Source organism: Marivirga sericea, assembly GCF_900177665.1.
GTDB lineage: Bacteria > Bacteroidota > Bacteroidia > Cytophagales > Cyclobacteriaceae > Marivirga > Marivirga sericea.
Genome location: NZ_FXAW01000007.1, coordinates 115344 through 173014 on the forward strand (window position 1 = coordinate 115344; position 57671 = coordinate 173014).

Genomic DNA, 57671 nt, shown 5'->3' on the forward strand with positions numbered 1-57671 from the left:
ACTTGAGCTGCTTCTTTAGCAAAATAACTTAGAATTACATCTGCACCAGCTCTTTTGATACTCAATAAACTTTCCATCATAGCAGCTTCTCCATCTAACCAGCCTTTTTCAGCAGCTGCTTTTACGAGACTATATTCACCACTTACATTATAGGCTGCTATTGGTAATTCATTATTCTCTTTCAGCAGATGAATCACATCTAAATACGCCAGCGCAGGTTTCACCATCAAAAAATCAGCTCCTTCCTGTGCATCCAATTCGGCTTCAATCAAAGCCTCATATTTATTGGCAGGATTCATTTGATAGGTCTTTTTATCACCAGATTTCGGAGCAGAATCCAAAGCATCACGAAATGGGCCATAAAAAGCCGAAGCATATTTTGCACAATAGCTCATGATAGAAGTATTTTCAAAGCCATTTTCATCCAAAACCTCTCTTATGAACTCTACTCTTCCATCCATCATATCAGAAGGACCAATGATATCAATACCTGTTTCTGCCTGAACTAATGCCATGTCCGCCAAAACATCCAATGTTTCATCATTTAGAATATTGCCGTTCTCATCCACTATTCCGTCATGTCCATCCGTACTATAAGGGTCCATTGCCACATCTGTCATAATGCACGCTTCAGGAAATTTAGATTTGATTTCCTTTAAGGCTTTGATGTAAAAGAAATTTTCATCCGCACTTTTGCTTGCCATTTTATCTTTATGTTTCTCCTCGACAACTGGAAATACATCAAAAGCTTTCACACCCAATTGCAAACACTCCTCTATCTCTTTGAGCATCAAATCAACTGTGAATCGATAAATCCCAGGCATACTGTCGACAGCTACTTTCTTGTTTTTTCCCTCAAGAAGGAACAATGGAAAAATGAAGTCTTTTGTAGTTAGAGTAGTTTCTTCGACCATTTCGCGAATAGCGGCTGACTTACGATTTCTTCTCGGACGTATTAACATAATTACGATTTTTTGATGAGTCAAAGTTAAGCTTTTATGAAATGAAAAATGGAATAAGGATTAAGAAAATCATGCAATCATCAATGACTTCTTCTTTTCAGTTCATAAAAAAATAAAATCTCAGAGATGGGATATGTTTCTATTTATCATATTTACCTTATACTTTTGTGTACGTTTTAATTTTCAAGAATATGCGCCAAATAGTTTTCATTTTTATTGTATCAGTATTCAGTGCTTGTCAGCAATTACCCAAAGAAAAGAAGCTGGATGCTGCAGAAAAATTGTCACTACAATTGGGAAACGCCACCTTGTGGTTTCAGCAGTCTGCTGAAATGGAAGCTGCTTATTTGCAAGCCTATGATAAAGGCAAAATGCTCCTAAAAATAAAAATGGATACACTTTCCTCATCAGGATTAAAACCAGCAGTGGTATTGGATTTGGATGAAACGGTTTTAGATAATAGTCCTTATGAGGCTCGTTTATTTTTACAAGGAGAAAGTTATGGTTCCAAAAGCTGGGAGAAATGGAGTAAAGAAGGAAAAGCAGTGGCTTTACCAGGCGCTACTGACTTTTTACATTTTGCAGATAGCCTAGGAGTGAAAATATTCTACATCTCTAACAGAAAAATTGGAGTTTTTGAATCTACTCTGAAAAATTTAAAAACACTAAAGCTGCCCCAAGCGGAGAAGGATCATCTGTATTTACGCACCACTAAAAGTGATAAAACGGAAAGAAGAGCAATGATTGAGGCGCATCATGAAATACTTTTATTCGTGGGAGATAACTTGACAGATTACGACCAGAAATTTGCTGAAAGAGACTCCACATTGGGTAGGCAACTAGTCAAAAAATATCAGAAAGAATTATTACATAACTTTATTATGCTTCCGAATCCTATGTATGGAGAATGGGAGTCTGCTCTCTACGAGAATGACTTTTCTAAAAGTACAGAAGAAAAATTAGAGCTAAGAGAGAACGCATTGAATCCTAGAAAATCAAAATAATTCGCATCCTTTTTTCTAAAAGTATTATAATTGCTTTACATCCAGAAAATTAGCAATCTTAAAGAATAAATTTTACTTAGTTGAGTAATTTTCATATTTTGTCTAAATTTTAGTACAAACATGAAGATTCAAAGTGCTGTATTACTATTTCTTGGTGTTACTCTACTACTTCACAGCCAACTTAGTGCCCAATCTCTTAGCTGGTCTGAGGCTCAAAAGCAAAGAACAGCTACTTTGGATTTACACTGGTATATATCTAAACCTTTTATTTACAAAAGCAGAACAGGTAAACCGGAAGGTTTGGAAGTTGAAATTTTAGAATCTTTTCAAGCATATGTTAAAGATAATTACCAAGTAGACTTAACATTAAACTGGGTTGAGTCAAAGAGCTTTCATTATATATTTAATGAAATTGCACGCACTACAAAACCTAATTCCATGGGTGTTTCTGCCTTTTCTATCACTGATGAGAGGAGAAAAAAAGTGAATTTTACGAATCCATATTTAACAGATGTAGCAGTCTTGGTCTCAAGTAAAGGGACACCCATAGTCAGAACACTGGGAGAAATCAATAAAATGATGCAGGATATGACAGCTGTGACCATAAGAGGAACAACTTATGAACAATTTCTATTAAACTTAAGAAAACAGCTAAATACTGATTTTGATATCCTATACATAGGATCAGATAAAAATATACTTGATGAGATCAGCAAAACAGATGACCGATTTGGATTCATTGATCTACCCATTTACTTGATGCTGATTAAGACAGGAGGTACTCTAACACGTCAAAATTTCTTTACAATAAAAGGTAATGGGTACGGGTTTATAACCCCTTCCAAAAGTGACTGGACGACTATTTTCAACGAATTTCTCTCAGAGCCAAAGACAACTATGAAATTGGCAACAATCACTTCAAAATACATGGGGCCTGAGCTCTACAATTTTATAGACGGGCTGTATAGTGAGAATAATCTGGGTGCATCAATTCTAACCAAGGAAAAAGAAATCCAACTACAGCAGTTGAGAAAGACCAATTTGCTTTTGGAAAAGGAAAAAAATAGTAGAAGCACATTTATAATAATTACACTTGTTTCAATAATCTTATTGGGAATCATAATTGCCTTATTTTACCGCGAGCAAAAAATCTCTAAATTATTAAGTAAGAAAAACAAACAAATCGAGCAACAACAAAAGAGCATTCAAAGTAAAAATGAGAAATTACATAATCGGAATTTACAGCTTACGGGTCTCAATGAAGAAAAAAATAATCTGGTCAAAATTTTAGCTCATGATTTAAGGTCACCCATCAATCAAATTACGGGTTTATTAGACATATTAAAACTAAGTCATAGCCACTTTAGTAAAGATGAAGAAAAAATAATTCATCAAGTACAGGATTCTGCACAAAGATTAAATCAAATGATTTCGAAAATCTTAGATTTTGATGCTTTGGAAGGCAATCGAATGAAAGTAATAACAGAGGAAATTGAAGTAAAAGAACTATTGCAAACTGTAGAAAAAGAGTTGCAGGTGATAGCTAGTAAGAAAAATACTACTGTTCACTATAAAACAGATAGAAATTTACGATTTAAGTCGGATCATCTGTTTCTCACTCAAATCTTAGAGAACATCATTGTAAATGCTATTAAATTTTCGGATCCTGGCAGCAAAATTAGTGTTAACGCTAAAATTGAAAAAGATAAAATTATCTTTTCGATCAAAGATGATGGTCCAGGCCTTACCGAAGAAGACAAAGCACTAATTTTTAAGAAATTCCAAAAGTTAAGTGCAAAACCAACAGGAGGAGAAAATTCAACCGGATTGGGATTATCAATTGTTAAAAAATATATTGATTTATTGGATGGAGAAGTTTGGGTTGAATCAGAAAAAGGACAAGGAAGTACTTTTTTTGTAGCACTTCCAATAGAGTAAATCTCCTCTTAAGATTGACTCTTCAATTGTTTTTTCAATGCCTCATTTTCCTTTTGTGAATCTGCCAGCATTTGCTCATAGTCTTTTTGTGTTCGTTGCATTTCTTCTTGAGTAGCAGATAACTCTTCCATATTCTGACGCATTTCCTCCTCTTGAGCTCTCATTTCTTCCGTTTGCTGCTGAGACTGCTCATAAAGTTCCGTGGTTTTCTGATTAACTTTAGCCGTATTTAGCGCAACAGCAATGCTTTCTCCTGCTTTCTCTATAAATTCTTGCTCGTACCCTTTTAGGATCCTAAAGCTTGCTAATTCAATCACTCCCTCAATCGTTTCGTCTCTTTTTACTGGTGTAATCACAATTGATCTTGGATTAGCGTCTCCCAAACCAGATTTAATGTTGATATAATCTTCAGGGACCTCCGTTAAGTAAATGCTATCTTTTTCCTGATATGACTGTCCTATTAGACCTTCTCCAGGTTGAATTCTCTTTTTGATTTTCTTACGTCTATCGTAAGCATAACAACCTTCTAACTCAAGAAAAATGTCATCACCCTCTTCTTTGACAATAAAAAAACCTCCTTGATTGAGCTTCATATATTTTACTAGAAACTCAATCACCTCATAAGTTAAATCTTGCAAGTTGCTCCCATTATCTCTAATGATATTAGAGAGTTCTGCTAATCCTTTATTGGTAAAACGTTCTTGCTCTTCCCGAGTAGCACTTTTCTTTAAGCTCTCTTTCATTTCAATCAGAGCACCACTTAACGGGTCGTCTTCGTTCAAATCAAATTCTTTTTCATAATTATTGTTAGCAATCTCTTTTGCGAAAAGAATATTAGTTCTGGTAACTTCCGCTTGTACTTCACTTTCAATCAATTTCTGAAAAAGAAATTTTGAACGAGAACGGCTATTAATAGAATACACTCCGGCAATAATAACAGCGACAACAACCAGTCCCACATGGAATAAAAAGGTCTGGAAATCCATATAGTCCAACTGAGTGAAATAAATTGATTGATAAGATTCATTATTGTTCACAAATCCCAAGTACTGAATATAAGCAAATGCACCATGGTGAATTGCAATAAAAAGAGTAGCCGGCAAAAATACTTTGTAATTCTGATAGGCCATCAAAACAATGATGGCAACAAATGCAGTAAAATGCATTTCAAATAAACCATGCATCTGGTAAATAAATTGCGCCATAAAAATACCTAGCAATAAGCTGCCGATATAATGATGAACGTAAGTTCCTTTTAGTAAAAATTTTACTCCAAAGTATAGGATTAAAGATAACGATCCAACCCCCAAGCCCACTAACCATGTGTCATAAAAGAATGCTAAAAACAAACCGAAAAGGAAATATCCGGCAATGGTTATTTCCAATACCCTATCTGCTCTTTTATATATTTCATCATAATAGGGTTTAAACCTTTTCTTATCAATTGCTGTCATAAACTTAAAAAGTTAAAAAATTTATCAAATCTAGTATTCGTATTACCATTCGCGGGGAGCTCGCACCCATAAGCAACAGTTGCGAGTTCAGGAAACACAGGTGCTTGCCGATCTTCTACCATGGCCGAGAGTGCTAGACTTGCAAATTTAGTGTTTTGAGTAGTGCAAAAACGTGCTTTATTATAGTTCCCGCTAAAATAAATTTGTTGGTTCTTTATCAAAACTGCTTGAGGTGTACTGTATACTCCTAATTTTTTAGCGATGAGTCCTTCGTGATCTAGATAAATATCAATTCCCATATCGTACTTTTCTACGAAATCTTTGACTTCACTGTCCTCCTCACCAACTGTTTCCAAAACTGCCAAAAATTTCACTCTTGACTCATATTGAATAACAAGATTCTGAAATTCTTTGATATTAAATCGTGAACACGGACAATCAAAATTGTAGAAATGAATAAAAAGCTGATCAGCGGACGTCAATCCTAACATCGAGATCACATCATCGGGAATCGAATCTCCTGTTTGAACAGTAATATGATTAGAAGGGACAGGCGTAGGTTTGGAAAATTTCCATTCCTGTTCCCAAAAAAGAAACCCTATCACTGAAAGGATAGATATGGTTAATAAAACCGCCAAAAGTATTCTCATATAATATTTCCCTATTCGTGTTGAAGCTACTACTTTTTATTCAAATTTGTTTGTATAAATACGAATTAATATAGGGATCTGGATTACAGACAAGTAAGAAAACTTGAGCAATCTCATCCGACATAAAAAAGTCAACATTAAATAAATGAAATCTAATGCTGACAGTTCTTTCTTTTTATGGGAGATCTAGGCTAGTATTTATCAGGTCTGTTTTGCTGCCTATCCTTCACTTTCTCTTTGGCTTTCCTCACATGTCTTTTCGCTACTTCATAGCAATCTTGGCCTGCCGAAACAAAATCAGACCCTTCACCTGAAACAAAGATATCGTTCCCAGGTAGAAATATTTTCGCATCTACTGTTTTTTCTCCGTCCTCATCATTGGTATTTGATTTGAGATATAAATCGATTCCTACTATTTGATCATTATATTTTGACAATTTATTGAACATTTCACGCATGTGATCATTCAATTCTTGGCTTATATTAAAATCTACAGGTTCTAATGTAATATTCATTATGATAAGTTGTTTTGGTATAAATCTGATGTTTCTATGGTTTCGGCAATTTGCCTTAAGTCAGCGAGCATATTAAAAACCTGCTGATGTCCTACCTCTGCTTCTTGATTGTAGCGTGCATTTCTAAAAGCAACCAAAGGTTCCAAATTAATTTCTCCAGGAAGCTTTTGATTTTCCGACAGTTCTCGTGCAGCCTGCCCAATTTCTTGCAGATATTCATAAACCGTTTCTTTAACCGGCTCATTTTTTCTAAAATCCTCATAATCCATGCCATCAGTCTGCGCATTGACTTGAGCTATGTTATCTACTATTCTGTTTAAATGTTGAATTGTTTCTTGTAATTGCATCATACTATATTAAGCGATTACAAGAGGGTTTTGTTGCAGATCAGTATGTCTTATCTTGACTGTAGCTAGTTATTTTTGGAGCTTAAATATTGACTATCAACTAGAAACAACTTCTTTTCTTTTTAAATTTTCACAATTTTCAATCGTACAATCCCCGTAAAAAACTAAAGAATGATGTTTAATTTCAGAGCCTACAGATTTCCCTACACGCTTTTTGATTTCTTCAATGCTAGGGTCTAGGAACTCTTTAATCTTTAAGCAGTTATTGCAAACCAAATGATCATGATGTTCATAGGTGAGTGCAGGCTCATATAATGCATTTTTATCTTTAAAATTATGTTTAACAACCAAACCGCATTCCACTAATAAATCGATGGAGTTGTAAACAGTAGCGCGAGAAATGGTGTATTCCTTGTTGCGCATTCTTAAAAAAAGAGTTTCTACATCTATGTGCTCATCCTGTGGCAAATAATATAACTCCTCCAAAACAGAATAACGCTCAGCCGTTTTCCTCAAATTTTGGTCATTCAAATATTCATCCAATATATTTTTTGCTCGCTGCAAAATTTCCTTCATCACCGGTTTAGACATCGACATCCTATAGTTCTTTTATTAATAAGGTCTAAGTTAGGTTTTGAATACGAAGTTTAAAATATCATGGCCGAATTTTATTGAAGTTTAAAGCCATTCTAAACAATTTTTTTTTCAATTAAGCCTGCCGTTACTTACTAAAGTCTTTAATTTTTACTAGATTAACGAATGATTAATCTCAAGCCGAAGCCTGACTTATGTCATGTTTTTGGAGCTCGGCAGCTATTACTTTTGGAAAAGAAAAAATTAGCGATTAATGAGTACGTCAACAGCAAAAAGCCAACACCTAGAATGTCACCACTGTGGTGAGCAGTGCGATCAGGAGCTCATAAAGAGTAATGATCAAAATTTCTGCTGCGAAGGTTGTAGGATGGTATACGAAATATTGCTGGAAAATGACCTCGATAATTTCTACTGTGTTGCCGAGTCCCCAGGTGTGAGCTCAAAAAAGAAAAAATCGGAAAATTTTGAATTCCTTAAAGATGAGGCTTTTGCTAACAGTCTTTTAGATTTCCAAAATGAAGAAATCAGTAAGGTAAGATTCTATATTCCCGCTATCCATTGCAGCGCTTGTATTTGGCTTTTGGAAAAGCTGTATAAACTGCACGCTGGTATTATTAGTAGTCGTGTAGATTTCAATAAGAAAACGGTCATCATCTCATTCAATCATCTGGAAATTTCCTTATTGGAGTTAGTTAAGATGTTGGATTCAATAGCCTACACTCCTGATATTCAATTAGATAATAAAACATCCAACTCTTCTCCTTATAGAAGAATATGGTTGCAAATCGGTATTGCAGGCTTTGTATTTGGAAACAGTATGCTTTTCAGTTTGCCTGAATATTTCGGTCTCAATATATTTAATGACGATATCATATCAAAAATATTCCCGTTTCTTAATGCTCTATTAGCCCTTCCTATAGTCTTTTTTTCAGCCCAAGATTACTTCAAGTCTGCTTGGGGTGCGATAAAGCAAAGCCAAATCAATATGGATGTACCTATTAGCTTGGGCATCATCACATTATTTACCTATAGCTACTATATTATTTTTTATCAGTCTGGCCTTGGGTACATTGATTCACTTTCAGGCCTTGTATTTTTTCTTCTTTTAGGGAAATATTACCAGCAAAAAACTTTTGATCATTTAAGATTTGACCGTGATATTCAATCTTTCTTTCCATTATCAGTAACCAAGATAAATGGTCAGCATGAGGAGCAAGTACTCCTCAATAGCATCATCCCTTCTGATATCTTAAAAATCAGAAATGAAGAGATCATTCCAGCCGACAGCCTTTTAATTTCAGATGAAGCGTCAATTGATTACAGTTTTGTAACGGGGGAATCCTTACCAGAAATTAAACAAAAGGAAGAACTGTTATATGCTGGTGGCAGATTGAAAGGTGCTTCCATTTTAGTTCAAGTCAAGAAAAGCCCTTCTCAAAGTTACTTAGCTCAACTTTGGGATGATGAATCTATCCAAAAAGGCGCAAAAGCCCAAGTCCAAAGTACTGCAGATAAAATCAGTAAATATTTCACTTCTGTTGTGGTAGCCATTGCATTCATTTCGCTGGCCAGCTGGATCTATTTAGGGGATTTTGAAAGTGGTATCAGAGCATTCACCACTGTACTCATTGTGGCTTGTCCATGTGCATTGGCACTCGCAACTCCTGTCACTTTAGGTTATGCCATGCGCGTATTGAGCAAAGCGGGATTTTTCGTGAAAAGTACTCAATCAGTAGAAGACTTATCAAAAATTGACGCTATAGTTTTTGATAAAACAGGCACACTTACTTATTCAGATAAAGCAGAGGTGGTTTTTGATGGAAACATGCCAGAACATAAAGTTCTAGCTGCAGTAAAAACACTTTTTAATCAGTCCAAACATCCGTTGAGTCAGATTATATGCAACTGGCTTCCATACTATCCTTCGCAACAAATTGAAGATTATAAAGAAATCAGCGGGCAAGGTATTAGTGCTAAAGTAAATGGACAAATCATCAAATTAGGTAAGAAACAATTTGTGGATAATCAAGCGACTGATTTTGATAGGAAAGCCAACAGCTCTCAAGTATTTATCAATGTAGATGGCTTAACCTACGGCTGTTTTAATGTGAAACATGTCTTCAGAGAAAACATTGGTAACTTATTTAACAGCTTAAAGACTGATTATAAATTAAATCTTCTTTCAGGAGACCAAGCAGCTGAGAAAGAATATTTAAGCCAATGGTTAGCTGAAGAAAGTATGCATTTTGAACAACTTCCTGGAGACAAAAAGGAGTTCATTACCAAATGGCAAAATGCCCAACAGAAAGTCTTAATGGCAGGAGATGGCTTGAATGATTCAGCTGCTTTAAGAAAAAGTGATTTTGGCTTAGCTATTACAGAATCAACCCGTCAATTCAGTCCTGCATGTGACGGCATTCTTTTGGGTGAAAACTTAAAGCAATTACCTCATATCATGAAATTTTCAAAAGCTTCTTTCAAGTTAGTGATTGCGGGCTTTATACTCTCTTTTTTTTATAATGTGGTGGGCTTGAGTTTTGCCATTCAAGCACTTTTATCACCTGTAATTGCTGCTATACTAATGCCTATTAGTTCATTTTCAGTGGTGCTTTTAGCTACGCTAGGAACACGATACTTAGCAGGTAAATATCTAACTACAACGGAAAAGAGCAATAATTTATGAACATACTAGTAATTCTAATTATCGTGAGTTTGATAGTGGCAAGCGGCTTTTTGGTGGCTTTTATTTGGGCTGTTCGTTCTGGACAATTCGATGATGCATCAACGCCATCTTACCGCATGCTCTGGGATGACGACATCACTAAGAAAGAAAATAAATCGAGTAATCAATCAACAAATCATAAACAAAAATCACATGGAAATTGAAAAGTTTCATTATGACAACAAAGTCGTCAAATACTTTGCGATAGCAACAGTAGTTTGGGGCGCCATCGGGATGCTGGTAGGTCTTTTGGCCGCTACACAGCTATTTGCACCGGAGGCTAATTTAGGTTCGGAGTATACCACCTTCGGTAGAATAAGGCCTTTACACACGAATGCCGTAATATTTGCATTTGTTGGTAATGCCATCTTTGCCGGAGTATATTATTCCATGCAGAGACTATTGAAAACTAGAATGTTCAGCGATGCCCTCTCATGGATAAATATGTGGGGTTGGCAGATTATCATACTTTCTGCTGTTATTACCCTACCGATGGGATTCACTTCTTCTAAAGAATATGCCGAACTAGAATGGCCAATTGATATTGCTATTGCACTCATCTGGGTGGTATTTGGTATTAATATGATTGGTACTATTATCAAAAGAAGAGAAAAACACATGTATGTAGCTATCTGGTTCTACATTGCTTCTTTTGTTACTGTAGCAGTTTTACATATTGTAAATTCCTTTGCGATACCAGTTGACTTTATGAAGAGTTACTCTGCCTTCGCTGGTGTGCAAGATGCATTGGTTCAATGGTGGTATGGTCATAATGCTGTGGCATTCTTCTTAACAACTCCATATTTAGGTTTGATGTATTACTTCTTGCCTAAAGCAGCTAATCGACCAATTTATTCTTATAAATTATCAATTGTCCACTTCTGGGCATTAATCTTCTTGTATATATGGGCAGGTCCACACCACTTATTGTATACTTCTTTACCTGAATGGGCACAAGCCTTAGGTACAGCATTCTCCATTATGTTGATAGCTCCGTCTTGGGGTGGTATGGTGAATGGATTATTAACTTTAAGAGGTGCTTGGGACAAAGTAAAAGAAGATCCCATCTTAAAATTCATGGTGGTTGCAATTACTGCCTACGGTATGGCGGTATTTGAAGGCCCGATGTTATCCTTAAAAAGTGTGAATGCGATTGCGCATTATACGGATTGGATTGTAGCACACGTTCATATTGGCGCTTTGGGCTGGAATGGATTCTTGACTTTCGGTATGCTATATTGGATGATCCCTCAAATGTGGAAAACTAAACTATTCTCTAGAAAATTAGCGAATACACACTTCTGGTTGGGAACATTAGGTATTATATTCTATGCTTTGCCGATGTACGTTTCTGCTTTTACTCAATGGTTAATGTGGAAAGAATTTACTCCAGAAGGAATTTTGCAGTACCCTAATTTCTTGTCTACTACCTTACAAATTATTCCAATGCATATGTTAAGAGCATTTGGTGGCTTACTTTACTTAGTAGGCGTTTTTGTGATGGTTTACAACTTAATCAAAACCGCTAAAGCAGGAAGTTTTGTAGCGAACGAAGCAGCTGAAGCTCCAGCTCTAGAAAAAGCAGTAAGTAAAGGTAAAGAGTACTGGCACCGAGTATGGGAAAGAAAACCTATTTTCTTCACTCTATTAACTACAGTAGCCATATTAATCGGTGGAATTTTCGAACTCATCCCATCATTTATGATGAAGGATAATGAAGCCACCAAAATTGAAGCGGTAAAACCTTATACCCCACTAGAGCTGGAAGGTCGAGATATCTATATCAGTGAGGGCTGTGTAGGTTGTCATTCGCAAATGATTCGCCCTTTCCGATATGAAACAGAACGATATGGTGAATACTCAAAAGCAGGTGAGTACGTCTACGATCATCCGTTCTTATGGGGATCGAAAAGGACCGGACCTGATCTGCATAGAGTGGGTAGCAAATATCCGGACTCTTGGCACTTCAATCATATGTATGATCCAAGATCGATGTCTCCAGGTTCTACTATGCCTCCATACCCTTGGTTACTGGAACAAGCTTACGACTTAGAAGGACTACCGGATAAAATTACGGTTATGAGACAATTAGGAGTACCGTATGAAGAAGGTTTTGAAGAAGATGTTCAGGCGAATGCTATGGCACAAGCCAAAAGTATTGTAAAAAGCTTAGAAGGAGACGGAATTGAAACGGTTCCTGAGGCCAAAATTGTGGCCTTAATTGCCTACTTACAGAGATTAGGTACTGATATAAAAGTTGCAGATAAATAAAATTGAAAAGACATGTTTAAGCACTATTTTGAAACAATTGATAATGTGGAAATTTTTCCCATCATCTCGCTGAGTATATTCTTTATTTTCTTTGTCGGCCTAATTTGGTGGGTGATAAGAGCTGATAAAAGCTATATCAATAAAATGAAATCCTTACCTATGGAAGAGGATGATGTTACATACAAAAATGATTCTAAAAATGAAAAAAGTCACTAAAATGATATGGAGCAGCCTTTTCCTTTTTGGATTGGGTATAACGCCACTTTTTGCACAGGTTGAGGAAGCTGTGCAGGAGTTGGAAATTGAAAAAGTTACCATGTGGGAACAACTCATGCAAACAGAGCAAGGCCGCCTATTACTTTTAATAGGTGGGCTTCTACTTGTCTTGATTGTATTGATGGTTATTATGGCCGTGTTAATGGTAAAAACTGCTGAAATAATACTAGATAAGAAAGCAGCTCAAAAAGGTGTAGAGCGTATTTCTTTCTATCAGCAATTCAAACAGAGATGGATCACAGGTAAATTTAAACCAGTAGGACAGCAAGGCGATATGATGCTGGATCATAATTATGACGGCATCAAGGAAATGGATTATGGAATGCCCCCTTGGTTGAAATACGTTTTCCTTGGAACCTTCATTTTCGCAGTATTTTATGTACCAGCCTTTTTGATTTTTGATATTATTCCAGATCAGCAAACGGAATATCAAGCATCTATTGAAGAAGCTGCCCTAAGAGCTGAAGCTCGTGCAAAAGCAGGAATGATTCAAATCACTGCTGAAACAGCTGAATTGCAAACAGATGAAGCTGTAATGAAGGCCGGGCAGGTTCTATATAAAAAGAATTGCGCTGTTTGCCACAGTGATGATGGTGGCGGAGGCGTAGGCCCTAACTTAACAGATGAATACTGGATACACGGAAATGATATTAAAGGAGTATTTACTACCGTTTCCGAAGGAGTTCCTGCTAAAGGAATGATTCCTTGGAAAGGTAATATGAGCCCAAAGCAGATTCAGGACGTATCCAATTATGTTTTGAGTTTGGTAGGAAGTACTCCTGCTAGTCCAAAAGAACCTCAAGGCGAAATTAGAAAGTTAGAAAAAGCAGAGGAACGAATTGAAGAGAATGTGGATGAATTGCCTGAAGTCAAGGAATTAGTAGAATAAGGTATTGTGAATTAACCTAACAGGTTTTATAAATAATAGTATTTATGCATTGGACGCTAAGTAACCACCTACTATCAGGTATTTTGTCCAAAATCGTATGAATCAGATTAAAATAGACCTGTGAGTTTTTGAAAAGCTCACAGGTCTCTAAACAAAGTGCAGTATGGATAATTTAAATGAAGAGCAATTTAGAGGGCAGCTTGCCACAGTAGGCGAGCAAGGAAAGCGGAATTGGATTTTTCCCAAAAAACCAAAGGGAATATTCCATAACTATAGACGAGTTTTGGCTTGGTTGCTATTAATTTTATTCTTCGCAGGTCCTTTTATTAAAATAGGAGGTCATCCTTTATTGCTGTTCAATATTTTTGATCGTCAGTTTGTAATCTTAGGAAGTGTTTTCTGGCCACAAGACACTCATTTGCTAATATTTTTGCTCCTTATTTTTGTAGTATTTATCCTACTCTTTACGGTGGTCTTTGGTCGGGTATGGTGCGGTTGGGCTTGTCCACAAACCGTATTTATGGAAATGGTTTTCCGGAAAATTGAATATTGGATTGAAGGAGATGCTAACCAACAAAGAAAACTTGCAAAAGCACCTTGGACATGGAACAAAATCTGGAAGAAAACCACTAAACAAGGAGTATTCCTACTCATTAGCTTTTGGGTATCCCATACTTTTATGGCGTATCTCATTGGTATCGGAGAAATGACCGAAGTGATTCAAGCAGGGCCGGAAGCCAACTGGAGTGCCTTTACCGGATTATTGGTCTTTACAGGGATTTTCTATTTTGTCTTTTCTTACTTCCGAGAGCAGGCCTGTACTGTAATTTGTCCATACGGACGATTACAAGGCGTTTTCCTCGATAAAAAATCCATTGTGGTGATTTATGACTGGTTAAGAGGTGAACCAAGAGGAAAATTAAAAAAGAACGAGCCTCAGGCAGATAAAGGAGACTGCATTGACTGTAACTTATGCGTTCAAGTTTGCCCAACAGGTATCGATATCCGCAACGGGACTCAAATGGAGTGTGTCAATTGTACCGCATGCATTGATGCTTGCGATGAGGTAATGACTAAAATCGATAAACCGAAAGGTTTGATCCGATTTGACTCTGAAGAAGGTGTGGAGAGAAAAACAAAGAAGTTAATTACACCGAGAGTATTAGCTTATTCAGTGGTATTAGCCATTTTAGTGGGTGCAATGGGCTTCTTACTTGTGGGAAGAGCGCCTATCGAAGTAACTATGACTAGGACGCCCGGATCCATTTATCAGATAAAAAATGATTCTATTATCAGTAATATGTATCAAATGGAGATGATTAATAAGTCTTTTGATCCGATGAATTTAACTTATAAAGTGAAACCAAAATCTGCTAGCTTATTTTTTCCCTCAGGACCTATAGAAGTTTTGAGCGGGCAAGAAAAAGATGAAGTTTATGTTTTTGTGGAAATGACTAGAAAAGAATTTGCACAAATAGACGAAAAAATACAAGTTGAGATTTACAGGGATAATGAATTAATCCAAACCATTGATTCAAGATTTCCTGGACCTAACACATTTAGCAAGAAATAATCATGAACTGGGGAAATAAAATAACATTAGTATTCGTAGGTTTCGTAATCCTGATAATCACGATGGTGATTTTTAGTATGAAGCAAGAATTCCATATGGTGGAAGAGAATTATTACGAGGAAGAGATTGCCTACCAAGGCAAAATGGATGAAATCCGAAATGGCAATGATTGGAAAGGGGTAGTCTCCGTGAAGCAGGAAGGCGGCAATTTGGCTTTGCAATTTGAAGGAGCTGCAAAGGTCAACGGAAAAATTCAATTTTATAGACCATCTGATGCTGATTTAGACTTTTTTGTTCCAATCAGCGAGGAAATCAACATCCCTATTGAAAAATTCAAGGCAGGAAATTGGAAAGTTTCCTTTAATTGGGAAGCTGATGAAAAAAAATACTTTAAAGAAGAACAAATTTTCATTCAACGTTAAAAATGATTTGGGCAGCATTGAGCATAGGTCTATTAGGTGGGATTCATTGCACTTTTATGTGTGCGCCACTTATGCTGGGAGTATTTCGTAATCAATCGATGGCCTGGGGATTTGCTGCTTACCAAACTGGAAGAATCACTACTTATATTATTCTGGGGCTAGCCTTAGCTTTTGTAGGAGAAAGTTTATCCATTCTAGGTTGGCAAAATAGCCTATCCATCATCATGGCCATTTTCATAGTTTATTTTTATGTATTGCCTGCTCGCTATCGATTTTTGAAATTTATCAATAAAATAGAGTCCGTTCCTTATCAAAAAGTAAAGAATGGATTTAAAAAGTATATCGGGAAACAGGATATTTTATCTAGATTCTCAATAGGCCTGCTAAATGGGCTTTTGCCATGCGGTCTAGTCTATTTAGCACTTTTGAGTTCATTCGCTACTGAAACTATAATGGATTCTGTGGTTTTTATGGCTGTGTTTGGATTAGGAACCTTACCCTGGCTGATAGGAAGCGTTTGGGCTGGAAAAATAACCTTCAGAAAACTAAATGGTATCACACAGAAATTAAGACCTGCATTAGCATTAACATTAGCCTTATTTCTTTTCTTAAGAGGATTGGAAGTGCAATTTATTCATATACCGCTTCCTGATTTGGGGCAAGCACAAACTACCATGGATATTCCCATTTGTGGAAAGCCTTGAAAAGGTATTTTTATAACTTACCAACTAGCCTTCCAAAATCCTATAAATTCCATACTTTTGTGGTACAACTGGATTTGATCCGTTTTTAAGATAATAAAGCCCATTTTTTAGCTATGCTATTGGCTTAAAACAACAGGAAACAAGACGACTATGGAATTAAAAAAAGTACCTTTAAACGACATACACGAACAATTAGGTGCCAAAATGGTATCTTTCGCTGGTTATAATATGCCGGTTTCTTATACTTCATTACTGGAAGAGCATAAAACCGTACGAGAAGCCGTGGGTGTATTTGATGTATCCCACATGGGCGAATTTTTCATCAGTGGCCCTAAAGCACTTGATTTGATCCAAAAAGTAAGTAGTAATGACGCTTCAAAATTGGTAGTAGGCCAAGCTCAATATAGCTGTTTGCCTAATGCCACGGGAGGAATAGTAGATGATCTTTTGATCTATAAAATGTCAGAAGAAAAATATATGTTAGTTGTTAACGCTTCTAACATTGAAAAAGACTGGAATTGGATCAAATCACATAACTCATTTGGCGCAGTGATGGAAGATCAATCCAATGACTATGCGCTTTTAGCAGTTCAAGGTCCTAAAGCTATGGATGCTATGCAGAAACTGACTGATGTCAATTTAGAAGGCCTAAAGTATTATACATTTGAGGTAGATGAATTTGCTGGCGAAAAAGATGTGATTATCTCGGCTACAGGTTATACAGGTTCTGGTGGTTTAGAATTGTATGTGCCGGCCAAATCAGCGGAGAATGTTTGGAGAAAAGTACTGGATGCTGGAGAAGAATTTGGCATTAAACCTATTGGATTAGGTGCAAGAGATACTTTAAGAATGGAGATGGGATTGTGCCTATATGGGAATGATATTGACGATACCACCTCTCCTATCGAAGCTAAATTAGGATGGATCACTAAGTTCACGAAGGATTTCATCAATTCAGAAAATCTTAAAAAACAAAAAGAAGAAGGCGTTGATCGTAAATTAGTTGGCTTTCATATGATAGACAGGGGTATCCCTAGGAAAGGTTATGAAATTCTAGACATGGAAGGAAATACAGTGGGAGTTGTAACTTCAGGAACTCAATCACCTAATTTAGGTCATGGGATTGGTCTGGGCTATGTAAAAACTGATCTATCAAAACCAGAAACACCTATTCAAATAGCTGTTAGAAAAAATCAAATTAAAGCAGTGGTTAAAAAATTACCGTTGATTTAAGTAAGTAAAAAATATTTCATAACCCCTATTCATTTTATTTGAGTAGGGGTTTTTTGTTTGTTTCTAAATAGGTTATATTCCGTCTGCAAAACTAAAAACGCAACATTTGGAAGTATTAGGCATTGACATCGGGGGCTCCGGAATGAAAGCAGCCATTGTAGATTTGAAAACTGGTGAATTTACTACTAAGCGTAAACGATTTAAGACTCCACAACCAGCTACTCCTGAGGCGATGATGGATACTGTTGTAAAACTTCAAAAACACTTTAACTGGTCGGGACCTATCGGCTGTGGCTTTCCGGCTGCAATTATAAATGGGACTGTGAAAACTGCTTCCAATATTGACAAAAGCTGGATAGACAAGCCGCTAGCTAATATGATTAGAAAAGCTACTGGTTGTGCCACACGTGTTATGAATGATGTAGATGTTGCAGGCTTGGCGGAGATGAGATTTGGAGCTGGAAAAGGACATGATGGAACGGTTTTGGTCTTGGCCCTAGGGACAGGGATTGGTTCTGCATTATTCCATAATCAACAAATCATGCCCAATACAGAATTGGGACACATTCAGTTTAAGGGAGATATTGCCGAGGCATATGCAGCCAATTCCATAAGAGAAAACGAAGACCTAAGCTGGGAAGTTTGGGGCAAACGATTGAATCAGTACTTGGTGGAAGTACATAAATTATTTTGGCCTGATTTAATCATTATTGGTGGTGGAGTCAGCAAGAAATTTGAAAAGTATGACCGGTTTATTGATAAAAAGCTTAATGTGATTCCTGCCGAATTAAAAAATCAAGCGGGAATAGTAGGAGCTGCAAGTCAGTTTTTATAAGCACTCACTTAGCTTATTCTACAGGATAGCCGGTTAGTACATAATTATAATTTTCAAAGTCCTTTTTTAGATTCAAATATTCTTTATCTCCTGTTAATTCAAATAAAGTATAATACAGTAAAGAAGATAAGTGCTGTCCACCATCATTATTCCGAATATAGTCTAGCGCTTTTTTAACAATTTTGATTTTTTCAGACCGGATACCTTCGCCAAATTTTGATTTTTCAACGGCATTATAAGTTATTCCGTATTTTTTGAAGTAGATTTTGTCTGCTGCTATTAATTCTTGAATCAGTTCTGCAACTAACTCGCTCTCTTTATTTTTAGCTAAGTTGGATTCAATCAACAATTCATAAAATTTTAAATTATTTGGATATAACCTATGAAGCATTCTAGCATACTTATAGGCTGAATCTGGCTTATTCTCTAGTCTTAAATTAATATGTGATAAATATATCAAGGCCTCGGTTTTTGCTATGCTCTCGCCTTTAGCCACCTCTTGCAACCACCTCAGGCCAACTACTTTATTCCCTTCCTTAAAAAACCACATCATGGGTTCATAAAGAGGATTTTCAGACCGATAATAGTGATAAAAATAGTGATACAGACCAGATAGAAATAGCAACTCTTGTTGTTCCGGCTGCTCCTCTAAATTATTTTTAACAATATTGTACACCTTTGCCCCTTGCTGAAACGCTTTATAATAGTTTCCTTGATTATAATTAAACTCTGCCTTCAGCAAAGCACTGTTAACATAAAGATGATTAAGCCCCTTCTTATCATTCTCGACATCTGTGGCTTCTAAATACTCATTGTAAGCATTTAAAATATCCTCTTCCTGCTGGTGCATTGGTAAATAGTACCATCGCATATAATGAGATTTCAGGAAATTGTACCGGCCGCTTTCTTCTGTGCTATCAATATTAGAAATAACTTTACTGGCTTCAAAGAATTGGAAATTGTAGAGATAGTTGAAAAACTGCTGGTCCTCACTGTGATTAATCTGAGAAAATGAAGGCAATTGGAGGGTAAAAATTAGAAAAATGGAGAGCCAGTAAACTTTCATGTGTGACCAATTATTAAAACAATGCAGGATGCAATTGAAGGATTTCACCATAAGCATTTGCTCTATATTCCCTTTGTTTTTCCAATGCAGTTTCCTTCGCTTTCATATACCCTCCTTTGTGGTATCGTTGAAACCAAGGTAACACTACTACATAACCTTCGACCAATGAAAACTGAACGATGTAATTAAAATATAAACCAACTAATGATGCGGATAAAGCCAAAGAGTTTAGGCCATCTTTCCAATTGCCATATAAAATCTGGCCAGTTCCTGGCACGAAAACACTCATCCACATGGCTAAATTAGGTTTAACCTTTTCTGCCTTTTGGTTATAGATTTCAATAGTAGAGTATCCTACATTTGAGGTCAAATTCATATCAATTATATATTCAGAAAAGATTTTGTCAAATTGCTCAAAATCTTCTTTGAGAAAATAAGCAATCGATTTATAATACTGTTTCTTGAATTTCGCCTCAGGTAAATTAAAGTCATTGATAGCAGTCAAAGAAATTATGGCTTGATTGAATTCTTTAATACTCAAATACGCCAGACATTTCTTAAAAATAATATCATTCCGTTTATTAATATCATTTTCCATAAAACTGGCATTATCGTAAAATCTGATAGCTCTTTCAATATTGCCTTTCTTGAAATATGATTCTGCCAACTTCATATAAGTGTCTGAGGAAGTCTTCTCTTCGAAATAAATTGCTCTCTCATATGCTAATATACTATTAGTATAATTTCCAAGCTTAAACTGCTCTGCAGCAAACTGAAAGGTTTCGTCAATCGTTTGTGAATACAAATGATGAAATGGACAAAAACTAATAACTAGAACGAATAATATCTTCTGCATCATTTTCAATTTCTAGCCAAAAATTTTGATTATAGACTTTTACGGCCTTTGCCGAGCCATAAATATTACCAGCATAAAACCCAGTAGATAAACCCGCGAATACCCATCCCACAGTAGATGAGGCACCATTCTTACTAAATCCTCTATAAGATTGAAAGGCTGTACCTCCTACTACCAACAAACTAAAAATACCATCTTTATAATCACCTGTGTAAAATTTACCACTTCCTGGTAATACGGCAGACATCAAGACAGATACCCAAGGTTTTTTAGGTTTGAATATGCTAACTTGTTTTGACAACCTATTTAAACCAGAAATTGAAGGTTGGTTGAAATTCAGTTGAGGAATCTTTACTTCTGCTTCCGCCCAATTCCCAGCCATAATATCTCGATGCAATTCATAAATATTTAATTTCTCTTTGTCTATTGGCAGATTTTCAGCGCTGCTGTCAAAACCTTCAAACCTTTTACCAAGAATGAGCATTTGAAGGTATAGTTCACCCATAGGATTGGGAAAATCACTTAATGAAGTATATAATGATTCTGTTCGTTTAATAGCTTTTTCTAATTCGCCATTCTCAAAATAGCTGCGAACCAACGCAATTTTTAATAAATCATTATTTTTCTCCATGAACAGCAACCTTTCATATTCAACTGCTGATAGTTCATATTGCCCGCTCTTGAATAAATATGATGCAAATTCTTTACTTTTATTGACCGTATAAATGTCTTGAGAATAGCACAGGTTTGTAGTCCAAAGGAGTGTAAAAATTAAAAGAAATAATCTCATTGTACTTGTAGGGGATCTATCAAAAGACGAGTTTCAGGGTCAACCTCATATTTTTCTGGAGAAAGGGAATTACATCTTGACAATCTGTCGAAGCCGTTCATCATACCTTTTAATACCCCTTGTTTTTTCACTGCTTCTAAAGCATAAACGGAACATGATGGGATGAAAGAGCAAGATTGCGCATCTTGAGAGGAAATAAATGATTTATAAAAAAGAAATAAGCCTGAAAAGACAAATTGGATTTCGTTAGTATTCACATGAACGTGCTCATATTGATTTCGAACTTTTACTTTTTCGACCGTTGAATCATCATACTTAATTGCGCTTAAAACGGCTAATTCTTCTTCAACTTGAGACCAGGACTGAAAGCCAAAGACACTAATCAATAAGGTCAACACGATACATCTCGTCATTTTCAGACTCATCAATTTTGATATTACTAAAGGTTGTGATTTTATAGTATTCTTCTCCGTAAAGGTAAGAAACTTGAATGATTTGTTGGGGAAATGGCAACCCATTTACACTTGTATAGTTTTTATAAAATCTTTTCCCCATTATTTCACCATTAGGCTTAAATAAAACAATGCCGAACAATTGTTCATTTTTAAGCGATAAGATGGCTTTTCCCAACTTATCGCTTAATTCCTCTGGTGGTAGCCATTCAATGATAGTCTGGTCATCTGACTCTTCGATTGAATTTATGTAGTAACCCGCTTTATCTAACCCATAGTTTTTTAAATCCCCACTTAAAGCTAAATTAAAGATGGTAAATTTGTTTGTATTGGGAGTGAAATTTTGACTCACAACTTTTTTATTTTCCAATACATACATTTGTGTGTCGGCCATCACTAATGTTTTACGTTCAGGAAAAGATACTTCATAAATCACTTTATTAATTACCTTATCAAAAAATACTTCCCCTTTGTAAAATTCCTTGCCATTGACTGTATTCTCTTTAATCGAGAAATCAGCCTCTACTCTAAAATAAGCTTGTGCATTTACGAACTGATTCAGTTGGAAAAAAATAATTGTCAAAATAAGAATTACTTTTCCCATCACTTTTGTCCCTGCTTCATAGATAAAATACTTTCTAAAGCATCTTAGAAAAAGATACCAAAGCCACTACCTCCAAGTAACAAAAAGGAACCCACACCAATTAAGTATGAAATTTTATGATCATTTCCTTTACTGTCATTTATCAAGACTGTAAAAATACCAACTGGCCAGCAACATAAACCCCAAGCAAAAGATCCCCACTCGAAATTATCAATGGAAAATCCATTCTGACCCATCATCCCTTCTGGTCCGTAAGAAAGATTCATACCATTCACTAATCCAGCATTCTCCTCGTAAATGTTATGGATGGTAACATTTTCATTCATAGAAACATAGGTTTCCAATTCATTTAATTCTGCAAATTCTGCATTGATTTTTGATTCATCTAGTTCAAATAAATCAGCATTCGTTCCGTAGCTTAAAGATGTGAATACAAAACAAGCCAGAACAGCAAGTAGTAATTTTTTCATGTCAAATAGTTTTAGGTTTAATTATATTTTAAATAAATAAACGACTATTAAATTAAAATTGCAAAAAGGACTATTGTTTTTTAGCTAAAAGATTGAATTATTACATTAAATAACTACCCCCCTTGGTATATCAATCGGCAATCTGCTCAGTAACTCATAATTCAATTGATTACTTAGCTCCCCAAAACTTGCCACGGTCACCTTAACTTTGCCGGTGCTGCCAATTAGAATTACTTCATCTCCTTTCCCTACATTTTTACATTCCGTTACGTTAATAATCATCAAGTTCATATTGACTGTACTAATTACAGCCACTCTCTTACCATTTACGATTACTCTACCTTGGTTGCTCAATGAGCGAGCAAAACCGTAGGCATATCCAACCGGAACAGTAGCTATCTTCATTTTCTTCGGAGCTTGATAACTAGTGCCGTAGCCAATAAATTCTCCCACTGGCACTTCTTTAACTGACATAATTTTACTTCGCCAACTAATGACGCGCTTAAGGGGATGCCTTACTTTACGTACGCCCTCTTGTCCATAACCATTACTTCGTTGATACGCAATCAAGGTCTCTTGACTTGGCCAAAAACCATACAACAAAATACCGATCCGAACCATATCCATTTGAGTTTCCGGATAAGACATTGCAGCTGCAGAACAGGCGGTATGTTTCCTTTTTGGAATCAATTCGTTTTCTGTAAATTGCTTATAAATCTTTTTGTAAGTGTCAATTTGATCCATCACCCTTAAGTAATTTGTGATACTTTCTGCTCCAGCATAATGCGTACAAAGACCCTCCAAGGTAATATGATCTAAGTTATCCTTGACCACTTTTATCACTTCTTCAAGATAATTCTCTTCAAATCCAGTACGATTCATTCCTGTTTCTACCTCAATATGAATTCTGGCTTTAATATTAAGAAGCTTGGCAAAATGAATTGCAGCTTTTAATCTCCCCATCTCAAAAACGTAAAACTCTATGCCATTCTTAATAGCCCACTCTGTCTCTTCATCTTCCATCCAGCCCATTATCATGATATCCGTAGTTGGCTTCTTGACTTGGCAAACTTGCTGAGCTTCTTGAGTGGAGAACACTGACAGGTGCCTCACTCCTGCTGACTCAAATAAAGGAACCATGAATTCGATGCCGTGGCCATATGCATTACCTTTCAAAACAGCAGAAAGCAATACATTATCGGCTAACTTTTTTTTGACAAAACGCACATTTTGCCGAACAGCACTCTTACTTAAACTTATACTAGATGTACTAAATATGTTTTCGCTCATATTCTTCTATTTAGATTTGAAGCAAACAGATATTTTACAAAAAAGGCAATGAATAATGATTATCAAATCAAACAGAAGGTGCTAACACAGATGCTAATCTATCAAATCAAAGTATTTCATTAATCCAGCATACATTTGAACACCTGATTCAATTATACTGTCAGGAAAATCATAAAATTCATCATGCAGGTGAGGGCAATCGTCACCAGCACCAACCCCAAAGAAACCTGTTTTATATTGGAGCTTATACTGTCCAAAATCCTCACTCCATTTAAAAGGAGTAATCAATTCTTTAAAATTAAGATCTATACCTGTTGCTGCCTGCTGCATTATATCGAAAGATTCCTCGCTATTAATTGTGGCTGGGAAAACTTCCGTATAAGATATTTCACACCCCAATCCATCATCTTCACAATATTTGTGGACCAAGTTTTCAGCTTCATCAATGAGAAAGGACATATCCTCATCCCTCATTGCTCTTAGTGTGACTCTTATTTCGCCATAACCAGGGCTCGTTCCAAATGCGATTTCTCCCAGCTCGCTATGGATAACCGTTGCTAAGGTTAAATCTGAAAAATCAATTGTTCGATGAATATGTGTTATTTCAGTAGAAATCTTTGCCATTGCAAGTACTGGGCTTATTCCAAATTCCGGCTCAGCAGCATGACTCGTTTTTCCAAATATTTTAACAACCATCCCTCTCGAAGCAGCTGCAAAAGTTCCCTTTTTAGAAACAATTTCACCTTTCGGAAAAGCAGGAAGGTTATGGAGTCCGAACAGGTAATCAAGTTGTATGTCAAGAGCTTTTAAGCCCTTATTTATTCTTTCAGCACCTTCACCTGTTTCTTCAGCTGGTTGAAAAATTAAATAGACATTCCCTCTCTTTAAAGCATATTGCTTTAGATATGAAGCTACTCCCGCCACCATAGTCATATGACCATCATGTCCACATTTATGGGAAACATGTGGGGTTTTAGATTCATATTCTAAATGAATGGTTTCTTCTATATGCAAAGCATCTAAATCTGCCCGAAATCCTATACTTTGACCGTCTTCTTTACCTTTAAACAAAGCGATTACGCCATGTCCTCCAACATTTTTCCAAATATGGTCAGCGTTATACTTTTCAAGAAAGTCTACAATTATTTTTGCAGTCTTCTCCTCTTGATTGGCTACTTCTGCATGAGCATGCAAGTGATGTCGTAATGTGACTAGCTCATCTAAATTAAGCTTCAAATCCATACCACAAACTTAAAACTTATTCTACTGTTTTCTCAATATAATTGGAATTTAGAATCCCTAAAGCACCCATATATTTCACCTTGAAATTAATCAAATCCCCCACTTTCCTTTTCATATTATTATCTCCTAAGTCGATCACGATCATGTCTGAACTGGAACCTACAATTTCGAAATCATAGCCTTCCAAAATCAAATATTTTGGATCAATATCCAGTACTCCAATATCTAAAATCGCTCTAAAACTGGTTTCACCATACAATGACTCATCTATTTGAGTAGTTTCTCCTTGCGGATTTGCTGCCATTTCACCCATAGGGACTTTAGGCTTCTCAGTAATCTCAATGATTTCTGTAAATAGCTCAAGGCAATCATCATGCATTCCTTCTATGGTAGTCTCTTCAAAAAGATTTGCTCCAAAATAAAGTGTCTCTCCTATTCTAAAGTGATTAACACCTGCAGGGATTTGCTTATTCATGATTAAAGGAATAGTAACAGAAGTACCTCCTGAAACTAAAGGCAATTTCCTATTGAATTTCAGTTCAATTATCTGCTTATAAAGACTTAATTGTATAAGCTTGTCTTGAGAAGGTAAAACACCATGCAGACAGTTTAAATTAGTCCCTATTCCTTCAATTTGAATATTTGGAAGCTCGAACACCTTCGCGTAAAAATCAATTAAATGATCTCCCATTACGCCTTCACGTAAATCACCAGTTTCCACCATAATAATTACCTTATGTGTCTTATTTTGACGAACTGCCTCATCTGAGAGAAGTTTGAGGGTATAATATTCGGTATTCATGCTCATGTCAGCATAGCGTACAATATCAGGAATACTTCTTTTCGCTGGCGGCTTGATGTAGCAGGTTTTAACAGTGGAATCTATCTCTTTTACCTTCTGAAGGTTTTTTATACGAGAATCGTGAATTTCCCTGAACCCTAAATTTATGACTTCCTTTAAATAAAGTTCATTACCGCAAAACAGTTTAGTTACCGCTCCCCAATCTAGGTTGTTCTCTGTAAAAAGTTTATGTAAAAAATCAAAGTTATGTTTAAGTTTATCCTTGTATAATTTTAAAAATGCCATGTTTAGTTTTTTAACCTCATCTCCAAATATTTGTTGGTGAAGCCTAATTTCTCATATAAAAATTTGGCAGGATTTTCTGGTTCAACATGAAGGGCAATATCTCCTTTAGCTGTATTGATTGCTTTTTTCATCAGCTCTTTCCCAACTCCTTTACCCCTCTGGTCTGAATGAACAGCGATGTACACCAATATGTTTTCAGGAATGTAACCTGACATACCTGTTTGATTAACCACAACTGCTCCTTTTATACTTCCACTTTCCCTCGCTAAAACTACAAAACCACCCTGATGACCAAATGAACTAAGTGCGTAATCCAGACATTTCATAATGTCATCTTTGGAATCACCAAATTCATCAAGATGAGTATGCAGAAAATCTGCAATCTCGTTTTTCTGTAAAGTTGTTGCTGAGTCTATTGAAGTTAAAGTTTGAAATTCCATGTAATTATTTGTTTTTAGGATAAATTAGAGAGTAAGTTACAAAAATTATTGCTGAAAATAAGATACCAAACACGTTGGGATCTAATCCTGCGGGTAATTTAAATAAAATATCAGAAAATGGAATACCTATAATCTGCATTTTGTTGATTGATTCTACCGCTTGACCCGGTGTCATACTTTCTAAGTCTATCCCGATAAATTCTATATATGTTGTAGCCTCCCTTATAAATAATCGTAAATCAGGCATTTTAGTTGCAGTACCAAAGGTGATTTTATTGGCCTGAAGCAATGCGGTGGTCAATCCACCTACTATCATGGCCAAAAATGCTGCATTATTATTACTCTTTTTCCAGAACAATCCACCTAAAATTGGGATAAAAAGACCCGATACCATAAAAGCGTAGCTGTATAGCATCAGACTTAAAACATTCTCCATAGCGCTGGCAAGTAATAGTGCCACTGCTCCAACAATCAATGTCACAATTTGAGATAATTGAAGTTCTTTTTTATCAGAATTAAATCGAGTGGTAAATTTTTTAATAAAATCTGAAACGAAATTCCCTGAAGATGCCATTAAGCAACTATCGGCAGTAGATAGGATAGCTGAAAAATATGCTGACATCATTATTCCTAGGAGTCCTACGGGTAAAACAGTCGCCAACATCATAGGTAATCCTTTTTCTGGATCTGCCTGCGCAATATTTGCAGGCCCCAGTTCTGCAAACATCCCTTGATCAGCTGCTACTCTGGCCAAAACGCCCAATGCAACACCCATAAAAGCCATGATAGGCCATTCGAAAATTCCAGCAATAAACCATGCTTTTTTAGCGGTTTTCACATCTCTGCTGGCATAAATTCTTTGATACAAAGTCATTCCCACAAACCATATAGGAATAATGGTTACTACCCAATAAACTATATCCTGCCAGCTAATATTAGTGAAGGAAAGCATTTCAGGATCTAAGGTTTCCTTTATAGCAGACCATCCTCCTACAGCATTATAAGAAAGTGGAATTCCAATGAAAATCAGTCCAGTTAATAAGAGAATCCACTGAATGGTATCTGTATAAATTACAGCTTTAATTCCACCCATTACTGTATAAACCACCGCTATAATGCCCATAATAATCAAGGCTTGATTCAAGCCCAAATCTGGAAAGGTCCCAGAAGCTAATTTTGCGCCAGCCAAAATTTGAGAACTTGTAAAACCCAAGTAACCAATAGCTGAAATTAAGGCTGCTAATAATGCTGTTTTCTTATCAAAAAAATAGGCAAATAATTGCGGCATAGTATGAAATTTCTCAAATGCCTTATTACCTCTCACAACTGGGATTAAAAAAACAGCTGCTAACCAAGCACCTATTAAGCCGGTGAAAAGCATCCATGAACCTGATATCCCAATAGTGAAGCCCAGTCCTCCTAGTCCAATAGAAAAGCCACCACCTACATCTGTAGCCACCACACTCAAACCAATATGCCAGCTGGTCATTTTCCTTCCGCCCACATAGTAGTCATCCATTCCCTTATTAGATCTGAGGAAATAGTATCCAACTCCCAGCATGGCAATCATATACGCAATAAAAATACAAATATCAATGATATGCATATTCTACAGGTTAAAGTTAATAATTGTAATATATAAGGATGGATTAAAACTTAAACTACGAAAAATTTGCCAATCATTAAAATATATGGGGCATTCCTTCCTTTTATGGGTCTTTGAGAATAAAAAAAGGGCCGAAGCCCTTTTAAATTGATTTATATTATTGAGATTAACTTTGAGATCCCACTTTGGCACCCAAATATTCCCGATTCATTCTTGCAATATTTGATAAGTCAATTCCTTTAGGACATTCAGCAGAGCATGCACCTGTGTTAGTACAAGCACCAAAGCCTTCTTCATCCATTTGAGCTACCATTTTTTCAGCTCTTTCTGAACGTTCAACTTGCCCTTGAGGTAACATTGATAACTGAGATACCTTCGCACTTACAAAAAGCATAGCTGATGCGTTTTTACAAGCAGCTACACAGGCTCCACAACCAATACAAGTAGCGGCATTAAATGCCTCATCCGCTACTGACTTAGGAATAGGAATTTCGTTAGCATCTGGCGTTCCTCCAGTATTCACACTCACGTATCCACCCGCTTGAATCACTCTATCAAATGCACTTCGATCAACTGCCAAATCTTTGACAATCGGAAAAGCCTTTGCTCTCCATGGTTCAATAGTGATAGTTTCACCATCCTGGAAACTTCTCATATGAAGTTGGCAAGTAGTCACTCCTCTTAAAGGACCGTGCGGCTCACCATTAATATACATACTGCACATACCACAAATACCTTCTCTACAGTCGTGATCAAAATGCACAGGATCCTCATCTTTATCTATTAATTGCTCATTTAAAACATCAATCATTTCCAAAAATGACATATCGGAAGATACTCCATCCAACTCATACGTTTTAAATGCTCCTTTATCTTGATTGTTCTTCTGTCTCCAGATTTTTAATTTAAATTTCATAATTAAAATATTTTAGATGACCTAAAGCTTACTTATAGCTTCTTTGTGTCAGTTTTACATTTTCAAATATCAACTGTTCTTTGTGAAGTGTTTCTGGCTTTTCAGGACCATTATATTCCCAAGCCGCTACATAAGCGAAATCTTCGTCATTACGTTTTGCTTCACCTTCTGGTGTTTGATGTTCTTCTCTAAAGTGACCACCACAAGACTCTTCTCTGTGCAGCGCATCATCAATCATCAATTCCCCTAATTCCAAGAAATCTGATACTCTTGAAGCTTTTTCCAAAGAACTATTAAATTCCTCATTTGAACCTAAAACTTTCACATTCTTCCAGAAGTCAGCTCTAAGTTCCTTCACCATGTCTTTAGCTTTATTTAAACCTTCAGCTGTTCTTGACATTCCACAATAATCCCAGATCACTTTACCTAATTCTTTGTGGTAATGATCAACGGATTTTGTTCCTTTAATGGAGAGCAGTTTTTCAATATTATCTTTTACTGCTTTTTCAGCTTCTTTAAAAGCTTCGTGATCTGTTCCGATCGTCTCGTATTTCTCACCAGCAAGATAATTACCAATTGTATAAGGTATCACAAAATAACCGTCCGCTAAACCTTGCATCAATGCACTAGCTCCTAATCTATTCGCTCCATGATCTGAGAAATTCGATTCACCGGTTGCGTATAATCCATCAATATTGGTTTTTAAATTGTAATCAACCCATAGACCTCCCATTGTATAGTGTACAGCTGGGTAAATTGTCATGGGTTCTTTATATGGATTACTTCCAGTAATTTGTCTGTACATATCAAACAAGTTACCATACTTACCTGCAATCGTATCTTCGCCATCTCTATTAATAGCATCTCTGAAGTCCAAATAAACCGCTTTTCCAGATTCATTCACTCCTCGTCCTTCATCACATACGTACTTAGCATTTCTTGAAGCCACATCACGCGGTACCAAATTACCAAAAGCCGGATATTTCGTTTCTAGATAGTAATCTCTTTCATCCTCGCTTAAATCGTTAGGATGAATTTCTTTCTTTCTAATTTTCTCTGCTAATTCCTTCGTTGCAGGCACCCATACTCGACCATCATTTCTTAATGACTCTGACATCAATGTCAGCTTCGATTGGTGGTCTCCACTAACTGGAATACAAGTTGGGTGTATTTGGGTATAGCATGGATTTGCCATCAAAGCACCCTTCTTGTGCGCTCTCCATGCTGCGGTAACATTAGAACCCATTGCATTAGTCGAAAGGTAAAATACGTTTCCATATCCACCAGTAGCTAATACGACAGCGTGTGCCGAGTGAGATTCAATTTTCCCAGTTACTAAATTTCTTGTTACGATTCCTTTCGCTTTACCATCGACCATTACTAGGTCTAGCATTTCCGTTCTTGGGAACAACTCTACTTTACCGTTTGCAACTTGTCTACTTAGAGCACTGTAAGCACCTAATAACAGCTGTTGTCCCGTTTGACCTCTTGCGTAAAAGGTTCTCGATACTTGAGCACCACCAAATGATCGATTTGCTAATAATCCTCCATATTCTCTTGCGAATGGAACACCTTGCGCTACACATTGATCGATGATATTCACACTGACTTCAGCTAGTCGGTAAACATTGGCTTCTCGTGAACGATAATCACCACCTTTAATGGTATCATAGAAAAGACGGAAAACACTATCTCCATCATTTTGATAATTCTTGGCTGCGTTGATACCGCCTTGAGCTGCTATAGAATGCGCCCTTCTAGGACTATCTTGAAAGCAAAATGCTTTTACATTGTAGCCAAGCTCAGCTAATGAGGCAGATGCAGAAGCTCCGGCTAGACCAGTACCAACTACAATTACATCATATTTACGTTTGTTTGCCGGATTTACCAGCTTCACATTAAATTTATGATTTGTCCATTTCTCTGCCAACGGACCTTCAGGTATTTTTGATTCTAAATTCATAGTACAGTAATTAATCCTTAACTATTGAAAAACATGATTACAGGAATACTAGCAAATGCTGCCGGAATAAGGATAGCATAAACAATTCCTAATTTTTTAATGAATGGTGTATATTTACTATGGTTGACTCCAAGTGTTTGAAAAGCACTAGAAAAACCGTGTGAAAGGTGAAAAGCTAATCCCACCATGCATGCTACGTAAATTGCCACATACCACCATTCAGCGAATGCTGCATTAACAACTGCATATAGGTCTTTGTTTCCAGCTTCATCCATTGGGATTGAACCCCAATGCATTTCGTACCAAAAATTTCTCAAATGAATTACTAAAAAAACAAAAATGATGAATCCTAGAATACCCATATTCCTTGAGGAAAACGAACTATTCGCAGATCCTTTCACCTTGTCATAACCCACTGGCCTTGCATTTTTATTCTTAACTGCCAAGGCAATAGACATAATAATGTGGATTAAAATAAATGCATATAGACCATAAGAAGTGAATTTGATAATGGGATTCGATGTCATGAATTTAGCATATGCATTAAATGCCAAACCACCATCGTCAGCTAACAACTGAAAATTTCCCGCCAAATGGACAACCAAAAAAATGATTAAAAAAAGACCAGTAAGTGACATCACCAATTTCCTACCGATTGTACTTGTTAAAGTGTCAGAAAGCCAACTCATATATTTTACTTTAATTAATAGGTTTATAATAAAATGTTTGTCTCAAAGTTACATTTGGAACACTTAGAAAACAATTGTGTTTTCTATTTTAAACAATTCTAAATAATATCACTTACATTAAAAGAAAAATAACTTTTAATGAAATCTCAATGTTTCGATGTTTTGAGAACATTATTTTTTAAATTAACGTTTTAAATATCTCACCAATAGTTGACCAGTGAAAAAAATTAGCTTATTCATCATATTGATTTTCTGCACCTTAGGTGAAGCATTTGCTACTCACATACGAGCAGGAGAAATCACAGCCCGAAGAGTTGGATGTAGTGGTCTTCGCTATGAATTTACATTAACTGCTTACAGAGATACTGGTTCCGATATTCTATTTGGTAATGGTGAATTCAAATTCGGGGATGGTGAATCTATTATGTTAAACCCAGATGGTTTTAGCAGAAAAGAAATTATTGATGATGAGATAGAATTAGTTGAGTTTAAAATACCACATAATTATGATTCTCGTGGAGATTATGTCGTATCATATGTTGAAGATTTTCGAAATGTAGGTATCGTGAATATGAGTAATTCCGGTTCTGTTTCATTTTACGTGGAAACTTTAATAAGGCCAGATGTATTTTTTGGTTGTAATGACACACCGGTTTTTCTAATACCTCCTGTTGATAAAGCAGCCGTAGGAGTTTTGTTCTATCATAACCCTGGCGCATTTGATATTAATGGGGATAGTATATCTTTTGTGATGGTTACCCCGCAGAGTAGAGAAGGAGTGAATGTACCTAATTTTAGATCTCCAGAGATTGCTGCAGGTGGCCAAACCAGTCAGCAAACAGGCCCAGCTACCCTTACTCTTGATAAAGTACTAGGAGACTTAATTTGGGATGCTCCTGGAATGAAGGGTGAATTCAATGTAGCCTTCATTGCTGAGGAATGGAGGAAAATCGCAGGTGAATGGCGCTTTCTGGGCAGTGTTACGCGAGATATGCAAATTATTGTAGATGAAACTGATAACGATCCTCCTGAATTACAAATTCCTCTTGATACTTGCGTAGAAGCAGGAACCTTGCTAGAAGCTGAAATCATTGCTACCGATCCTAATCCAGAATCTCTAGTTCGTATCGAAGGATTTGGAGGACCATTTATTTTATCCCCACCTGCTATTTTAACTCCGGAAAGCGATGACTTTTTTGAGTCACCTACCTCTTCAAGTTTCTCTTGGCAAACGGATTGTTCACACATTAGAGAAGATCCGTATTTGGTAAGATTTAAAGCTACTGATAATGGGCCAGGATTACGACTGACTGCTTTTGAGACATGGAGCGTGACAGTAGTACCTCCGTCACCTAAAAATGTTGTTGCTGAAAGTAGACCGCAGCGTTCAATTGAGGTAACTTGGGACGAATACAATTGTGGTGATGCAGAAGTAATTCAAGTTTACAGACGAGTGGATAGCTATGAATTCGAACCTGAGAATTGTGAGATTGGTATTCCTGAGAATGGAGGCTATGAGCTCATTGGAGCAGTACCTGTGGGTCAAAATTCATTTGTTGATAACAATGAAGGTCAGGGACTGGCTTTTGGAGCTACTTATTGCTACCGACTAGTGGCTGTATTTGAACTGCCAAAGGGTGGTGTTAGTTATGCCTCAGAAGAAGTATGTCAAAAAATAGATGCAACTGGGCCAATAATTACAAATGTGACAGTTGATGAAACCGATTCTAATAATGGTGAAGTAACGGTGAGTTGGTTACCACCTTTAGATATTGATACCGAAATATATCCTGCACCATACAAATATCAAATTCTGAGAAGCAATGGTGGTAGTTTTGATCCTGTAGCTGTGGTGGAAGATGACACTACTTTTACTGATACTGGTTTGAACACCACATCGGGATCTTTTAGGTATCAGTTAGAATTATATCTTTTAAATGATGAAGTAAGCCAAGAAAATATAATTGAATTTTCCGCTACTGCTTCAACTGTGCGTTTGTCATCTGTCGGATTATTTGAATCGATTGCATTAGATTGGATTGCTATTGTACCTTGGTCAAACACCAATCAAGATAATCCCTATCATTATATTTACAGAAATAAAGTGAATTCAAATCCTGACCAACTGGTTCTAATTGATTCAGTTGATGTAACGCAGCTTGGTTTCAATTATATAGACAGCGGTCAATTCAACAATCAAAATCTATCCAATACGGAGGAATATTGTTATTATGTAACTACTTCTGGAGGATATGGAAATGAAGAGGTTTTTGAACCACTTCTTAATGATTCCCAGATTTTATGTGCTCGACCTGATGATCAGATTGACCCTTGTCCGCCATTCGATGTTGGTTTTCAGATTGATTCTCCAGACAAATGCCTAGAATTCTTGGCTGACAAAGACTGTGAATTCAATCAGTTCCAAAATGAGCTTTTCTGGGAGGCAGATTTAGCCGACAGCTGTGACAGTCAAATTAGCTACTATGAAGTCTTCTTCCAAAACGATTTAGGCAACGAATTTGAATTGGTTGGTGTAACTACTGATTCTTTCTTTATTCATGATAATCTTTCTGAATTTGCAGGATGCTATAAGATCAGGGCAGTAGATCAGTCTGAAAACAGAAGTGATTTTTCTGAAGTTTTCTGCAAAGAAAATTGTCCGAACCTAGCGTTCCCTAATGTGTTTACTCCTAACGGTGATGGGAAAAATGATTTCTTTACACCTTTCTATCAAAAGCTAAATGAGCCTGGCTCAATTGCTTTAGGCCGATGCCCTAGATTTTTGGAAAAAATTGAGTTTAAAGTATTCAATAGATATGGAAAGCAGGTATATGCTTATGAAAGTGGGGGCGAAAATGGATTATATATCGAGTGGGATGGAACAAACTTTGGAGGCGAACCACTTCCTTCAGCTACATACTTCTTTGAAGCAATTGCTATATTTGATATGCTTAGACCCGAAAACAAAGAAAGAAGGTATAAAGGATATGTTCAAATCATAAGATAATTGAAAGAAGAAAAACCTATCATATTCTTCGATGGAGTTTGTAATTTATGTAATGGAGCCATAAACTTCATCATTGATCATGACAAAACTGCTTACTTTAAATTTGCACCCTTACAATCCAGAGTTGCTGATGAATACCTCCCCACTTCATTAACAAAAAATACAGACAGTATTATTTTATGGGAATCAGAAAAAATCTATTCAAGAAGCACGGCCGCCTTAAGAATTGCTAAAAAATTAAACGGGCTATGGAAACTGTTTTACGTTTTTATGATATTCCCGAAATTTGCTAGAGATTCAGTATATAAACTAATAGCAAAAAACCGCTATAAATGGTTTGGAAAAAGAGAAACTTGCAGGTTGCCAACAGAAGATATAAAAAATAGATTTTTAGAAATGGATTAAGCCTATTAAGGCTATTTTGATTTTCTAAAAGTTTATATCTTGCCGAAAAATTCACATATTGATTACAATCAAAATTAACATTCTATGAAATTCGTACAAACCTTAGAACTTTAACTATATAAATAAAGACTTCTAAAGCTTGTGCAGTATTCCATAGTCCAACTTAAAAATAACTGTAGCATGAAAGCATATGTATTTCCGGGCCAGGGAGCCCAATATCCGGGAATGGGAAAAGAATTATATGACAACAGCAAAGAAGCTAAAAAACTATTCGACCAAGCCAATGAAATATTGGGCTTTGAAATCACAAAAGTAATGTTTGAAGGAACTGCGGAAGAACTGAAAGAAACTAAAGTCACTCAACCTGCTGTTTTTCTGCATTCAGTAATAAATGCTCTAGTTCATCCAGATTTCAAGCCCGAAATGGTTGCTGGTCACTCTTTAGGGGAATTCTCTGCATTGGTAGCAAACGGTACTTTAACCTTTGAGGATGGTCTAAAATTGGTATATAAAAGAGCCTTGGCAATGCAAAAAGCATGTGAAATTAACCCTTCAACCATGGCAGCAGTTTTAGGCTTAGAAGATGAAGTAGTAGAAAAAATATGTGATCAAATAACAGGAGAAATTGTAGTACCAGCTAATTACAATTGTCCAGGTCAATTAGTAATCAGCGGTTCCAACAAAGGAATTGAAATCGCATGTGAAAAAATGAAAGAAGCTGGAGCCAAGAGGGCTCTCCCACTCCCTGTTGGAGGTGCGTTTCATTCACCATTAATGGAACCTGCAAGAACAGAACTAGCCAAAGCGATACAAGAAACAGCATTCAGCAAACCAAACTGCCCGGTTTACCAAAATGTTAATGCTCAAGGCTCTATTAATGTTGAAACTATTAAAGAAAATTTGATTTCACAATTGACCGCTCCGGTACGATGGACTCAATCAGTGCACCAAATGGTGCAAGATGGAGCTTCCATTTTTATTGAAAGTGGACCAGGTAAAGTACTTCAAGGATTAGTCAAAAAGATTAATAGAGAATCCGAAGTGGCACAATTGTCGTAGGTTTAGCAAATAAATAATTGCAATAAGTGGGTATTTCATCAAAAAACGCTCAACTTCAATTGTTTACTGAAAATTTAAACGATGCAAAAGCCCGAAATTCCACAAAATGAAAAAGACCGGTTAAGTGAGCTCCGCAGGTTAGATATTCTTGATTCTGAGCGGGAAAAAGAATTTGACGATCTTGTAGAGCTCGCTTCTATTATTTGCAAAGTACCCATCTCATTGGTGACACTAGTAGATACCGATAGACAATGGTTTAAGTCTAAAAAGGGCTTAGATCCAGATTCAACGGGACGTGATGTCTCCTTTTGTGGTCATGCTATTAATCAGGAAGAAATATTCATCATTGAAAATGCTATAGCTGACGAAAGGTTTTTTGATAATCCTTTAGTCACTGGTGATCCTAATATCAGATTCTATGCAGGGATGCCAATCAAATCTGAGAATGGCTATAATTTAGGTACCTTATGTGTCATTGATTCTAAACCGAAAAAGCTCAATGAGCTGCAAATTAAAGCTTTAAAAGTATTAGGTGCGCAGGCTTCTAAGTTGATTGAGCTAAGAGATAAAAAAAATGAATTAGAAATTAAGAATGAAAAGTTAGAATCTTTAAACCAACTGAATAATCGGATAACCAGCATTATATCGCATGATCTAAAAGGACCAATTACAAGTCTAAGGGCATATTTGAATTCAAATTACGTAAATGCGAATGATGCAAAGGATTTGGCTAAGTTATTCCCCCTAGTAAAAAATAATCTCAATAGCCTCCACGAATTAGTCGAAAACCTTTTGGACTGGTCAAGGAACACCAACGATGTTAATTTTACTGAAGTGAAATTAAAAGATGTAGTGCTTGAAACATTCTACTTATTTGAAGGAAATGCTTTAGAAAAAAGTATTACACTTGACTATGAGATCGATGAAGATGGCAAGGTGATAGCAGATGTCGGTATGCTTAAGTTTATCTTGAGAAATCTGATAAATAATGCAATCAAGTTTACTGAAGACGGTAAAGTGAGTGTTAAAACTGAAAAGATTGGAGATGATAAAATGCAGATACAGATTATAGACACTGGGGTTGGAATACCAAAAGATTTGTTGGGTAGAATCAAACTAGTGGACAAGAAAGTGTCAACAAAAGGAACAAGAGGTGAAAAGGGAACGGGATTGGGCCTTCAGCTTGTGCGTGAGTTCTTATCTATACATAAATCTGAATTACATATTGAATCAGAAGAAAAAAAAGGAAGTACATTTTATTTTATACTTCCTTTTAGTCAAAACATATAGGGTAATTAATTCTCCCATTAAAATACACAGTTACTAAAATGGTATTATTACAAAGGCATTATTAAACGATCTATTTTATATATTATCACTTCATTAGTTTCATCATATTTGCCCTCTATAGTAGCATTTTCAACTTTTAATTCATTACCATGAAAAATTTGAATAGGCTGGTTTTGAAGTGTTGTTAATTTTTCAGATCCTTTAAACTCTTCTATTAGTACTTTTTTAGGAATTACATGATAACTTAACAATTCAACTAAAGCATCTTTATTATCTTCATCCATAAAGTTTTCCCAAACATCTTCAGGTAATAACCTAAACGCCTTATTCGTAGGAATCATTAAAGTCATATTAGATAACTCAGCTACTTTTTCTGATAGTGATGCTTTGTTAATAGCCTCATAAAACATGGAAAACTCCGGATTATTTTCGATAGTTTTTATTATCCTATCTACTTCTTCAATACTTAATGTCTCAGTATCGGGTTTAATTTCTAATCTTAAATGAGCAAACGATTTTGTTCCTATAATTGAAGCAACGATTATGCCTATACATAAGATAATATTTCTTCTTTTCATCAACTTAAAATTTAAAAACTCTGTGTAAAAATTATAACTGCTTTATTAACACAGGTCTTTAAATTTTGTTTAACTATTTACATCATTTAATTAAACAAAATTGATTACTCGAATTCTGATCGCTTTTCAGGGTCGTACTTTACAAAGAGATTTATATACGCTGCTCTAGATAAGCGAAAGGTTATCGGAATCATCACTAACGACAAGGAGACCGACAAAGTAATTATCAACCAAAGTTTAGCAAAACCCAAAATATTCAAAGCAACAAAGACTGTAATGATTAAGGCTACTTGCATAGCATAACTTATATACATTGCACCATCAAAGAAAGAAGGCTCTGACATATATCGCAAGCCACAATGAGCACAATGTTTAGGCATTTTTTGAAAGTTCCTTAAATCATATGCTTTCGTTTCAAACAAATCACCTTCATGACACCTTGGACATTTATAGTTGAATATGCTATATAATTTACTTCCTTTTTTCATAGGCTCTTTTAAACTCGGGTTCAAACATTTGTTTACAAGCTGCAAATAAAGATAAATATAATATCCTGTATGTGACCTAAGTAGCACTTAGGTATTTAGCCATCTCCAAAATTTACCTAAAGCTGTTTTAGGTTTTGGTTTCTTATTAAGATTTATCTGTTCTACGGATGATTTCTTTTTCTTAGGTCTGTTTTTTTGTTCGATCTGTTTCGGCTTCAAGACCTTTTCTTTATAGAATTCTTTCCGCTTTTTCTTCTTTTCTTTAGTAACTCTCTCACGCTTCCTAGCTTCCCTATCCTGTTCTCGCTTTCTGATCTCTGATGGGCTTAACTCTCGCTTTTGTTTCTTATTTTTTGACCTCTTGCTTACAATCTTAGAATCAGGCTTCCTCGGTTTACGATTTACTTCTTTCTTTTCTTCAGGATCCGATTTTGGTTTTGGTTCAGGTAACTCAATTTTACCTACCACATTCAAGCCTTTTAATTCTACTTTTGGTGCTTTAATAACAAAATCTTCATTTGAATTATCATCCTCTCCTTCTAATAAATCATGTACAGTTTTAAATGATTTCCGAGTTGAAATTTCTTCATCCTCGATTCTCGCCTTAGCTTCTTCTGAAGAATCAACTTTTTCGTTCTCATCGATGTCTATTTGTTCAGACTGATCTAGTGCTACCTTATGATCTTGCTCTTCATAATCATCCTGGACATGTTCAGGTGGACCTTCCAGATGTTTTTCATTATTTTGATCCAATACTTCCTCGCCTTCCTCTTCAATTTCGAAATACTTGTAAAGTAGATCTACAGCTTTTTCATCCAATTTTGTATTTGAATCTCTCTCAATAGAAATACCTCTGATCTCAAGGAAATCTACAATATCTTCTGTAGTAATCGAAAGTTTTCTCGCTGCCTGGGCAAGTCTCATGGTTGTTTTTGGTTATTAGCTGCTTAGTTGCAAATATATCATTTTAAGGAGACATATGAATAAGTGTTCAACAATTTAATGATGACGCACTAAGATCAGCTATTTGAATTATAAAGAATGGAAGCTGAATAGTCTACTTCAAAAAGAGATCTACTTTAGAATATTTGAACAAATAAGTGCGGAAGTCATAGGGCACTTCCGCACTAATTTAATGAGTTATTCTCCCTGACCTAAGGAAAACCCTAATTTCCCATCAAAGGTGTATAGGTTTTCAGTTTTAATAATATCATAACCTGCTTGATTTAAAGCACTCATCAAATCCAACACTTCCTTATAATCAATAGTCTTATAATCTGGCTTTCCTTCAATTGCTGTCGCATTCTTTGAAATAAATCTACATCTCCAATGATCAGTACAGAAAGTAGAATCCATTCCCTGAGGATAAACTTTTACTCCTCTATTGGTAACCATCTTAAGTTTTAAGAAATCCTTGGAGTCATTAGTCAATGAATCACCAAACTTATTGGCATTTCTGTCTCTATGATCTATGAATACATCTACACCTACTAATTTCTTATCTTTTGGAGTATGAGCTTTTTCCTCGATGTTAATTCTGAAATCCTCTCCCTCTTTAACTTCAATTTTCTTAAAATGAGAAGGGATTTCACCTAACCTTTCAATTACAGCATCAGCAAATTCCATAGTGCCCACTTTCTTTTTGCTGTGACCTTCCTTATAGATTTCTCCAGTGTGAATACCATCTTCCAAAGTAGTCAACCAAGCATTATGGATTAAAGCGGCCTTTTCTACTTCGCCAAAGTACTGCAACATTTGGATAGCACCGTGCAATAATCCAGACGGATTAGCAATTTTCTTTCCTGCAATATCAGGAGCTGATCCATGAATGGCTTCAAACATTGCATAGTCCTTTCCAATATTGGAAGAGCCTGCTAAACCTACCGAACCAGAAATTTCAGCTGTTACATCTGAAACTATATCACCATATAGGTTTAAGGTCACAATCACATCATAATCTTCTGGACGGTTTGCAACTCTGGCAGTGGCAATATCAATTATCTGACTTTCTGCTTGAATATCTGGATATTCTTTTGCCACTTCTTTGAAAACACTGTGAAATAAACCATCAGTTATTTTCATAATATTATCTTTTACCAGGCAAGTAACTTTCTTCCGATTATACTTTTTAGCGTATTCAAACGCATAGCGAATGATCTTCTCTGAACCTGGTCTTGAAATCAATTTCAAACATTGAACTACTTCATCAGTCTGCTGATGCTCAATTCCTGCATATAAATCCTCCTCATTCTCTCTAACCACAATCAAATCCATCACGGGGTGCTTGCTTTCTACTATAGGATGATAGGAAACTGCTGGCCGAACATTAGAAAATAAGCCTAAGGATTTTCTGATCGTAACATTTAAACTTTTATAACCTGACCCCTGCGGTGTTGTAATAGGAGCTTTCAAAATCACCTTCTTTTTATGAATGGCTTCCCAAGCACTTTCAGGAATCCCTGAAGTATTGCCTGATAAATAAGCCTGCTCACCTATTTCAATATGATCAGCATCTAAGCTCACATTAGCCGCTTCCAAAATCTTTAAAGTAGCGTCCATGATTTCCGGACCAATTCCATCTCCTTTTGCAACGACCACGGGAAGTGGTTTGGTAGTTTTTTTCAAATAATCTGCATTAACAGAATCTTTCATGACTGGATTTTTAAGTTCAATAAAATTATATTTTCGATTGAAGGGTAATTTTGGTAATGAGGATATACACGATATAAATGCATTATAGTTGATATAGCCCCTATAATTGTTGCAAAAATAGTGCAGAAGGCATTGGAATCAAAGCCGTTGTAAGTTTTAAACTGAAGTAATAATATTCAAGCAGTTAATTCGGGTTCAGGTTTATCTTTAGGTAAGCAAACACCAGGTGGTAAATCCAATACTGGATCATCATCATTTTCATTAGATCCACCACCACCTCCGCCATCTTCATCGTCTGAATTATTACCGTTTTTGAGTACCCATCTTATAAAATATGATACCAAAAAAGCACAGCTTGCTACCAAAATAAGGTAGTCAGGATTCTGAATGATATAGCGCAAGAAAGTTTCTGACATTTCTTCTAATACAATATTTATGCTAAAAGCATTCAAAAGTTAATCAATTTCTTACGAAAATGTTAAATGAATCTCAAAGAAATTTAAGTATTGCTGTACTGCAATTGATCATTTAACATTAGAATCCGATCAGATTTCTCATTGTAGTTATTAATGCCAAATCGTAAATTTATTATGATGCATCATCAGAGAAATGCACCTAAAATTTCGACTGAAGGAAATTAAAAATTCATGCTCTTGTACCACTCATACACCTTTCCCAGACCTTCTGTAAATCTAACTTGGGGTTTATAACCTAATAGGTTTTCTATCTTCGAAATATCTGCCTTGGAATGCTTCACATCTCCAGGTCTTTCAGGCCCATAAGTTGGTTTAATATCCTTTCCACTAATATCTTTCAACAAGCCAATCATATCATTCAAACTCATTTGATCTCCGCAAGCCACATTGTAGATTTGATTTAGGGCATCTTTATTTTCTGTAAAAAGGGCTAAATCATTTGCATGAACAGCATTTTCAACAAAGGTAAAATCTCTACTCGTTTCTCCATCTCCATTTATGGTCGGCTCTTGACCATGAATAAATGCTTTACAAAAAATTGGAATAACTGCAGCATAAGGATTATCAGGATTTTGTCTAGGACCGAATATATTAAAGTAGCGAAGCCCTACAAAATCTAATCCGTAGGTCTTTTGGAAAACTTCTGCATATAATTCAACTGCATATTTTGTGACCGCATAAGGACTTAAAGGATTACCAATAACATCTTCCCTTTTAGGTAGATTGGGGCTATCGCCATAGGTACTGGAGGAACAAGCTAAAACTACTCTGTCAATTTTATTTTGAACAGCTGCATTTAAAATATTCACTGTTCCATCTATGTTGACTCTAGTGCTCTGCATAGGGTTTTCTATAGAGCGTGGTACTGATCCTAAAGCTGCCTGATGACTTATTAGATCAAAGCCTTGTGTAAGCTCTAGCATTTTCTCATAATCGCAAATATCCTCATTGAAAAACTGAAATTTAGGATGACTTTCAAATTCTTCTATATTACTATAATAACCATTTGAAAGATTATCAATCACTCTCACCGTCTCTACACGATCATCACTCAGATACTTTTGAACTAAATTTGACCCAATGAATCCTGCGCCTCCCGTAATAATGATTTTCTTTTTTGACATACTAAAACTTTAACAAATTAAAAGCAAAGATAGGGACTCTACTCTTTTAGACTTGAGAATTCTAGAAAAATTCACTAAACCACATGCTTGACAAGAATCAAATAGACGCCAATAAACCAGTTTTCATTAACAATGAATTCGTCCCGTCAAAAAGGAGAAGGAAGGAATTCATTCTGACTAAATTATGATATATTTAAGCGTATTAAATTAGTAGCCCAAAATATTCAACATACTTTCGCTTGTTTGCTCCTCGGCAAACAGCTTAGTGGTTATATTTCCCTCTTCATCCTTATTCACCAACACATGCTTAGGGGCAGGAATCAAACAGTGCTGGATACCACCGTATCCACCTAATGATTCTTGATAAGCACCTGTGTGGAAAAACCCAACATATTGCTTATCATTTCTTTCTACTTTTGGCAAGAACACTTCAAAAGAATGTGCTTCAGAATTATAATAATCCATAGAATCACAAGTTAAACCGCCCAATTTCACCTTATGAAATGGTTCGTTCCAATTGTTGATCGCCATTAATATGAATTTTTGGTTTAAACCCCAAACATCTGGCAAATGCGTAATAAAAGAGCCATCGATCATATACCAAAGCTCCTTATCATTTTGCAATTTTTGGTCTAATATGGAATAAATAGTGGCGCCACTTTCCCCTACAGTGTAACTACCAAATTCTGTCATAATGTGAGGAGTATCTACATTATTTTTTTCACAAATCCATTGGATATTTTCCACAATCTGGTCTACCATGTATTGGTAGTCATATTCAAAACCTAAAGAGGTTTTAATCGGGAAGCCACCGCCTATGTCAATAGTATCTAATTCAGGAGCTATTTTCTTTAACTCACAATATTTATCGACAAAACGACCTAATTCACTCCAGTAGTAAGCAGTGTCTTTAATGCCTGTATTGATGAAGAAGTGCAACATTTTCAACTTTGCTTTCTCACTTTTGGCAATTTTATTTTGATACAAATCAAGCACATCATTGTAGCGAATTCCTAACCGACTTGTATAAAATTCGAAAGTAGGCTCTTCATCTGAAGCAATTCTAATTCCCACTTTGTAGGGTTTTTTAGCTTCTGCCTCATAGCTGTCAATCTCATTTAAGTCATCCAATACAGGAACAACATTTTCAAAACCATCATTAATTAGTTCATTAATATATTGCCTATAAAGTGGCCTTTTGAAGCCATTACAAACTACATAATGTTGCTTAGTCAACAATCCCTTTTCATGTAATTTCTTTACAATTGGAATATCGAAGGAAGAAGAGGTCTCCATATGTACTCCTGCTTTTAGGGCTTCTTCCATTACAAAAGAGAAATGAGAAGACTTAGTGCAATAGCAGTAAGTATATTCTCCTTTGTAATTTAATTTTTTAAAAGCATTAGCAAAATATTCTCTTGCTTGATTAATATTTTGACTAATCTTAGGCAGATAAGTCAATTTTAAAGGAGTGCCATATTTTTCGATGATGTCCATCAACGGAACGTCATGAAATTTTAAGGCATTATCCTCTACGTTAAATTCTTTTTGAGGCCAATAAAAGGTCTGCTCTATTAAATCGATGTAACTCTTCATTCAACTAAAGTTTAGTACGCTGTTGAAATGCAATATTGAATTATATTTGCAATCTTTGCAAAACTAAAATTTTACCGCAGAAACATTCGGTTTTTTCTATTAAATAATTCAATATTTTTTATGATTAATGTATTTGTAAATGATGAGACTTCCCCTTTGAGGGCAGTGATATTAGGGACTGCCAAGGGCATTGGAGATGTGCCCAATTTGGATGATGCTTATGACCCTAAATCTAAAGAACATATTGCTGCAGGAACTTACCCCAAAGAAGCCGATATGGTAAAGGAAATGGAAGCATTTGCAAAGGTTTTAGAAAAGCATGATGTTAAAGTATACCGTCCTGAAATCATTAACGACTATAATCAAATTTTTTCTAGAGATATCGGATTTGTAATTGAAGATAAGTTCATCAAACCTCGAATCTTGAAAGACAGAAAAGAGGAGATTAAAGGAATTCAATATGTTCTAGATGAAATCAATCCTGACCAAATTGTATCAGTTCCAGACGATGTTCGCGTTGAAGGTGGCGATGTAATGCCATGGAAGGAGCACATTTTCGTAGGTTATTCAGAAAACCAGGACTTTGACAAATACATAGTTTCCAGAACCAATAAAGCAGGTGTAGAATTTTTAGCAAAAGAGTTCCCTCACAAAACAGTGAAAGGTTTCCAACTGAATAAGTCAGATGAAGTAGCTAAAGATAATGCTTTGCATCTTGATTGTTGTTTTCAGCCAATTGGAGTAAATCAGGCTATTATATACAAAGATGGATTTAAGATAGAGGAAGAATACCAATACCTAGTAGATTATTTCGGAGAGGAAAATTTAATACACATCACAAGAGATGAAATGTACGAAATGAACTCTAATGTTTTTTCCATAAGTACGAAAGTGGTGGTCTTGGAAGAAAACTTTAGTCGACTAGCTGGAATTTTGGAGGATAGAGGATTCACTGTAGAAAAAGTACCTTATGCTGAAATTTCCAAAATGGAAGGTTTGTTAAGATGTTCAACATTACCGCTCGAAAGAGCTCACTAAATATTTTTTATCTTTTTGAAATTTTAATCAAATGGAAAATAAACAAAGTACGGACACCATCATGATGATTCGACCAGTTCAGTTCAGATTTAATGAACAAACAGCTGTCAATAATTATTATCAAAAGTCAATAGAAGGATTAAGCGCATCCGAAATACAACTAAAAGCTGCTCAGGAATTTGACGGCTTTGTTGAAAAATTGCGTAGCAAAAAAATTAATGTGATCGTTGTAGAGGATACTCCCGAACCGAGTACTCCCGATTCCATATTTCCCAACAATTGGGTCTCCTTTCATGCAGATGGAAAAGTAGGATTGTACCCAATGTATGCGGAAAATAGAAGATTAGAAAGACGAGCTGATATCCTAGAAAGTTTCCAATCAAAAGAAGGGTTCAAAATCACTGAAATCGCAGATTTTTCAAGCCACGAATCAGAGAATCGCTTTTTGGAAGGGACTGGTAGTATGATTTTAGATAGGCCTAATAGAATTGTCTACATAGCCATTTCTCTTCGGACTGACGAAATGGTTCTAGATGAGTTTTGTGAGAAATTTGATTATACAGCAGTAAAATTTATTGCTAATCAAACAGTTGATGGGAAAAGATTACCTATTTATCACACAAATGTGATGATGTGTATAGCAGATGAACTAGCAATTTTATGTGCCGATTCAATAGATAATATAGAAGAAAGAAAAGCAGTCATTGAAAGTCTCGAGAAGACAGGAAAAGAGGTGATTGAGATAAGCGAAGAACAAAAACATCATTTTGCAGGTAATATGCTGCAAGTGAATGGCACGGACGGAAAACCTTATTTAGTAATGTCAGCAGCTGCTCATCAAGCATTAAATGAAGAACAGATCAAAAGAATTGAAAAGCATTGTGAAATTTTGAGCAGCTCATTAGATACAATTGAAGCTCTTGGTGGTGGAAGTGCTAGGTGCATGATGGCAGAAGTGTTTTTACCTAAAGCTTAATCATTCAATTCATCATTTATTAAATAATTCTCTATTATGTTAAATTTAACAGAAGAACTTAAAGCATTATCCCTAAAAGCATTCAAAGCTTTATTTGATCAAGATTTGGATGAGTCACATATTCAAATTCAGCCTACCAGGAAAGAATTCGAAGGTAGTCACACTCTAGTATGCTTTCCACTAGGACGATTTTCAAAATTAAGCCCTGAACAGACCGCTAAAGCGATAGGTGAATTCATGCAAGAGAATTCTGCATTGGTAAGTGGGTTTAATGTGGTGAAAGGTTTTTTAAATATTGTATTTGCTGATAAGGTATGGTTGCAAATTGCTTCTGATATTTTGACTACTCCCAATTTCGGCTACAAAGCAGAAACTGGAAGAGAAGTCATGGTAGAATATTCGTCTCCTAACACCAATAAACCTTTGCACTTGGGGCATTTGAGAAATAATTTCTTGGGTTATTCTGTTGCACAAATTCTAAAGGCCAACGGGAACAAGGTGCATAAAGTGCAAATTATCAACGATAGAGGGATTCATATCTGTAAATCTATGGTGGCTTGGCAGAAATTTGGTGAAGGCGAAACGCCCGATTCAAGTGGCTTGAAAGGTGATAAACTGGTAGGAAAATACTATGTCATTTTCGACCAAAAGTATAAAGGGCAGATTGCTGAGCTAATAGAAGCAGGTAAGACAAAAGAGGAAGCCGAGAAAGAAGCTCCCATCATAAAAGAAGCACAGGATATGTTGCTGAAATGGGAACTAAAGGATCCTGAGACCTACGCCTTATGGGAGAAAATGAATGGATGGGTTTATAAGGGGTTTGAAAATACTTATAAAACCATGGGAGTGGATTTTGATAAGCTGTATTATGAATCTCAAACTTTTTCATTAGGCAAAGAAGAAGTACTTCGTGCGGTTGAAGAAGGCTTGGCTTATAAAAAGGAAGATGGTTCTGTCTGGATCGATCTGACTGAAGATGGACTGGATGAGAAATTATTACTCCGAAAAGATGGAACTTCTGTTTATATGACGCAAGATATCGGAACCGCTATTCTACGTTACAGAGACTTCCCGAAAATTGAACAACAAATTTATACAGTAGGCAACGAACAAGAATATCATTTTAAAGTATTATTTATAATTTTAGCTAAACTTGGCTACAAATGGGCAGAGAATTGCTACCACCTGTCCTACGGCATGGTAGACTTGCCAACGGGTAAAATGAAATCCAGAGAAGGTACTGTGGTAGATGCAGATGATTTGATGGAAGATATGTTTGCCACTGCTAAAAGCAGAACAGATGAATTGGGCAAAATTGATGGTTTCAATGAAGCAGAAGCTCAAGAACTATATCGTCAGTTGGGATTAGGTGCATTGAAATACTATTTGTTAAAAGTGGATCCTGTAAAACGAATGATGTTTAATCCTGAAGAATCTATTGATTTTCAGGGAAATACAGGACCTTTTATTCAGTATGTGCATGCTAGAATATGTGCTATTTTAAGAAAAGCAGAGCAATTAGGAATTGAGCCTAAAGTCAGTGACACACTAAGTTCACTAGAACCAACAGAAGGAAATGTTCTTCAATTAATAGTGGATTTTCCAAGCAAAATAGAAGAGGCCGCACGAGAATATGCCCCTTCTATAATTGCTAATTATGTTTATGAAGTAGCAAAAGCTTACAATAAATTTTACTCTGAGGTTTCTATTTTCAACGAATCAGACCAAGATGCACTGGCATTTCGAATAGGATTCTCCAGAATAGTAGCTGAAACGATTGAAAAATCAATGAATTTATTGGGAGCAGAAGCTCCTACGAAGATGTAGGGTAAACAGATAGTTAACAAAAAAAATAGGTCAGTGCGCCAAAGCTAAGATCAAAAAGTATAACCTTAATCACTTCTAAAATCGAAAATCATGAACATTCACATCCAAATTCTGTTTCTTCTGCTGAATTTATCTATTTTCACAAACTCAAATGAAACCGAAAAAGCAATGAGTATATACGATTTTCAAATACGATCTTTAGATAGCGAAATGGTAGATTTCTCAGATTATAAAGGCAAGAATTTATTAATAGTGAATACGGCTAGTGAATGTGGTTACACTCCTCAATATGCTGATTTACAGCAATTACATAAAGAATTTGGTGACCAAATCACAGTACTAGGCTTTCCAGCAAATAATTTCGGAGGACAAGAACCTGGTTCGGATCAGCAAATAGCTAGCTTTTGCGAAAAGAACTATGGTGTTACTTTTCCAATGTTCTCCAAAATGGAAGTAGTAGGCAAAAATCAACACCCACTATTCAAATTCCTCAAAGATAAAACAGGAAAGGAACCCACTTGGAATTTTTGTAAGTATTTAGTTTCTGAAGATGGCGAGGAAATTACTTTTTATCCTTCATCTGTAAATCCTGGTGAGATAGCCGAAAAACTGTAAGTATGCTTAAAAATTGGTTGGAAGCCTTTAGGCTAAGGACTTTACCATTAGCTTTATCATGTATCGGAATGGGCAGTTTCTTGGCTGCTTTTTATGGGTATTTCAGCTTAGCTGTTTGTATATTAAGCCTAACTACGACTCTATTTCTTCAAATTCTTTCCAATTTGGCTAATGATTATGGAGACAGCATTCATGGTGCTGATAGTGTAGACAGGGAAGGACCAAAGAGAAGTGTGCAACAGGGCAGCATTTCATCTAAGGCCATGTTCAATTCAATCATAGTTTTCGCAGTATTATCCTTTGTGAGCGGAATACTACTATTGCATTATTCAGTAGGGCTTGGAAGTATTACATTTTATGTTTTCCTAGCACTAGGTTTAGCAGCCATTGCAGCAGCTATAGCCTACACAAATGGGAAAAGACCCTATGGTTACAGCGGACTAGGAGATATTTCCGTTTTTATATTTTTTGGCTTGTTGGGTGTTTGCGGGACGTACTTTCTCCACGCTCAAAGTTTCGAGCCTTTTATTTTACTTCCAGCTGCCAGTTGCGGTCTGTTTGCCACTGGGGTTTTGAATGTGAATAATATACGAGATATTAAGTCTGATCAATTAGCTGGAAAGAATAGTATACCTGTTAGAATAGGCGTGCATAAAGCTAAAATTTATCATACAACTATTATCATCACAGCAATAGTAACATCAATCGTGTTTTTGCTTTTAACAAGCAATTACAGAGCTGTATTGTATCTAGTTTTTTGCTATTTCCTATTTGCAAAGCATTTATCGAATATGAATAAAGCAGAAAGTTCAAAAGAATTTGATCCTCAACTAAAAATTTTAGCCTTATCAACACTTCTATTTGTAATCTTATTTGGCATTTCAATTTTAGCACTGTAAAGGATAATTTGTAGTCCTTTTTTAATCATTTTGATATAAGATTCGTATATTCAAATGAACAACTAAAGAAAACTATAACACTATGAAAAAAATATTGGTCCCAACCGACTTTTCAGATCAAGCTAAATACGCATTGAAATTAGCTGTAGAAATTGCAAAAAAAACAGATGCTGAATTAACAGTCTTGCATGTAGTAGAAATCCCTGGTCAAACATCCTTTAATACGATGGGGGAAGCTACAAATATTGATGGAATGGAAGGTGTTTTTGTAATGAAAATGATTGAGCAAGGCAAAAAGAAACTCAAAGCGCTAAAAGAGGACGACTTATTAGAAGATGTTAATCTCAAAACTGAATTAAAAGCAGGTAATACATATTATAATATCTCTAGCATAGTAAATGAATACGAACCAGAGATGATTATCATGGGAACCAGTGGCAGCAGCGGGGTAGACGAAATCCTTATTGGTTCTAATGCTGAAAAAGTTGTGAGAAATGCTAAATGCCCAGTTCTGACATTGAAAAAAGAAATTAGCTTAGCAAATATTGATAATATAGTATTCGCTACTTCACTAAAGAATGATGATAAGGAATTAGCAGCTAAAATGAAGGAGATTGCACATTTATCCTATGCTAAGATTCATTTATTAAAAATAAATACCCCAAATAACTTTGAGTCTTCAACTACCACCTACAACCGAATGGATGAATACATGAAGAACAATGGTTTAGAGGCTGAAAAGCATATTCATAATGGGATCAATGAAGAAGAAGGAATCTTAGAATTTGCTAAAGAGAATAAAATTGATTTAATAGCAATGGGAACTCACGGTAGAAAAGGCTTAATGCATTTGCTAAGTGGTAGTATCGCAGAAGATGTAGTGAATCATTCTAAAAGACCAGTACTTACATTGAAGATAGGAGATTAAATTTTTTTATTGATTAAAGTTAAAAAGGCTTAAGCATTGGATTGCTTAAGCCTTTTTTCATCTTCAAAATCTGAGGCACCCTTGAACTAGGGACTTACAAAGCTAATAGACAAATTAAAATAAGGCGCTGGTCCGAGCGAATTCCTCATGGAAAAAGGGGCATCTCCTAAAATTCCAAAAACTCTTAAAGTTTCATCTCCATTATCCAAATAATCCGCATCATATGAATAATCTATTCGAACACCCGCTTGCACTGACCACCAGAAAAAACCAACCAGTTGTCTCTGATATTCAACTCTTGCCTTAATCTCCCCTCTACGTATTTCAAAACTACTAATTTCTCCATCAGTAGGGTTAGATAATTCTCCTATTCTATAACTTGCTCCTTCCAATGCAAAGCCTGCCAATATCAAACTAGTTTGATTGATATTATATCTGTAAGCTGCTCTTGCTGGTAGCAATGCTTCAATACCCCATTTACGATTCTCTGATGTATAATTATACATAGCAACTGGAATATAATTCGGAGCACCTACTCTGTAGGTTCTACTCAGACCAACTGCCCATTGTAAGCGATCATGTGGGCGCTTTCCAAATAAAACAGCTGCAGAATACCTCAAGTACTGATCTCCTAGATTATCTAAAGTATAGTCGCCACTCATATCAGCCTGCGCCTGCAAAAGCAAAAAGTTAGTCTCATTTAGGGGCTTATATAAAGTAGTGAATAGACCAGTGGTATGTAAGCTTCTACCATCTAATTGTTCCTTCAAGCCACCTTCCACAGCACCGCCTTCACTGAATCGATAAGCAGTTTGCATATAATTAAAACCCATCTGCCAAATAAAGGAATTAGTGGATATGACAGGTATATTGGCATTAATTCTCAATCCTCCTGTGTACGTAACCTCCCCTTCTTCTCCAAGATTATTATCGATAGCATCTTGTCTATCTTGGTCAAAACTATAACCATCTTTTTGAATAGTAGAGTATTGAACCGTATAAGGCATCTGTTGCTCATATCCAATAGTTACAAACCTAGCAGGGCTTAAACCTACAATTTTAGCATTCGCGAAGGTTTTCGATTCTCCTCCTGCATACTCTACTTCTCCATATGCATCCCAATCGATTTCCTCCTCTTGACCTTCTTCTTGGGCGAAAACTTGAGCAAAAGAAAACCCTGTTATAAAGAATGTGGCTATTGCAATACGATTTATCTGTCTCATATCACAAATCACCTTTTAATTTTAAGCCTCTTCCAAACATCAGAACGCCCAAAAGTCTTCATGCCAATGTAGCCGCGAATATCAAGTGTGTTTTCATCCTTTAACTTGATAACAGAACTATAAGTATTGCCATTTTCCGGATCATAGATTGTTCCTTCTGACCATTCTCCATCCCCTTGATATTCAAAGTCTTTCAACATTCTGTAACCTCTTAATGGAGCAGAATGCATAGATTCGTCAGGATTGTTTTTATCCAATTTTGGCTCTCCAGTAACAGGATCATTTGGCTCTTTCAACCAGACGATTCTTCCATAATACTTATCTGCAATCTTATCGATTTTAATTCTTGCTTTTCCATGGCTAGGTTCCCAAATTCCTATCAAAGCATCTGCCCCTTCTTTGTCTTGAGCTTTTACTGGAGTAGCAAAATAAGTAGTAGCTGCTACTGCCAAAAATATCAATATTAACCGTTTCATAGTCTCTTTTTTATTGTTTAACTTCTAATTCAAATTCTATAACTGTTGTAATCGAAATTGTACCCTTAGGATCCTCTTTCAAATTAACATCTGCCACAAAAGTGACTTCCTTTTGTTTTAGGAGGTCTACCAGATTTTCTTGCTCTTCGGCTATTGATAAATCAATTGAGGAGCTGTTCTCAGGAACAGGGTTTAACAATGCTACTCTTTGCATATTAGTGCCAGATGCCGCAAGTTGCATAATTATTTCAGCCAAAATATCTGATTTTTCAGGCTCTACCATCTCCATTTTGATGCTTGTGACCTTTGCAGATTCAATATTATCAATATTTATGCCAGCTAAGTCAACCTCCCAAACTCCGGTTAGGGTATTGGATCCTTCCATAGCATACTCTTCAATCATTGCAACACTAGTTGAGGTGATTGTTTTTTTCTCTGTTTCACTACAAGAAATTAGGAAACATAATAAAACAACTAAACTTACGGTAAGTGATTTCTTCATATATTATTTCGTTATAAACCTAAAAAATAAATTATTAATCAAACCAAAATCGAAAATAATATAATATTCTTCTACAAATCACGATTTAACGTTATGAAATTTTGTTATGACAATTATAAAGAATTATTATAAACTACAATTGAATGCTTTGCGACTTGCCCGAGGTAAAAACGTTTTGATTGCAGAAGTAATAACTTATTTGAATGGGATAGAATTTATTTAAAATAAGTTCCGAATGCATTTTCATCCTCGAAAGTTTGAATGATTTCTTCTTCTTCGGATGTTAATTTAATTATAGGATTATCCTTCCAAAATCGTTTTTTATATCTGACGTTTGAGACGGACTTTAAATCTTCAAGTTCTAGAGAAGGCTCTCTCAGACCTCTAAATCTCTTCGTATTTTTTTCAAAAAGCACTGCCCTCGAATTCACAGTTGCTTTTAGGACTTCTTCATTGACTTGTAAATCAAAAGTGTAGTCAACTTCGATATAATTCAGATCGTGATTAGCTTGTTCTGAAAAGCTGTAATACCATGAATGCCGGGGATTACTAGCCGAAAGAAAAACAGAATCTACCGTTAACGGAATCAAATTATCTGCGCCTAAACCATGAGAAAGATTAGCAGAGTAGTCAAGTAAATATTCTTGGGTTACATTAAACGTAAATACGGCATTAAGCCATACTTCATTTGAATCAGATGGAATCGTTTTGACAGGGGGAATGCACTTCACCTTTACAATTTCTTCATTATTCTTCCTATATTTTTCCTCTACTACAAATCGATACTCATCAAAAACAGTAGAAAACGGCATCTTGATTTCAGAAGAATCTTTTAAATAGAGCGGAAAAAAGCTTAGAAACGGGAAATTTGTGAAAATAAAATCTCCTTCTTTTTTCCTAGCATATCGTGCCTGTTTAATTTTCAATTTACTAATGCCTGATTTGCTGTAAGCTATATTGTAGAAAGATTCTACAAATTCAGTAGATATGGTATCTGTAGTGGTAAACTGGCGGTAAAATACTCTACCATATTTCTCTTCCTTACTCGACAAAATTTCTTTTACTTTTTCGGCTATAATCCTCGCTCTTGCGTCTACTACCACTTCTTCTAAAATGATATTGTTACTCTCTAACTGAACAATGACAGATTGCTTTGGATCATTCACAATCATCGCTTTACTTTCATAGGAAATATGTGAAATGACTAATTCAAGTGGGAACTGGGCTTTGGGAAGTGAAATGGAAAACTCCCCGTTTTCATTACTAATGGTACCTATTCCGTACCTTTCTGAATAGATATGTGCAGAGGGAATAGAATCTGAATTCTTTTTATCAAGAATACGACCTTCGATTGTTTGCGCATCAGTATGTAGCACAAATAAAATTTTCAACATGCAAAAGAGTACTGTAGTGCGCATTGGAATTTTTTTGCACTAAAATAGTAGAAAAAAAAATAGCCTTAGTTTTTACTAAAGCTATTTTTATTTTTTTTTACTGAGCTAATTTCTCTTTCACACTTTTAATATTGTCCTTAAAGACTCTGTCAATCAACAAGTGTCTGGGGTCAATTCCAGCTTTAGCAAGAATGGTGTCCACCACAAAAGTGAAATCCATTTCTTCTTGATCGATTTTAACTCTCTTTTGGAACATTAAATCTTCTTCTTCGGCATCAGCAAATAAACCAATATCAATCCAGTCATTAATGGGAACATTAGTTTCATTACCCAAACTATCAGCTTTCATTTTTAGACTTTACACTCTCAAATTGACTTCATCAACACCATCTTCTAATATCTCATAAGTGGCATCCGTCAATCGGTTATCGTATAAAGTTATTTCCTTAAAACCAATCAATCTTCAGTTGAAGTTATTCGAAGAATCTGGTGCTTTTGATTCAATCAATATCTAGCCTTTATAATTCTTCAATGCAAATGATACCACAGTCGCCTCGTCTTTCCATCCCTATTTCAAGACAAGGCAGGTTTCATATCTTAAAAAGTGAATCAAATTTATTGCATAGTAAAACTTATATCACCAGCTGGTTTTAATTGATATTTCCTGTCGTCAGTGTATATTAAAAGTTGGTGTGCACCGATTGATAACCCTTGAGAAAAGGTTGGCTTTTTTAGTTTATAACCGTGGTTGATACCTGAAGAAGTATTGTACTCTTCAGCTGACAAATAATCCAACAACAAAGTATCTTTTTCGGAAGTGACAATTGCGTAATTTAAAAATTGTGTTCTGTAATATACATTTGTTTCAATTTTTATGTATCCCTGTTCTTCTTCAACAATTCGGTATTTACCTTCTACAAACTCTAAATAATTATGAGAATTATCAACATTTAAATAACCACTTTCCTTAGGAAGTACCATTTCAAATTTATCACCATCACTAAATGGAATAGTAGTAGGCATAACAACACCAATTTCTCCCGGCCAATCATAACCTTTACGTGCAGGATAACCTCCCACTTTAGCTTCTGAGAAGGTACTGATCTTATTTGTATGCTCGCCTGTAATTAACATGAATGAGCCTGGGGCATAAGGCTGATCCGTAGGCAGATTATAGGCATAATGCATTTTCATACTTCTGCTAGTTTCCAATTTATGTGTTCTGGTTATAGACCCGTCTTCTGAATAAATATTAAATTCTAAAATTACTGGTGCCGCCTGACCGACTTTATGAATTCTAATAATATCATTACCGATTATTTCAGAATCTACAGAAAAGTAATCAGGATTAGATCCATCAGGGTGCTGAAGAATACGTAGCATAAATTCATAACCTTTATTAAAATTATCTAATACTATATCAACAGGCTGCGACTCGCTGAGTGTATTTTCCGAAACAGATCTTATGGTTGGGAGGGATACTTCAATTTTTTTCCCACTTTCATATTTATTGTATAATCCCCCATCAGAAATATTTTCCTTAAAGTCGAGAATTATCTCAACAGTACTACCTAGTAATTGTGAATAAAAGGGCACATATAGAAGTAATTCATTTTCCTTCCAATCTCTTGAATCACCTTTACCAGCTGCATTGAGTAAATTAAGGTGATTTGCTTCAATATCTATCCCCGCACCTGAAAGAAATACGAAAGATACTTTATGTAAATTTTCTCCTTTTAACAATATTGAATCACCGAGCATGATCTCTTCCTTATCAGTAACTATCTCATCAAGACTAACTAGAAGACCGTCATCTGTATTGCAACTCAAAAAGAGAATTGATAAAATTAAATATCCTAAGTAACTAAGCTTTTTCATTTATGGCACCTTTCATTTAGGCAGCAAAGATAAAAAAAAGAATTTCTGATCCTATGGTTGAAAAAAATAGCCTTAGTTTTCACTAAAGCTATTTTTATTTTTTTTACTGAGCTAATTTCTCTTTCACACTTTTAATATTGTCCTTAAAGACTCTGTCAATCAACAAGTGTCTGGGGTCAATTCCAGCTTTAGCAGGAATGGTGTCCACCACAAAAGTGAAATCCATTTCTTCTTGATCGATTTTAACTCTCTTTTGGAACATTAAATCTTCTTCTTCGGCATCAGCAAATAAACCAATATCAATCCAGTCATTAATGGGAACATTAGTTTCATTACCCAAACTATCAGCTTTTATTTTCTTGCTTTCTACTTTTAAGTTGACCTCGTAAACGCCATCCTCTATTTTTCGATAGCTAGCATCTGTCATTCTATTGTCGTACAAAGTGATTTCCTTAAACCAGTCATCAATTAAATATTTCATGGAATCTGGAACCTGAGGCTCTAAATACTCGAGAAAATCAAGAGAGGTCGGATATGGGGGACCTTTATAGCGATACTCCTCTAGGAAAGCTCGCATAGCTTTGTTCACATTCTCTTCTCCTATGTAATCCTGTAAAGCAAAAAGGACAACGCTCCCTTTCCCATAATGAATATAACCTTGATTCTCTACCCTATACAGCGGTAATTCTTTTTCCAATTCACCACTTCTTCCTCTTAAATAACGATTATGATTGTATTTATTAAACTCTCGCATTTTCATAGGATCATCGGTTTCATTTTTCATAGTCATTAAAGATGAATATTCAGAAAAGCCTTCACTAAACATAGTGCTTCCTTGCATTGCCGCTCCAATCACTTGATGCGCCCAATATTGGTGAGCAATTTCATGAGCAATAACCGCGTCTATCACATTATTCTCCGTTTCATCTTCTAAATCAATTACAAATCCAAAAGATTCTGAATAGGGCATCGTACCCGGGAAGGCTTGGGCAAATGTAGAATATCTGGGAAACTCAATTATTCTACTTTGCTTGTGATAATAAGGACCAAAGTTATCCGTATAATATTGAAGTGATTTTCTGATAGCTGATTGCATTTTAGGCACATTTACCTCATGCTTTTTATCATAGTAAACTTCAATATCTACATCATTCCACTTTTCTCTGGAAACCTCAAATCGTGCAGAAATGAACGAATAAAAATTCATAGACGGATGATCTACTTTGTAATGAAAATACTTTCTACCATCTTCTTCCCATTCTCTCAATAAACTTCCTGGGGCTATGGCAATTTGATCTGACGCTGTAGAAATCACAGTTTCTACCTCAATGAAGTCTGACAAGCCATTCGTTAAATAGTTTTTATCGCAAGCAGGTCCAC

Annotated in this window: 56 protein-coding genes (2 of these 56 cut by a window edge); 22 read left to right on the forward strand and 34 right to left on the reverse strand. The window is 35.8% G+C overall.

Translation table 11 applies throughout. From position 1 onward, the window contains the following. Window positions 1-962 carry the 5' portion of a porphobilinogen synthase gene (gene hemB, locus B9Y84_RS15865; RefSeq protein WP_085518371.1) on the reverse strand. The gene continues 13 nt to the left of window position 1, outside the view, so only the first 962 of its 975 coding nucleotides appear in the window; it begins with the start codon at window positions 960-962; its stop codon lies off the left edge, out of view. A gap of 191 nt (window positions 963-1153) precedes the next feature. Between hemB and B9Y84_RS15870 the strand changes: the two genes are divergently transcribed. Continuing rightward, window positions 1154-1966 carry a 5'-nucleotidase, lipoprotein e(P4) family gene (locus B9Y84_RS15870; protein WP_085518372.1) on the forward strand — a complete coding sequence of 271 codons (813 nt, stop codon included), beginning with the start codon at window positions 1154-1156 and terminating at the stop codon, window positions 1964-1966. Between the two features lie 120 nt (window positions 1967-2086). Next, entirely contained in the window at window positions 2087-3904 is a 1818-nt protein-coding gene (locus B9Y84_RS15875; protein WP_085518373.1) for an ATP-binding protein, read from the forward strand. Between the two features lie 8 nt (window positions 3905-3912). Here B9Y84_RS15875 and B9Y84_RS15880 read toward each other — a convergent pair whose 3' ends face one another. The 5 genes from B9Y84_RS15880 to B9Y84_RS15900 all read right to left on the reverse strand — a co-directional run bounded on the left by B9Y84_RS15880 (window position 3913) and on the right by B9Y84_RS15900 (window position 7446). Continuing rightward, window positions 3913-5358 carry a GAF domain-containing protein gene (locus B9Y84_RS15880; RefSeq protein WP_085518374.1) on the reverse strand — a complete coding sequence of 482 codons (1446 nt, stop codon included), beginning with the start codon at window positions 5356-5358 and terminating at the stop codon, window positions 3913-3915. Next, complete coding sequence (locus tag B9Y84_RS15885) at window positions 5355-6008, reverse strand: TlpA family protein disulfide reductase (RefSeq protein WP_085518375.1); 654 nt, start codon at window positions 6006-6008, stop codon at window positions 5355-5357. The genes B9Y84_RS15880 and B9Y84_RS15885 overlap by 4 nt, the downstream gene beginning before the upstream one ends. A gap of 191 nt (window positions 6009-6199) precedes the next feature. Further along, entirely contained in the window at window positions 6200-6523 is a 324-nt protein-coding gene (gene hpf / locus B9Y84_RS15890; protein WP_085518376.1) for a ribosome hibernation-promoting factor, HPF/YfiA family, read from the reverse strand. After that, complete coding sequence (locus B9Y84_RS15895) at window positions 6523-6873, reverse strand: ribonuclease HepT family protein (RefSeq protein ID WP_085518377.1); 351 nt, start codon at window positions 6871-6873, stop codon at window positions 6523-6525. The genes hpf and B9Y84_RS15895 overlap by 1 nt, the downstream gene beginning before the upstream one ends. A 93-nt stretch (window positions 6874-6966) precedes the next feature. Next, on the reverse strand, window positions 6967-7446 hold the full coding sequence (locus tag B9Y84_RS15900) for a Fur family transcriptional regulator (protein ID WP_245830874.1): 480 nt from the start codon (window positions 7444-7446) through the stop codon (window positions 6967-6969). A 271-nt stretch (window positions 7447-7717) separates the two neighbouring features. Here B9Y84_RS15900 and B9Y84_RS15905 point away from each other — a divergent pair, with 271 nt between their 5' ends. The 10 genes from B9Y84_RS15905 (at window position 7718) to ppgK (ending at window position 18389) form a co-directional block, all read left to right on the forward strand. Beyond that, a complete protein-coding gene (locus tag B9Y84_RS15905; protein WP_085518379.1) occupies window positions 7718-10147 on the forward strand; it encodes a heavy metal translocating P-type ATPase in 2430 nt (809 codons plus the stop codon). Further along, window positions 10144-10350, forward strand: coding sequence for a cbb3-type cytochrome oxidase assembly protein CcoS (gene ccoS / locus B9Y84_RS15910; RefSeq protein ID WP_085518380.1), 207 nt, complete (start codon window positions 10144-10146; stop codon window positions 10348-10350). The genes B9Y84_RS15905 and ccoS overlap by 4 nt, the downstream gene beginning before the upstream one ends. After that, window positions 10340-12457 (forward strand): cytochrome-c oxidase, cbb3-type subunit I, encoded by a 2118-nt coding sequence (ccoN, locus tag B9Y84_RS15915; RefSeq protein ID WP_085518381.1) that lies wholly within the window; start codon window positions 10340-10342, stop codon window positions 12455-12457. Before ccoS ends, ccoN begins: the two co-directional genes overlap by 11 nt. 12 nt (window positions 12458-12469) lie before the next feature. Continuing rightward, window positions 12470-12673: a cytochrome C oxidase Cbb3 gene (locus B9Y84_RS15920; protein WP_085518382.1), complete on the forward strand. Its 204-nt coding sequence runs from the start codon at window positions 12470-12472 to the stop codon at window positions 12671-12673. Beyond that, a complete protein-coding gene (locus tag B9Y84_RS15925; protein ID WP_176223815.1) occupies window positions 12657-13622 on the forward strand; it encodes a c-type cytochrome in 966 nt (321 codons plus the stop codon). Before B9Y84_RS15920 ends, B9Y84_RS15925 begins: the two co-directional genes overlap by 17 nt. Window positions 13623-13785: 163 nt before the next feature. Beyond that, complete coding sequence (gene ccoG, locus B9Y84_RS15930) at window positions 13786-15195, forward strand: cytochrome c oxidase accessory protein CcoG (RefSeq protein ID WP_085518384.1); 1410 nt, start codon at window positions 13786-13788, stop codon at window positions 15193-15195. A gap of 2 nt (window positions 15196-15197) precedes the next feature. Further along, the gene (locus B9Y84_RS15935; RefSeq protein WP_085518385.1) at window positions 15198-15617 is read left to right on the forward strand and encodes a FixH family protein; all 420 of its coding nucleotides are present in this window, start codon (window positions 15198-15200) and stop codon (window positions 15615-15617) included. Between the two features lie 2 nt (window positions 15618-15619). After that, window positions 15620-16321: a sulfite exporter TauE/SafE family protein gene (locus tag B9Y84_RS15940; RefSeq protein ID WP_085518386.1), complete on the forward strand. Its 702-nt coding sequence runs from the start codon at window positions 15620-15622 to the stop codon at window positions 16319-16321. A 150-nt stretch (window positions 16322-16471) separates the two neighbouring features. Continuing rightward, window positions 16472-17554: a glycine cleavage system aminomethyltransferase GcvT gene (gene gcvT, locus B9Y84_RS15945; RefSeq protein WP_085518387.1), complete on the forward strand. Its 1083-nt coding sequence runs from the start codon at window positions 16472-16474 to the stop codon at window positions 17552-17554. 106 nt (window positions 17555-17660) lie between these two features. Continuing rightward, window positions 17661-18389, forward strand: coding sequence for a polyphosphate--glucose phosphotransferase (gene ppgK / locus B9Y84_RS15950; protein ID WP_085518388.1), 729 nt, complete (start codon window positions 17661-17663; stop codon window positions 18387-18389). A 13-nt stretch (window positions 18390-18402) separates the two neighbouring features. On the opposite strand, the gene B9Y84_RS15955 is transcribed toward ppgK, so the two are convergent. From B9Y84_RS15955 to B9Y84_RS16020, 14 genes are all read right to left on the reverse strand, one after another. Beyond that, window positions 18403-19455: a hypothetical protein gene (locus B9Y84_RS15955; protein WP_085518389.1), complete on the reverse strand. Its 1053-nt coding sequence runs from the start codon at window positions 19453-19455 to the stop codon at window positions 18403-18405. Window positions 19456-19468: 13 nt separating this feature from the next. Continuing rightward, on the reverse strand, window positions 19469-20314 hold the full coding sequence (locus B9Y84_RS15960) for a tetratricopeptide repeat protein (RefSeq protein WP_085518390.1): 846 nt from the start codon (window positions 20312-20314) through the stop codon (window positions 19469-19471). Next, window positions 20280-20942 carry a hypothetical protein gene (locus B9Y84_RS15965; RefSeq protein ID WP_139828065.1) on the reverse strand — a complete coding sequence of 221 codons (663 nt, stop codon included), beginning with the start codon at window positions 20940-20942 and terminating at the stop codon, window positions 20280-20282. The genes B9Y84_RS15960 and B9Y84_RS15965 overlap by 35 nt, the downstream gene beginning before the upstream one ends. A 155-nt stretch (window positions 20943-21097) precedes the next feature. Further along, on the reverse strand, window positions 21098-21514 hold the full coding sequence (gene yidD / locus B9Y84_RS15970) for a membrane protein insertion efficiency factor YidD (RefSeq protein ID WP_085518392.1): 417 nt from the start codon (window positions 21512-21514) through the stop codon (window positions 21098-21100). After that, entirely contained in the window at window positions 21480-22157 is a 678-nt protein-coding gene (locus B9Y84_RS15975; RefSeq protein ID WP_085518393.1) for a hypothetical protein, read from the reverse strand. Before B9Y84_RS15975 ends, yidD begins: the two co-directional genes overlap by 35 nt. A 44-nt stretch (window positions 22158-22201) precedes the next feature. Continuing rightward, on the reverse strand, window positions 22202-22627 hold the full coding sequence (locus B9Y84_RS15980) for a hypothetical protein (RefSeq protein ID WP_085518394.1): 426 nt from the start codon (window positions 22625-22627) through the stop codon (window positions 22202-22204). A 105-nt stretch (window positions 22628-22732) separates the two neighbouring features. Beyond that, window positions 22733-23917 carry an alanine racemase gene (gene alr / locus B9Y84_RS15985; protein WP_085518395.1) on the reverse strand — a complete coding sequence of 395 codons (1185 nt, stop codon included), beginning with the start codon at window positions 23915-23917 and terminating at the stop codon, window positions 22733-22735. Between the two features lie 93 nt (window positions 23918-24010). Then, the gene (locus tag B9Y84_RS15990) at window positions 24011-25159 is read right to left on the reverse strand and encodes an amidohydrolase (protein WP_085518396.1); all 1149 of its coding nucleotides are present in this window, start codon (window positions 25157-25159) and stop codon (window positions 24011-24013) included. 16 nt (window positions 25160-25175) lie between these two features. Next, window positions 25176-26246, reverse strand: a complete 1071-nt coding sequence (locus B9Y84_RS15995) for an alanine racemase (protein ID WP_085518397.1) — start codon at window positions 26244-26246, stop codon at window positions 25176-25178. Between the two features lie 2 nt (window positions 26247-26248). Next, a complete protein-coding gene (locus tag B9Y84_RS16000) occupies window positions 26249-26686 on the reverse strand; it encodes a GNAT family N-acetyltransferase (protein ID WP_085518398.1) in 438 nt (145 codons plus the stop codon). Window positions 26687-26690: 4 nt separating this feature from the next. Then, entirely contained in the window at window positions 26691-28292 is a 1602-nt protein-coding gene (locus B9Y84_RS16005) for a sodium:solute symporter family protein (RefSeq protein WP_085518399.1), read from the reverse strand. A gap of 166 nt (window positions 28293-28458) precedes the next feature. Continuing rightward, the gene (locus tag B9Y84_RS16010) at window positions 28459-29208 is read right to left on the reverse strand and encodes a succinate dehydrogenase/fumarate reductase iron-sulfur subunit (RefSeq protein WP_085518400.1); all 750 of its coding nucleotides are present in this window, start codon (window positions 29206-29208) and stop codon (window positions 28459-28461) included. A 28-nt stretch (window positions 29209-29236) separates the two neighbouring features. Further along, on the reverse strand, window positions 29237-31171 hold the full coding sequence (locus B9Y84_RS16015) for a fumarate reductase/succinate dehydrogenase flavoprotein subunit (RefSeq protein ID WP_085518401.1): 1935 nt from the start codon (window positions 31169-31171) through the stop codon (window positions 29237-29239). A gap of 17 nt (window positions 31172-31188) precedes the next feature. After that, window positions 31189-31860 carry a succinate dehydrogenase cytochrome b subunit gene (locus B9Y84_RS16020; RefSeq protein WP_085518402.1) on the reverse strand — a complete coding sequence of 224 codons (672 nt, stop codon included), beginning with the start codon at window positions 31858-31860 and terminating at the stop codon, window positions 31189-31191. 217 nt (window positions 31861-32077) lie between these two features. Between B9Y84_RS16020 and B9Y84_RS16025 the strand changes: the two genes are divergently transcribed. The 4 genes from B9Y84_RS16025 (at window position 32078) to B9Y84_RS16040 (ending at window position 37621) form a co-directional block, all read left to right on the forward strand. After that, a complete protein-coding gene (locus B9Y84_RS16025) occupies window positions 32078-34867 on the forward strand; it encodes a T9SS type B sorting domain-containing protein (protein ID WP_085518403.1) in 2790 nt (929 codons plus the stop codon). Then, on the forward strand, window positions 34868-35272 hold the full coding sequence (locus B9Y84_RS16030) for a thiol-disulfide oxidoreductase DCC family protein (protein ID WP_085518404.1): 405 nt from the start codon (window positions 34868-34870) through the stop codon (window positions 35270-35272). Between the two features lie 180 nt (window positions 35273-35452). Then, window positions 35453-36331 (forward strand): ACP S-malonyltransferase, encoded by an 879-nt coding sequence (gene fabD / locus B9Y84_RS16035; RefSeq protein WP_085518405.1) that lies wholly within the window; start codon window positions 35453-35455, stop codon window positions 36329-36331. Between the two features lie 81 nt (window positions 36332-36412). Next, window positions 36413-37621: a GAF domain-containing sensor histidine kinase gene (locus B9Y84_RS16040; protein WP_085518406.1), complete on the forward strand. Its 1209-nt coding sequence runs from the start codon at window positions 36413-36415 to the stop codon at window positions 37619-37621. A 47-nt stretch (window positions 37622-37668) separates the two neighbouring features. On the opposite strand, the gene B9Y84_RS16045 is transcribed toward B9Y84_RS16040, so the two are convergent. From B9Y84_RS16045 to B9Y84_RS16075, 7 genes are all read right to left on the reverse strand, one after another. Then, window positions 37669-38199 (reverse strand): fasciclin domain-containing protein, encoded by a 531-nt coding sequence (locus tag B9Y84_RS16045; RefSeq protein WP_085518407.1) that lies wholly within the window; start codon window positions 38197-38199, stop codon window positions 37669-37671. A 104-nt stretch (window positions 38200-38303) separates the two neighbouring features. Further along, window positions 38304-38687 (reverse strand): DUF983 domain-containing protein, encoded by a 384-nt coding sequence (locus B9Y84_RS16050; protein ID WP_085518408.1) that lies wholly within the window; start codon window positions 38685-38687, stop codon window positions 38304-38306. Between the two features lie 87 nt (window positions 38688-38774). Then, entirely contained in the window at window positions 38775-39611 is an 837-nt protein-coding gene (locus tag B9Y84_RS16055; protein WP_085518409.1) for a hypothetical protein, read from the reverse strand. Between the two features lie 216 nt (window positions 39612-39827). Further along, on the reverse strand, window positions 39828-41339 hold the full coding sequence (locus B9Y84_RS16060; RefSeq protein ID WP_139828066.1) for an NADP-dependent isocitrate dehydrogenase: 1512 nt from the start codon (window positions 41337-41339) through the stop codon (window positions 39828-39830). A 176-nt stretch (window positions 41340-41515) separates the two neighbouring features. Continuing rightward, window positions 41516-41755 carry a hypothetical protein gene (locus B9Y84_RS16065; RefSeq protein ID WP_085518410.1) on the reverse strand — a complete coding sequence of 80 codons (240 nt, stop codon included), beginning with the start codon at window positions 41753-41755 and terminating at the stop codon, window positions 41516-41518. Window positions 41756-41976: 221 nt separating this feature from the next. Continuing rightward, window positions 41977-42939 carry an SDR family oxidoreductase gene (locus tag B9Y84_RS16070; RefSeq protein WP_085518411.1) on the reverse strand — a complete coding sequence of 321 codons (963 nt, stop codon included), beginning with the start codon at window positions 42937-42939 and terminating at the stop codon, window positions 41977-41979. A 207-nt stretch (window positions 42940-43146) separates the two neighbouring features. Beyond that, a complete protein-coding gene (locus B9Y84_RS16075) occupies window positions 43147-44535 on the reverse strand; it encodes a type III PLP-dependent enzyme domain-containing protein (RefSeq protein WP_085518412.1) in 1389 nt (462 codons plus the stop codon). Between the two features lie 120 nt (window positions 44536-44655). Here B9Y84_RS16075 and B9Y84_RS16080 point away from each other — a divergent pair, with 120 nt between their 5' ends. The 6 genes from B9Y84_RS16080 (at window position 44656) to B9Y84_RS16105 (ending at window position 50818) form a co-directional block, all read left to right on the forward strand. Next, complete coding sequence (locus tag B9Y84_RS16080; protein WP_085518413.1) at window positions 44656-45573, forward strand: dimethylarginine dimethylaminohydrolase family protein; 918 nt, start codon at window positions 44656-44658, stop codon at window positions 45571-45573. Between the two features lie 31 nt (window positions 45574-45604). Then, complete coding sequence (ctlX, locus tag B9Y84_RS16085) at window positions 45605-46549, forward strand: citrulline utilization hydrolase CtlX (protein ID WP_085518414.1); 945 nt, start codon at window positions 45605-45607, stop codon at window positions 46547-46549. 36 nt (window positions 46550-46585) lie between these two features. Further along, window positions 46586-48376, forward strand: a complete 1791-nt coding sequence (gene argS, locus B9Y84_RS16090; RefSeq protein WP_085518415.1) for an arginine--tRNA ligase — start codon at window positions 46586-46588, stop codon at window positions 48374-48376. Between the two features lie 90 nt (window positions 48377-48466). Further along, window positions 48467-48991: a glutathione peroxidase gene (locus B9Y84_RS16095; RefSeq protein ID WP_085518416.1), complete on the forward strand. Its 525-nt coding sequence runs from the start codon at window positions 48467-48469 to the stop codon at window positions 48989-48991. A gap of 2 nt (window positions 48992-48993) precedes the next feature. After that, entirely contained in the window at window positions 48994-49890 is an 897-nt protein-coding gene (locus B9Y84_RS16100) for a 1,4-dihydroxy-2-naphthoate polyprenyltransferase (RefSeq protein WP_085518417.1), read from the forward strand. 82 nt (window positions 49891-49972) lie between these two features. Continuing rightward, a complete protein-coding gene (locus tag B9Y84_RS16105) occupies window positions 49973-50818 on the forward strand; it encodes a universal stress protein (protein ID WP_085518418.1) in 846 nt (281 codons plus the stop codon). A gap of 86 nt (window positions 50819-50904) precedes the next feature. Here the strand turns inward: B9Y84_RS16105 and B9Y84_RS16110 are convergent, their stop codons facing one another. From B9Y84_RS16110 to B9Y84_RS16140, 7 genes are all read right to left on the reverse strand, one after another. Further along, complete coding sequence (locus tag B9Y84_RS16110; RefSeq protein WP_085518419.1) at window positions 50905-52041, reverse strand: DUF6268 family outer membrane beta-barrel protein; 1137 nt, start codon at window positions 52039-52041, stop codon at window positions 50905-50907. An 8-nt stretch (window positions 52042-52049) separates the two neighbouring features. Beyond that, the gene (locus B9Y84_RS16115) at window positions 52050-52517 is read right to left on the reverse strand and encodes a DUF2147 domain-containing protein (protein ID WP_085518420.1); all 468 of its coding nucleotides are present in this window, start codon (window positions 52515-52517) and stop codon (window positions 52050-52052) included. A gap of 10 nt (window positions 52518-52527) precedes the next feature. Further along, window positions 52528-53019 (reverse strand): hypothetical protein, encoded by a 492-nt coding sequence (locus tag B9Y84_RS16120; protein WP_085518421.1) that lies wholly within the window; start codon window positions 53017-53019, stop codon window positions 52528-52530. A gap of 215 nt (window positions 53020-53234) precedes the next feature. Next, entirely contained in the window at window positions 53235-54437 is a 1203-nt protein-coding gene (locus tag B9Y84_RS16125; protein ID WP_085518422.1) for a carboxypeptidase-like regulatory domain-containing protein, read from the reverse strand. Window positions 54438-54510: 73 nt separating this feature from the next. After that, window positions 54511-54762 carry a hypothetical protein gene (locus B9Y84_RS16130; protein WP_085518423.1) on the reverse strand — a complete coding sequence of 84 codons (252 nt, stop codon included), beginning with the start codon at window positions 54760-54762 and terminating at the stop codon, window positions 54511-54513. Between the two features lie 266 nt (window positions 54763-55028). After that, window positions 55029-56291, reverse strand: coding sequence for a hypothetical protein (locus B9Y84_RS16135; RefSeq protein ID WP_085518424.1), 1263 nt, complete (start codon window positions 56289-56291; stop codon window positions 55029-55031). A 103-nt stretch (window positions 56292-56394) separates the two neighbouring features. Continuing rightward, window positions 56395-57671 carry the final stretch of an ABC transporter permease/M1 family aminopeptidase gene (locus B9Y84_RS16140; RefSeq protein WP_085518425.1) on the reverse strand. Its footprint extends 2311 nt past the window's final position, so the window shows 1277 of its 3588 coding nt (coding positions 2312-3588); its start codon lies off the right edge, out of view; its stop codon occupies window positions 56395-56397.

Bases quoted from the DNA above. Each gene is read 5' to 3' on its own strand.
- B9Y84_RS15995 (WP_085518397.1), bottom strand. From the start codon at position 26,246: ATGGCATTTTTAAAATTATACAAGGATAAACTTAAACATAACTTTGAT.
- B9Y84_RS16110 (WP_085518419.1), bottom strand. From the start codon at position 52,041: ATGAGACAGATAAATCGTATTGCAATAGCCACATTCTTTATAACAGGG.
- B9Y84_RS15900 (WP_245830874.1), bottom strand. From the start codon at position 7,446: ATGAAGGAAATTTTGCAGCGAGCAAAAAATATATTGGATGAATATTTG.
- B9Y84_RS16135 (WP_085518424.1), bottom strand. From the start codon at position 56,291: ATGAAAAAGCTTAGTTACTTAGGATATTTAATTTTATCAATTCTCTTT.
- yidD (WP_085518392.1), bottom strand. From the start codon at position 21,514: ATGACGAGATGTATCGTGTTGACCTTATTGATTAGTGTCTTTGGCTTT.
- B9Y84_RS16000 (WP_085518398.1), bottom strand. From the start codon at position 26,686: ATGGAATTTCAAACTTTAACTTCAATAGACTCAGCAACAACTTTACAG.
- B9Y84_RS16050 (WP_085518408.1), bottom strand. From the start codon at position 38,687: ATGAAAAAAGGAAGTAAATTATATAGCATATTCAACTATAAATGTCCA.
- B9Y84_RS16045 (WP_085518407.1), bottom strand. From the start codon at position 38,199: ATGAAAAGAAGAAATATTATCTTATGTATAGGCATAATCGTTGCTTCA.
- argS (WP_085518415.1), top strand. From the start codon at position 46,586: ATGTTAAATTTAACAGAAGAACTTAAAGCATTATCCCTAAAAGCATTC.
- B9Y84_RS16060 (WP_139828066.1), bottom strand. From the start codon at position 41,339: ATGAAAGATTCTGTTAATGCAGATTATTTGAAAAAAACTACCAAACCA.
- B9Y84_RS16100 (WP_085518417.1), top strand. From the start codon at position 48,994: ATGCTTAAAAATTGGTTGGAAGCCTTTAGGCTAAGGACTTTACCATTA.
- ccoS (WP_085518380.1), top strand. From the start codon at position 10,144: ATGAACATACTAGTAATTCTAATTATCGTGAGTTTGATAGTGGCAAGC.
- ccoG (WP_085518384.1), top strand. From the start codon at position 13,786: ATGGATAATTTAAATGAAGAGCAATTTAGAGGGCAGCTTGCCACAGTA.
- B9Y84_RS16010 (WP_085518400.1), bottom strand. From the start codon at position 29,208: ATGAAATTTAAATTAAAAATCTGGAGACAGAAGAACAATCAAGATAAA.
- B9Y84_RS15870 (WP_085518372.1), top strand. From the start codon at position 1,154: ATGCGCCAAATAGTTTTCATTTTTATTGTATCAGTATTCAGTGCTTGT.
- B9Y84_RS15895 (WP_085518377.1), bottom strand. From the start codon at position 6,873: ATGATGCAATTACAAGAAACAATTCAACATTTAAACAGAATAGTAGAT.
- B9Y84_RS16115 (WP_085518420.1), bottom strand. From the start codon at position 52,517: ATGAAACGGTTAATATTGATATTTTTGGCAGTAGCAGCTACTACTTAT.
- B9Y84_RS15920 (WP_085518382.1), top strand. From the start codon at position 12,470: ATGTTTAAGCACTATTTTGAAACAATTGATAATGTGGAAATTTTTCCC.
- B9Y84_RS16095 (WP_085518416.1), top strand. From the start codon at position 48,467: ATGAACATTCACATCCAAATTCTGTTTCTTCTGCTGAATTTATCTATT.
- alr (WP_085518395.1), bottom strand. From the start codon at position 23,917: ATGAGCGAAAACATATTTAGTACATCTAGTATAAGTTTAAGTAAGAGT.
- B9Y84_RS16075 (WP_085518412.1), bottom strand. From the start codon at position 44,535: ATGAAGAGTTACATCGATTTAATAGAGCAGACCTTTTATTGGCCTCAA.
- ccoN (WP_085518381.1), top strand. From the start codon at position 10,340: ATGGAAATTGAAAAGTTTCATTATGACAACAAAGTCGTCAAATACTTT.
- B9Y84_RS16105 (WP_085518418.1), top strand. From the start codon at position 49,973: ATGAAAAAAATATTGGTCCCAACCGACTTTTCAGATCAAGCTAAATAC.
- B9Y84_RS15905 (WP_085518379.1), top strand. From the start codon at position 7,718: ATGAGTACGTCAACAGCAAAAAGCCAACACCTAGAATGTCACCACTGT.
- gcvT (WP_085518387.1), top strand. From the start codon at position 16,472: ATGGAATTAAAAAAAGTACCTTTAAACGACATACACGAACAATTAGGT.
- B9Y84_RS15990 (WP_085518396.1), bottom strand. From the start codon at position 25,159: ATGGATTTGAAGCTTAATTTAGATGAGCTAGTCACATTACGACATCAC.
- ctlX (WP_085518414.1), top strand. From the start codon at position 45,605: ATGGAAAATAAACAAAGTACGGACACCATCATGATGATTCGACCAGTT.
- B9Y84_RS16040 (WP_085518406.1), top strand. From the start codon at position 36,413: ATGCAAAAGCCCGAAATTCCACAAAATGAAAAAGACCGGTTAAGTGAG.
- fabD (WP_085518405.1), top strand. From the start codon at position 35,453: ATGAAAGCATATGTATTTCCGGGCCAGGGAGCCCAATATCCGGGAATG.
- hpf (WP_085518376.1), bottom strand. From the start codon at position 6,523: ATGAATATTACATTAGAACCTGTAGATTTTAATATAAGCCAAGAATTG.
- B9Y84_RS16130 (WP_085518423.1), bottom strand. From the start codon at position 54,762: ATGAAAGCTGATAGTTTGGGTAATGAAACTAATGTTCCCATTAATGAC.
- B9Y84_RS15965 (WP_139828065.1), bottom strand. From the start codon at position 20,942: ATGGAGAAAAATAATGATTTATTAAAAATTGCGTTGGTTCGCAGCTAT.
- B9Y84_RS16125 (WP_085518422.1), bottom strand. From the start codon at position 54,437: ATGCGCACTACAGTACTCTTTTGCATGTTGAAAATTTTATTTGTGCTA.
- B9Y84_RS15935 (WP_085518385.1), top strand. From the start codon at position 15,198: ATGAACTGGGGAAATAAAATAACATTAGTATTCGTAGGTTTCGTAATC.
- B9Y84_RS15875 (WP_085518373.1), top strand. From the start codon at position 2,087: ATGAAGATTCAAAGTGCTGTATTACTATTTCTTGGTGTTACTCTACTA.
- B9Y84_RS15940 (WP_085518386.1), top strand. From the start codon at position 15,620: ATGATTTGGGCAGCATTGAGCATAGGTCTATTAGGTGGGATTCATTGC.
- B9Y84_RS16065 (WP_085518410.1), bottom strand. From the start codon at position 41,755: ATGTCAGAAACTTTCTTGCGCTATATCATTCAGAATCCTGACTACCTT.
- B9Y84_RS16015 (WP_085518401.1), bottom strand. From the start codon at position 31,171: ATGAATTTAGAATCAAAAATACCTGAAGGTCCGTTGGCAGAGAAATGG.
- B9Y84_RS16070 (WP_085518411.1), bottom strand. From the start codon at position 42,939: ATGTCAAAAAAGAAAATCATTATTACGGGAGGCGCAGGATTCATTGGG.
- B9Y84_RS15885 (WP_085518375.1), bottom strand. From the start codon at position 6,008: ATGAGAATACTTTTGGCGGTTTTATTAACCATATCTATCCTTTCAGTG.
- B9Y84_RS15925 (WP_176223815.1), top strand. From the start codon at position 12,657: ATGAAAAAAGTCACTAAAATGATATGGAGCAGCCTTTTCCTTTTTGGA.
- B9Y84_RS16120 (WP_085518421.1), bottom strand. From the start codon at position 53,019: ATGAAGAAATCACTTACCGTAAGTTTAGTTGTTTTATTATGTTTCCTA.
- B9Y84_RS16020 (WP_085518402.1), bottom strand. From the start codon at position 31,860: ATGAGTTGGCTTTCTGACACTTTAACAAGTACAATCGGTAGGAAATTG.
- B9Y84_RS16005 (WP_085518399.1), bottom strand. From the start codon at position 28,292: ATGCATATCATTGATATTTGTATTTTTATTGCGTATATGATTGCCATG.
- B9Y84_RS15955 (WP_085518389.1), bottom strand. From the start codon at position 19,455: ATGAAAGTTTACTGGCTCTCCATTTTTCTAATTTTTACCCTCCAATTG.
- B9Y84_RS16055 (WP_085518409.1), bottom strand. From the start codon at position 39,611: ATGAGACTTGCCCAGGCAGCGAGAAAACTTTCGATTACTACAGAAGAT.
- B9Y84_RS16080 (WP_085518413.1), top strand. From the start codon at position 44,656: ATGATTAATGTATTTGTAAATGATGAGACTTCCCCTTTGAGGGCAGTG.
- B9Y84_RS15980 (WP_085518394.1), bottom strand. From the start codon at position 22,627: ATGAAAAAATTACTACTTGCTGTTCTGGCTTGTTTTGTATTCACATCT.
- B9Y84_RS15975 (WP_085518393.1), bottom strand. From the start codon at position 22,157: ATGGGAAAAGTAATTCTTATTTTGACAATTATTTTTTTCCAACTGAAT.
- B9Y84_RS15960 (WP_085518390.1), bottom strand. From the start codon at position 20,314: ATGATGCAGAAGATATTATTCGTTCTAGTTATTAGTTTTTGTCCATTT.
- B9Y84_RS15880 (WP_085518374.1), bottom strand. From the start codon at position 5,358: ATGACAGCAATTGATAAGAAAAGGTTTAAACCCTATTATGATGAAATA.